The 55,024-nt window shown below is 65.9% G+C and carries 59 protein-coding genes (2 of these 59 running past the window's edge); 17 read left to right on the plus strand and 42 right to left on the minus strand.

All coding sequences use genetic code 11. The features are described 5' to 3' along the window. The 11 genes from QW861_RS05310 to QW861_RS05360 form a co-directional block, all read right to left on the minus strand. Window positions 1-634: the beginning of an ABC transporter permease gene (locus QW861_RS05310; RefSeq protein WP_316192792.1), read on the minus strand. Its footprint begins 1,733 nt before the window's first position; only the first 634 of its 2,367 coding nucleotides appear in the window; the start codon lies at window positions 632-634; the stop codon falls past the left edge of the window. Further along, window positions 628-1,389, minus strand: a complete 762-nt coding sequence (locus QW861_RS05315) for an ABC transporter ATP-binding protein (RefSeq protein ID WP_316170311.1) — start codon at window positions 1,387-1,389, stop codon at window positions 628-630. The genes QW861_RS05310 and QW861_RS05315 overlap by 7 nt, the downstream gene beginning before the upstream one ends. A 166-nt stretch (window positions 1,390-1,555) precedes the next feature. Next, window positions 1,556-1,828: a hypothetical protein gene (locus tag QW861_RS05320; protein ID WP_315714813.1), complete on the minus strand. Its 273-nt coding sequence runs from the start codon at window positions 1,826-1,828 to the stop codon at window positions 1,556-1,558. A 192-nt stretch (window positions 1,829-2,020) separates the two neighbouring features. Further along, the gene (locus tag QW861_RS05325; RefSeq protein WP_316192766.1) at window positions 2,021-3,256 is read right to left on the minus strand and encodes a PHB depolymerase family esterase; all 1,236 of its coding nucleotides are present in this window, start codon (window positions 3,254-3,256) and stop codon (window positions 2,021-2,023) included. Between the two features lie 4 nt (window positions 3,257-3,260). Further along, window positions 3,261-3,692, minus strand: coding sequence for a CopG family transcriptional regulator (locus QW861_RS05330; protein ID WP_316225225.1), 432 nt, complete (start codon window positions 3,690-3,692; stop codon window positions 3,261-3,263). Between the two features lie 455 nt (window positions 3,693-4,147). Beyond that, entirely contained in the window at window positions 4,148-4,561 is a 414-nt protein-coding gene (locus QW861_RS05335) for a GFA family protein (protein WP_316192767.1), read from the minus strand. A 14-nt stretch (window positions 4,562-4,575) separates the two neighbouring features. Then, entirely contained in the window at window positions 4,576-5,055 is a 480-nt protein-coding gene (locus QW861_RS05340) for an SRPBCC domain-containing protein (RefSeq protein ID WP_315714816.1), read from the minus strand. After that, a complete protein-coding gene (locus tag QW861_RS05345) occupies window positions 5,052-5,381 on the minus strand; it encodes a metalloregulator ArsR/SmtB family transcription factor (protein WP_315714817.1) in 330 nt (109 codons plus the stop codon). Before QW861_RS05345 ends, QW861_RS05340 begins: the two co-directional genes overlap by 4 nt. A 455-nt stretch (window positions 5,382-5,836) precedes the next feature. Then, window positions 5,837-6,514, minus strand: coding sequence for a transposase (locus QW861_RS05350; RefSeq protein WP_316192768.1), 678 nt, complete (start codon window positions 6,512-6,514; stop codon window positions 5,837-5,839). A gap of 83 nt (window positions 6,515-6,597) precedes the next feature. Beyond that, entirely contained in the window at window positions 6,598-7,875 is a 1,278-nt protein-coding gene (locus QW861_RS05355) for a hypothetical protein (RefSeq protein ID WP_316192769.1), read from the minus strand. Window positions 7,876-7,967: 92 nt separating this feature from the next. Further along, window positions 7,968-8,708 (minus strand): HlyD family efflux transporter periplasmic adaptor subunit, encoded by a 741-nt coding sequence (locus QW861_RS05360; protein ID WP_316192770.1) that lies wholly within the window; start codon window positions 8,706-8,708, stop codon window positions 7,968-7,970. Window positions 8,709-9,715: 1,007 nt separating this feature from the next. Between QW861_RS05360 and murI the strand changes: the two genes are divergently transcribed. From murI to QW861_RS05390, 6 genes are all read left to right on the plus strand, one after another. Continuing rightward, the gene (gene murI, locus QW861_RS05365; RefSeq protein WP_315714825.1) at window positions 9,716-10,513 is read left to right on the plus strand and encodes a glutamate racemase; all 798 of its coding nucleotides are present in this window, start codon (window positions 9,716-9,718) and stop codon (window positions 10,511-10,513) included. A 12-nt stretch (window positions 10,514-10,525) separates the two neighbouring features. Next, entirely contained in the window at window positions 10,526-11,299 is a 774-nt protein-coding gene (locus tag QW861_RS05370; protein WP_315826300.1) for an HpcH/HpaI aldolase family protein, read from the plus strand. A gap of 241 nt (window positions 11,300-11,540) precedes the next feature. Further along, entirely contained in the window at window positions 11,541-12,365 is an 825-nt protein-coding gene (locus QW861_RS05375; protein WP_316192771.1) for an acyltransferase, read from the plus strand. A gap of 212 nt (window positions 12,366-12,577) precedes the next feature. Continuing rightward, entirely contained in the window at window positions 12,578-13,195 is a 618-nt protein-coding gene (gene rpsD / locus QW861_RS05380) for a 30S ribosomal protein S4 (RefSeq protein WP_011925811.1), read from the plus strand. Between the two features lie 204 nt (window positions 13,196-13,399). Next, a complete protein-coding gene (locus tag QW861_RS05385; protein ID WP_315714828.1) occupies window positions 13,400-13,954 on the plus strand; it encodes a hypothetical protein in 555 nt (184 codons plus the stop codon). 74 nt (window positions 13,955-14,028) lie between these two features. Further along, window positions 14,029-15,096, plus strand: coding sequence for a threonine aldolase family protein (locus QW861_RS05390; protein WP_316164431.1), 1,068 nt, complete (start codon window positions 14,029-14,031; stop codon window positions 15,094-15,096). Between the two features lie 53 nt (window positions 15,097-15,149). Here the strand turns inward: QW861_RS05390 and QW861_RS05395 are convergent, their stop codons facing one another. Both QW861_RS05395 and grxD read right to left on the minus strand, forming a co-directional pair. After that, a complete protein-coding gene (locus QW861_RS05395) occupies window positions 15,150-15,719 on the minus strand; it encodes an O-acetyl-ADP-ribose deacetylase (RefSeq protein ID WP_316192794.1) in 570 nt (189 codons plus the stop codon). A 9-nt stretch (window positions 15,720-15,728) separates the two neighbouring features. After that, complete coding sequence (gene grxD, locus QW861_RS05400; protein WP_315714830.1) at window positions 15,729-16,067, minus strand: Grx4 family monothiol glutaredoxin; 339 nt, start codon at window positions 16,065-16,067, stop codon at window positions 15,729-15,731. 303 nt (window positions 16,068-16,370) lie between these two features. On the opposite strand from grxD, the gene egtB reads away from it, so the two are divergent. Both egtB and egtD read left to right on the plus strand, forming a co-directional pair. After that, on the plus strand, window positions 16,371-17,621 hold the full coding sequence (egtB, locus tag QW861_RS05405) for an ergothioneine biosynthesis protein EgtB (RefSeq protein WP_315749308.1): 1,251 nt from the start codon (window positions 16,371-16,373) through the stop codon (window positions 17,619-17,621). A 56-nt stretch (window positions 17,622-17,677) separates the two neighbouring features. Beyond that, entirely contained in the window at window positions 17,678-18,649 is a 972-nt protein-coding gene (egtD, locus tag QW861_RS05410; RefSeq protein WP_315749306.1) for an L-histidine N(alpha)-methyltransferase, read from the plus strand. Here egtD and QW861_RS05415 read toward each other — a convergent pair. Both QW861_RS05415 and QW861_RS05420 read right to left on the minus strand, forming a co-directional pair. After that, complete coding sequence (locus QW861_RS05415; protein WP_315749305.1) at window positions 18,625-19,827, minus strand: low temperature requirement protein A; 1,203 nt, start codon at window positions 19,825-19,827, stop codon at window positions 18,625-18,627. The two genes, egtD and QW861_RS05415, sit on opposite strands and share 25 nt — an antisense overlap. A gap of 32 nt (window positions 19,828-19,859) precedes the next feature. Continuing rightward, window positions 19,860-20,099, minus strand: coding sequence for a BolA family transcriptional regulator (locus QW861_RS05420; protein ID WP_315714834.1), 240 nt, complete (start codon window positions 20,097-20,099; stop codon window positions 19,860-19,862). 250 nt (window positions 20,100-20,349) lie between these two features. Between QW861_RS05420 and QW861_RS05425 the strand changes: the two genes are divergently transcribed. Then, window positions 20,350-20,715, plus strand: coding sequence for a DUF427 domain-containing protein (locus QW861_RS05425; RefSeq protein WP_315749303.1), 366 nt, complete (start codon window positions 20,350-20,352; stop codon window positions 20,713-20,715). An 82-nt stretch (window positions 20,716-20,797) separates the two neighbouring features. On the opposite strand, the gene QW861_RS05430 is transcribed toward QW861_RS05425, so the two are convergent. Then, complete coding sequence (locus QW861_RS05430; RefSeq protein ID WP_012045337.1) at window positions 20,798-20,971, minus strand: DUF1328 domain-containing protein; 174 nt, start codon at window positions 20,969-20,971, stop codon at window positions 20,798-20,800. A 435-nt stretch (window positions 20,972-21,406) separates the two neighbouring features. Between QW861_RS05430 and QW861_RS05435 the strand changes: the two genes are divergently transcribed. Further along, window positions 21,407-22,603 (plus strand): acyltransferase, encoded by a 1,197-nt coding sequence (locus QW861_RS05435; RefSeq protein ID WP_315714836.1) that lies wholly within the window; start codon window positions 21,407-21,409, stop codon window positions 22,601-22,603. A 190-nt stretch (window positions 22,604-22,793) separates the two neighbouring features. On the opposite strand, the gene purL is transcribed toward QW861_RS05435, so the two are convergent. After that, the gene (gene purL / locus QW861_RS05440) at window positions 22,794-25,004 is read right to left on the minus strand and encodes a phosphoribosylformylglycinamidine synthase subunit PurL (RefSeq protein ID WP_316192772.1); all 2,211 of its coding nucleotides are present in this window, start codon (window positions 25,002-25,004) and stop codon (window positions 22,794-22,796) included. Between the two features lie 196 nt (window positions 25,005-25,200). Here purL and QW861_RS05445 point away from each other — a divergent pair, with 196 nt between their 5' ends. Beyond that, window positions 25,201-25,683, plus strand: coding sequence for a PaaI family thioesterase (locus QW861_RS05445; RefSeq protein ID WP_315714838.1), 483 nt, complete (start codon window positions 25,201-25,203; stop codon window positions 25,681-25,683). A 244-nt stretch (window positions 25,684-25,927) separates the two neighbouring features. Here the strand turns inward: QW861_RS05445 and QW861_RS05450 are convergent, their stop codons facing one another. The 5 genes from QW861_RS05450 to QW861_RS05470 all read right to left on the minus strand — a co-directional run bounded on the left by QW861_RS05450 (window position 25,928) and on the right by QW861_RS05470 (window position 29,899). Then, the gene (locus tag QW861_RS05450) at window positions 25,928-26,665 is read right to left on the minus strand and encodes a tetratricopeptide repeat protein (RefSeq protein WP_315714839.1); all 738 of its coding nucleotides are present in this window, start codon (window positions 26,663-26,665) and stop codon (window positions 25,928-25,930) included. Window positions 26,666-26,841: 176 nt separating this feature from the next. Further along, the gene (locus QW861_RS05455; protein WP_315749300.1) at window positions 26,842-27,702 is read right to left on the minus strand and encodes an amidohydrolase family protein; all 861 of its coding nucleotides are present in this window, start codon (window positions 27,700-27,702) and stop codon (window positions 26,842-26,844) included. Between the two features lie 16 nt (window positions 27,703-27,718). After that, complete coding sequence (locus QW861_RS05460) at window positions 27,719-28,519, minus strand: SDR family NAD(P)-dependent oxidoreductase (protein ID WP_315750012.1); 801 nt, start codon at window positions 28,517-28,519, stop codon at window positions 27,719-27,721. A 2-nt stretch (window positions 28,520-28,521) separates the two neighbouring features. Then, entirely contained in the window at window positions 28,522-29,070 is a 549-nt protein-coding gene (locus QW861_RS05465) for a carboxymuconolactone decarboxylase family protein (RefSeq protein WP_315749298.1), read from the minus strand. Window positions 29,071-29,083: 13 nt separating this feature from the next. Then, on the minus strand, window positions 29,084-29,899 hold the full coding sequence (locus QW861_RS05470) for an alpha/beta fold hydrolase (protein ID WP_316192773.1): 816 nt from the start codon (window positions 29,897-29,899) through the stop codon (window positions 29,084-29,086). A 104-nt stretch (window positions 29,900-30,003) separates the two neighbouring features. Between QW861_RS05470 and QW861_RS05475 the strand changes: the two genes are divergently transcribed. Beyond that, window positions 30,004-30,942, plus strand: a complete 939-nt coding sequence (locus QW861_RS05475; protein ID WP_316172784.1) for a LysR family transcriptional regulator — start codon at window positions 30,004-30,006, stop codon at window positions 30,940-30,942. 2 nt (window positions 30,943-30,944) lie between these two features. On the opposite strand, the gene QW861_RS05480 is transcribed toward QW861_RS05475, so the two are convergent. From QW861_RS05480 to purC, 7 genes are all read right to left on the minus strand, one after another. Continuing rightward, the gene (locus QW861_RS05480) at window positions 30,945-32,255 is read right to left on the minus strand and encodes a cation:dicarboxylate symporter family transporter (RefSeq protein WP_315749294.1); all 1,311 of its coding nucleotides are present in this window, start codon (window positions 32,253-32,255) and stop codon (window positions 30,945-30,947) included. Between the two features lie 165 nt (window positions 32,256-32,420). After that, a complete protein-coding gene (locus tag QW861_RS05485) occupies window positions 32,421-33,683 on the minus strand; it encodes a DUF1236 domain-containing protein (protein WP_315750009.1) in 1,263 nt (420 codons plus the stop codon). Window positions 33,684-33,894: 211 nt separating this feature from the next. After that, window positions 33,895-34,470, minus strand: a complete 576-nt coding sequence (locus tag QW861_RS05490; RefSeq protein ID WP_315750008.1) for a hypothetical protein — start codon at window positions 34,468-34,470, stop codon at window positions 33,895-33,897. A gap of 157 nt (window positions 34,471-34,627) precedes the next feature. Beyond that, a complete protein-coding gene (gene purQ / locus QW861_RS05495; RefSeq protein ID WP_315714844.1) occupies window positions 34,628-35,329 on the minus strand; it encodes a phosphoribosylformylglycinamidine synthase subunit PurQ in 702 nt (233 codons plus the stop codon). 4 nt (window positions 35,330-35,333) lie between these two features. Continuing rightward, window positions 35,334-35,513 carry a hypothetical protein gene (locus QW861_RS05500; protein WP_315749293.1) on the minus strand — a complete coding sequence of 60 codons (180 nt, stop codon included), beginning with the start codon at window positions 35,511-35,513 and terminating at the stop codon, window positions 35,334-35,336. Between the two features lie 3 nt (window positions 35,514-35,516). Beyond that, window positions 35,517-35,759: a phosphoribosylformylglycinamidine synthase subunit PurS gene (gene purS, locus QW861_RS05505; protein WP_315706343.1), complete on the minus strand. Its 243-nt coding sequence runs from the start codon at window positions 35,757-35,759 to the stop codon at window positions 35,517-35,519. A gap of 13 nt (window positions 35,760-35,772) precedes the next feature. After that, window positions 35,773-36,540: a phosphoribosylaminoimidazolesuccinocarboxamide synthase gene (gene purC / locus QW861_RS05510; RefSeq protein ID WP_016843454.1), complete on the minus strand. Its 768-nt coding sequence runs from the start codon at window positions 36,538-36,540 to the stop codon at window positions 35,773-35,775. Window positions 36,541-36,850: 310 nt separating this feature from the next. On the opposite strand from purC, the gene QW861_RS05515 reads away from it, so the two are divergent. Further along, window positions 36,851-37,174, plus strand: a complete 324-nt coding sequence (locus tag QW861_RS05515; protein WP_315714845.1) for a DUF1476 domain-containing protein — start codon at window positions 36,851-36,853, stop codon at window positions 37,172-37,174. Between the two features lie 74 nt (window positions 37,175-37,248). Here the strand turns inward: QW861_RS05515 and cynS are convergent, their stop codons facing one another. The 7 genes from cynS to QW861_RS05550 form a co-directional block, all read right to left on the minus strand. Next, window positions 37,249-37,737 (minus strand): cyanase, encoded by a 489-nt coding sequence (gene cynS, locus QW861_RS05520; protein ID WP_315749292.1) that lies wholly within the window; start codon window positions 37,735-37,737, stop codon window positions 37,249-37,251. 50 nt (window positions 37,738-37,787) lie between these two features. Then, window positions 37,788-38,690, minus strand: coding sequence for an ABC transporter ATP-binding protein (locus QW861_RS05525; RefSeq protein WP_316192774.1), 903 nt, complete (start codon window positions 38,688-38,690; stop codon window positions 37,788-37,790). A gap of 158 nt (window positions 38,691-38,848) precedes the next feature. Continuing rightward, complete coding sequence (gene ntrB / locus QW861_RS05530; RefSeq protein WP_315826315.1) at window positions 38,849-39,688, minus strand: nitrate ABC transporter permease; 840 nt, start codon at window positions 39,686-39,688, stop codon at window positions 38,849-38,851. A gap of 214 nt (window positions 39,689-39,902) precedes the next feature. Beyond that, window positions 39,903-41,288: a CmpA/NrtA family ABC transporter substrate-binding protein gene (locus QW861_RS05535; RefSeq protein ID WP_316192775.1), complete on the minus strand. Its 1,386-nt coding sequence runs from the start codon at window positions 41,286-41,288 to the stop codon at window positions 39,903-39,905. Window positions 41,289-41,384: 96 nt separating this feature from the next. Then, window positions 41,385-42,260: a sulfurtransferase gene (locus QW861_RS05540; RefSeq protein ID WP_315749287.1), complete on the minus strand. Its 876-nt coding sequence runs from the start codon at window positions 42,258-42,260 to the stop codon at window positions 41,385-41,387. Window positions 42,261-42,309: 49 nt separating this feature from the next. Next, a complete protein-coding gene (locus tag QW861_RS05545; protein WP_410052323.1) occupies window positions 42,310-43,446 on the minus strand; it encodes an acyl-CoA dehydrogenase family protein in 1,137 nt (378 codons plus the stop codon). Between the two features lie 34 nt (window positions 43,447-43,480). After that, the gene (locus QW861_RS05550; protein ID WP_172113730.1) at window positions 43,481-44,023 is read right to left on the minus strand and encodes an OsmC family protein; all 543 of its coding nucleotides are present in this window, start codon (window positions 44,021-44,023) and stop codon (window positions 43,481-43,483) included. A 257-nt stretch (window positions 44,024-44,280) separates the two neighbouring features. On the opposite strand from QW861_RS05550, the gene QW861_RS05555 reads away from it, so the two are divergent. Next, a complete protein-coding gene (locus QW861_RS05555) occupies window positions 44,281-44,964 on the plus strand; it encodes a TetR/AcrR family transcriptional regulator (RefSeq protein ID WP_315714852.1) in 684 nt (227 codons plus the stop codon). Window positions 44,965-44,995: 31 nt separating this feature from the next. Here QW861_RS05555 and QW861_RS05560 read toward each other — a convergent pair whose 3' ends face one another. From QW861_RS05560 to QW861_RS05575, 4 genes are all read right to left on the minus strand, one after another. After that, window positions 44,996-45,211, minus strand: a complete 216-nt coding sequence (locus QW861_RS05560; protein ID WP_315714853.1) for a hypothetical protein — start codon at window positions 45,209-45,211, stop codon at window positions 44,996-44,998. 39 nt (window positions 45,212-45,250) lie between these two features. Continuing rightward, the gene (locus tag QW861_RS05565) at window positions 45,251-46,369 is read right to left on the minus strand and encodes a DUF2336 domain-containing protein (protein ID WP_315714854.1); all 1,119 of its coding nucleotides are present in this window, start codon (window positions 46,367-46,369) and stop codon (window positions 45,251-45,253) included. A 187-nt stretch (window positions 46,370-46,556) separates the two neighbouring features. Continuing rightward, window positions 46,557-47,402, minus strand: coding sequence for a hypothetical protein (locus tag QW861_RS05570; protein ID WP_315749286.1), 846 nt, complete (start codon window positions 47,400-47,402; stop codon window positions 46,557-46,559). Between the two features lie 255 nt (window positions 47,403-47,657). Beyond that, the gene (locus QW861_RS05575; protein ID WP_315749285.1) at window positions 47,658-48,857 is read right to left on the minus strand and encodes a TrmJ/YjtD family RNA methyltransferase; all 1,200 of its coding nucleotides are present in this window, start codon (window positions 48,855-48,857) and stop codon (window positions 47,658-47,660) included. Between the two features lie 298 nt (window positions 48,858-49,155). On the opposite strand from QW861_RS05575, the gene QW861_RS05580 reads away from it, so the two are divergent. Together QW861_RS05580 and QW861_RS05585 are read left to right on the plus strand one after the other, a co-directional pair. After that, window positions 49,156-50,370: an NADP-dependent isocitrate dehydrogenase gene (locus QW861_RS05580; protein ID WP_315714857.1), complete on the plus strand. Its 1,215-nt coding sequence runs from the start codon at window positions 49,156-49,158 to the stop codon at window positions 50,368-50,370. Window positions 50,371-50,469: 99 nt separating this feature from the next. Next, window positions 50,470-50,976, plus strand: a complete 507-nt coding sequence (locus QW861_RS05585; protein WP_315714858.1) for a DUF3455 domain-containing protein — start codon at window positions 50,470-50,472, stop codon at window positions 50,974-50,976. Between the two features lie 6 nt (window positions 50,977-50,982). On the opposite strand, the gene QW861_RS05590 is transcribed toward QW861_RS05585, so the two are convergent. Beyond that, on the minus strand, window positions 50,983-52,641 hold the full coding sequence (locus QW861_RS05590) for a copper resistance D family protein (RefSeq protein ID WP_316192776.1): 1,659 nt from the start codon (window positions 52,639-52,641) through the stop codon (window positions 50,983-50,985). A 2-nt stretch (window positions 52,642-52,643) separates the two neighbouring features. Further along, entirely contained in the window at window positions 52,644-53,009 is a 366-nt protein-coding gene (locus QW861_RS05595) for a copper resistance protein CopC (RefSeq protein WP_315749281.1), read from the minus strand. A gap of 319 nt (window positions 53,010-53,328) precedes the next feature. On the opposite strand from QW861_RS05595, the gene ilvD reads away from it, so the two are divergent. Beyond that, window positions 53,329-55,024: the 5' portion of a dihydroxy-acid dehydratase gene (gene ilvD / locus QW861_RS05600; RefSeq protein ID WP_315749280.1), read on the plus strand. Its footprint extends 146 nt past the window's final position; only the first 1,696 of its 1,842 coding nucleotides appear in the window; its start codon is at window positions 53,329-53,331; its stop codon lies beyond the right edge, outside the window.

A 55,024-nucleotide genomic window follows, 5' to 3' on the forward strand; every position in this document is an offset into this window, starting at 1 on the left:
CCCCTTTCATGTCGAAGGCGGCCTCGGCCGCGCTCCGGTCGACCCACAGGATGGCGTAGAGGCGATCGTCGGGGATCGGCAATCCCGGCTTCACCGCGTAGACATATTCCGGCGACAACGCGATGCCGGAAACCCGGAAGCCCTGCACGCGGCCATTGAGCAGCACGCGGATGTCGTCACCCGGACTGACGCCATTGGCCTCGGCAAACGCCTCGTTGACCGCGGCGCTGCGGGCGGCACCCGGCTCGGGCGCGGCGCCGCGGCGCAGATGCAACCGCGCCAGGGGCTCATCGCCGGCGTGGGTCAGCGACACCAGGCGGGCCGAGACCGGTTGCGAGACGGCCGGCCAATCGACGATGACCTCGCGCACGATGCGCGGCTCGACCGCGACCACGCCAGGAATGGAACTGAGCCGCGGCACCAGCGCCAGCGGCGCCCGCTTCAGCGTGACGAAGATCTGCGGAAACCGGCCGTCGGCATAGAACTGCTCGCAGCCGCCGCGCAGGGACAAATAGGTCGAGACCGAGCCGACGAACACGGCGACACCGGCCGCCACCAGCAGCGCGATCGTGACCACCTGTCCGCGCATCGCGCCGACGTCGCGCCACAGCTTGCGGTCCAGCAGGCTCACCAGCGCACCTCATCGGCCGAGAGGCGCCGCGCATTGCGCGTCTCGCCGACGATGCGTCCGCCGCCGAGCCGCAGCACGCGATCGGCCATGCCGGCGATCGCCGCATTGTGCGTGATGATGATGGTGGTCGTCCCGAGCTGCGCGTTGGCGCGCGCGATCGCGGCGAGCACGACCTTCCCCGTCTCATAGTCCAGCGCACCGGTCGGCTCGTCGCACAACAGCACGTCGGGCGCCTTGACCATGGCGCGGGCCACCGCGACGCGCTGCTGCTCGCCGCCGGACAGCTGCGAGGGAAAGTGGTCGATCCGCCGCTCGAGGCCGACGAGCTTGAGCACCTCGAGCGGATCGAGCGGCTTGTCGGCGATCTCGGTGACCAGCGCGACGTTCTCGAGGACCGTCAGACTCGGGATCAGGTTGTAGAACTGAAACACGAAGCCGACATGCTCGCGCCGGTAGCGCGTCAGCTCGGCATCGCCGGCGCCGACCAGTTGATGATCGCGCCATTGCGCTTCGCCCGACGTCGGGCTGTCCAGTCCGCCGAGGATGTTGAGCAGGGTCGACTTGCCCGATCCCGACGGCCCGAGCAGCACCACGAGCTCCCCCTCGTAGATGTCGAGGTCGACATCGCGCAGCGCATGCACCTCGACCTCGCCCATCCGATAGGTCTTCGAGAGCTTGCGCGCGCGGAACACCGGTGCGGCGCCGGGCCGATCAGAAGGCGCGGCAAGGCCCCCGTCGTTGGTGACGGCCGAACTCATCGGGCTGCGGTTCCTGCACCAAAGGCCCGCATCGAACGTGCGAGACGTCTCACGCCTGAATCCTCGACATCGGATGACATCCCCGACCATCGGTCGGCAGCCATCGCCATCCGTTGATGCATGTCAAGCTGGCCACATCATCCCGTGGCCAACGCGCTGATGCCCATCAGACCGCGGTCGCGATCACATACACCAGCACGGCTGCGCCGAGGCAGCGGCGCCAGGGGTTGACGCCGCGCAGGAGTTCGTCGAACGCCCAGACGAAGAGACTGGCTTTGACCAGACAATCCAGATTGGCGCCTGTCTGACCCGGCGGATGCCAGACCCAGCCGACGAGGCTGCCCGCCAGCACGATCCAAAGAGCGGGGTTCGGCATCTGGGCGATCGTGATCTCGCCGGTCGCGCGATTGCGGAAGAACCAGTTCAGGAATCGCGACATCGGACCACCCGCGTTCGTCGTGACATGGTCATTCGCCCTCCCGAGGACGACACCCGCCAGGATATTCGTGCCCGCTTAACGGGGGAGATGCATCATGGTTGCTGGTAGCAGCGACGCGCAGATGTGCAGATGTCTTGACCTCGCAAGACGGAATGCAGCGCCACCGGCATTTTCACGGGCGCCGTTGTCTTGCTAGTCCGCGCATGAATGCGCGAGGAAGAACCGCAGCATCTCCCGCGTCGCATCCGGTCCTTTCGGATCGGTGTAGGATCCGGCCGGACTGCCGCCGGACCAGGCGTGAGCGGCGCCGTGGACGGTCCAGTGCTCCGACGTCACCTTCCCGCTCGGCTCCGTCAGAATCGTCCGCGTATAGGCATGGCCACCGGGCACCCGCCCGTGCACGACCGACGATGTCCCGCGCATGGCGCCGGTCGCCTGCGCAACGACCCGGTCGCCGTTGGCGGGATGCACGGTCGTGTCGCGATCGCCATGGAAGACGATCGTCGGCACAGCCGATCTCCGATCCGCCGCGTGGCCGGCGCCTTGGCGCATCGCCATCAACGCCGAGGGAAGATCGCGCGCGGCCCCGCAGGCGAGACCGGAATGGACGCCCGCCGCGGCGTAGAGATCGGGATAGGTCGCGGCCATGATGGCGGCCGTGGCGCCTCCGGCCGACAGGCCGGCGACATAGACGCGCCTGGAATCTACAGCATGGTCGCGCATCACCTGGCGGGTGATGCCCGCGATCAGCGACGGCTCGCCGCCCTCGCGCTGCTGGTCGCCGGTGCGAAACCAGTTCCAGCATTTCGACTGATTGGCACCGCTCGGCTGCTCCGGATAGACGACGAGGCAGCTCTGCTCCTCGCCCAGGAAGTTCATCCGTGTGCCGGCCGCGAAATCGTCCGCCGACTGTGTGCAGCCATGCAGCATGACGACGAGCGGAAGCTGACGGCCCTCGGCCCTGCTGGGGATCAACAGCTTGTAGCTCCGGCGTCCCGCCGCATTGCCGAAGCTGGCCTGGACGAATCTTGCACCTTCGGGGGTGGTGTCGCGCGCCGAAGGCGCGCGCAGATGCGGACCTCGCAGGCCGAAGCCCGGCAGCTCGCCGAGATCTTCGCGCCGGACGGGTCGCTGGCGCGCCTGAGCGGGCTTGGCTTGCCATGGCTTGGCTTGCGATGGCTTGGCCTGCGTGGCGCGCGCTTGCGCCGGGGCAACCTTCGCGGACGGCCGGTCGCGCTCACTGACGCGCGTCGCCTGTCCCTCGATGGTCGGAGGCGCGAGCCGCGCCGGCACTGATCGCACTGGACTGGCCGCTGCCGCCGACGAGCCATCGCCGCGCAGCATACGTTGCAGCAACGCCGTGGCCTCGCCCAACTGGCCGGCCCGCGTCAGGCGCGTCGCTTCGCGCATGATCTCTTGGTTCAGCATCGCGCTACCTCATTCTGTCGGCGAGAGCGGCCTTGACCGCGGGGGTGGCATGGAGTGCGCCCAGCACGGAGACCGAGGCGACGGTGGCGCGGGCCAGCTCGGGCGTCACATCGGCGGCGATGGTGGCAAGCCCAAGCACGTTGATTTGCAGCATCTGCCCGGCCCGCTGCGCCGCTTCGAGATCGGCGCGGCTGTAATGCCGCAAGCCGAGGTCCAGGCTGTTGCGCACCGTCGACTGCCTGACCACGTCGGCGTGTCGGTCGAGCTGATTGCGGATCGCGGTGCGGATGAAATCGGTGCGGTTGGAATAGAACCCTTCCCGCACCATCAGATCGACCTGACCGAGATCGACGTAGCCGAGATTGACGGTGATCTTCTCGGTGTCCGGAACTTTCCCGCGGAGTGGGTGGACGTTGTCGGGCACAGCGGCATCCATTTCTACCATCCACCGGGATGGTGCATGGATGGCATATGGATGCCCACCGTTGACGTTCAAGGCGCAAGCGTAATGTTCCGCGAGGGAACCGGTGATGCCGCGAGCTTCCTGTCGATCCTATCGCCTGCCAGCGCGGCCCGGCTCGATGCAGCAACCGAGGAAAGGGCCGGTCCAACATCGGAGGGGCAAGATAGAGCGTGCAGTCGCCACCGCCCCACCGCCGCGCAGGCCGTCGTTAGTTTAGTGCACAGTAACCCGGGGCCGTAACCCTGGTCATCGTCGAAGGCGGACGATCCAGTACGCCGAGGTTTTTCGGTTCGGTATCTTCTGCAGCAGAATACTGGATGCTCCGCTTTTGGCGGAGCATGACGGCATTGGAGACGGCGAGAGCTCATCCCACGGCCAATTGCCGATTCTCACGAAATGCTCGTCTCGTTCGCCCCAAGCACCAAGACTCACCGCGGCGGCATCTTCTCGAATTTCGGCAGCGCCGGATCGAGGTGATCCCAGGCGTACCCGGCTGATGTCCACGACACCAGTTGCGGCTTGTAGCGGCCGGGGTCGTCGAGACTGGCCGGCGGGACGATGAACACCTCGGGCATCGCGGGAAATGTCAGGTGAATGTGCGAGCCGCAGGTCGGGCAGAAGGCGCGCCGCTTGACGGTGCCGCCGTCGCCGATGCTCTGCCAATGCGACACCTCGCCGTCGACCTTCACCTCCGCCGCGACGAAGGTCAAATGCGATTGATGCCCGGTGCCGCTGTCGCGCTGACATTGCCGGCACTGGCAGTCCAGCATCACGGCCGGCTCGCCCGTAATCTCGTAGCGGACTGCGCCGCAGGCGCAGCCGCCGGCATAGGACTTCGTCATGTCGCTCTCCTTGTTCAATGCGGCCGCTGCGATGACGCCTGTTCGGCGGCGATCTGATCGAGCTTCTTGACGACCGTCTTCCAGCCCTCGCCCATCTTGCGATAGGCGGTGTCATTGGTCGGCAGCACGAAGCCGGAATGCACCAGGCGAAGGCGCGTGCCCGTGTCCGCCTTGGAAAGACTGAAGGTGACCACCGTCTCCAGCTTCGCGCCGTAGCCGACATTGCTGTCGTGGCCGCCCTTCCACGCGTAGGACAGCCGCTCGTTCGGCACGACCTCCAGCACCTCGCAGTGAATGGTGCCATCCCATTCGCCGGCCGGCGTCGTTTGAAAGGTGAACCGATTGCCGATGATCGGCTCAAAGCCCTTGGGCGCCATCAGCCAGCGGCCGATCAGCTCGCCGTTGGTCAAGGCTTTCCAGATGATCTCCGGCGCATGCGGAAAGATGTCCTCGACGACAATGGCCCGCGTATCCGCGTTCACGGCTTGGTTCATGGATCGATGTCCTTCAGCAGGTTTCTCAGATTGGCAAAGCGGTCGCGCCAGAACGCGCCGTAATGGCTCATCCAGTCGGCCAGCGGCTCGAGGCCGCGTGGCTCGGCGCGGTAATAGACCTTGCGGCCCTCGGGGCGCTCGCAGACCAAGCCGGCCTGTTTCAAGGATTTCAGATGCTGGGAGATCGCGCCCTGCGTGACGGTGCTGCCGCGGGTGAGTTCGACGACAGTGATCTCGTCGGCCTCGACGATGCGCTCGAACACCGCGCGCCGGGTTGGGTCGGCCAGCGCGCGCATGACGGCAGTGATGGGTTCAGGCTGGATCATGAAAAAACAATAGCAATCGCTAATCAATTAGTCAACACTAATATTATTGGAAAGACCGCCTGGCGTTTCGCCATGGCAAGGGGAGCCAACCTCCACGGCTAAATCGCCCACTCGAAAATCCGAATTTTTATTCTTCCGTTTTTCAGAATTTGATGCTATGGTGTCGCGTCCCGTCTCACTTGAGGGGCGTTTCGCGATCGTCACGAGCGTTGGGTGCGGGATGCGGTGGGCGTGTCGGGTTGCAGCGTGAGCGATCATGCCGACGAACGATCCGATGCGCACGGCGAAATCGTGTGGTCCTGGCATCCCGGTGCTGATGCCAAGCCGGCGCTGCAAGTACGACGAGCGCGCGGGCATTTCGGTGACAGTGCACTTAACTTCTTAGGCGTTTTGATTGCGCGTTTGACGACAAGGCACTCAGGCTCGCAGCCGCGCCGGCGCCTTGGCCGCGACGCTCACCCGTCCTCCGCCTCGGCCGGCTTCGGCCCGCGTTTGGCGGGCTTGAGCACGCGCCCGGTCAATTTCTCGATGCGGGCGAGGAAGCGGTCGCTGCCGATCGGCCGGCCGATGCTCTCGGCGGCGCGCAGACGCGCGAACAGCGCATCCTCGTCGTCTGGCGCGCGGCTCAGGAGTCCGGCGATGTCCGGGAACATCGTCTTCACCGGCTCACGTGCGGTCAGACCGTCGTCGCGCCCGCGCAGATGCGCGCGCGTGCTCGACCAGGCCCAGTCCTGGGCGCGAGCCACCAGCCGCGCCCGCACCGGATTGAGACTGACGTAGCGCAGCGCCGCCGCCAGATGCGCCTCGTCCATCGCCACCGCGCCGAACCGCCCCTGCCAGAAATGCCCACTGCGCTTGCGGCGCGCCTGGATGACGCCGGCATAGATGCGATGCACCCGCGACAGCGCCCGGCGCAGACCGTCGGCATCCGACGGCACCAGGATCAGATGCACGTGGTTCGGCATCAGGCACCACGCCCACACCGCGACGTCAGCCGCCCGGCAATGGGTCGCGAGCAAATCGCGGTACAGCGCGTAGTCGTCGTCGCCGAAGAATGTTCGCGCACGACCATTGCCGCGCTGGGTGACGTGGTGCGGCAGACCAGGGACGACGACACGGGCAAGGCGAGCCATGCGCCACCTTGCGCGCTCGGACGGCGCATGTCAATTTAAGTGCACTGTCACCGTAAATCCGTAAATCAATTCATTTAATGACATCAAACATCCCCCCCGGTCGACGACAACCCAATTAAGAATTGTCGGAAAATGAAATCGTCACGCTCGACGATGGCTGCAGGCATCGAATTTCTCTCACCAGACACAACAACTCCATCAACGTAGTTCGTAGCCGGAGAGTTGAGATATCGAACACTTGGTGCCTGGGCTGGGTCCGGATATTCCACCCCCGTCGGAAATGTCTCCGGCATAGGGCGACAGTATGCAAACCCGCGAGTTGCCCCACCTCGAAAGTCTATGATGGCGCCGACATGTGGACCATTCGACAACAGCTCAAGCGCTCTTGCTTCAGGATCGCTCGGCCACGGCAAGGCTTGCCACCCGCCAATATCTGGATAGTAGGACGGTGCAACGGGGCGTTGATGTCCGGACCATTCGACAGGATTTCTCCTCGGCATTCCGAAGTCTGCAATCCCATACTCGGTCTGTGAAAGCAGGTTGTACGATGCAGTCGGCTTGTCGTACTGCCGATCCGTCATCATCAATTCGCCAAATGTCGGCGAGAACGCGTCTCTCCCGCCCGGGTGCGAAGGCAGCCAATACCGCGGGCGATTGTTCGGCCATAGCTCGGCCGCACGTTGGCGCTCAGCATCCGTCAATCGAAATCGAGCGTAGCCAAAACATCCAATACCCATCGGGATCCTTGCCGCGGTCGTGCCAAACCTCTTCACAGCAACGGGGCCACTCGCTGTATGATAAGACGACCGGCTCACGAGGTTCGGCTGTTCGCTTCTGAACCTATCGAACGCGGCTTTGTCCGCCGACTCGACCGACGCACCGTCGAACTTTAATGAGGATAGCGGGCTATCGAAGGCATCATCCGTCAGATATGCCGTTCCGAAAGCCAATGTCTCAGCATCATCAAAGACGACAATGAGCGGCAACAGGTCGACAGGCACACCACCGTTTTCGGTCGTTTCACCACGACAAGCACGAGGGGGACGGACGACGATCGCCTTTCCATCAGCCATCCTTCGGCCAAAGACGGTCGGCGTCAAACCAACTTCCAGCGTTCTTGCTCCGTCCATATAGTTCACTTGCCGCACGTCACATGCAACTACGATATCGAAACTTTGCAAATCCCCATTGTAGACCAACCTGACTTTTAGTCGGTAATAGCTCCCCCGTTCGTTATCGACTGATTTGACGAAATCCCAATTTCCTAGCAAAGCCTTTACGAACGGAGTGTTCTTGACCACGAAAAACACCACGACCGTCGCCAGCAGCAAGGATATAACAAGTGCATTTCTTAGTTTCATGGTGAAGCCTGGACCGAACTAGAACAGCCGAGATTTAGCGAACAGAGCATTCGTTTTGCCGTATACTTGCTGACTTGCCTATTCTCTTGACTCTATCTCTCCCTCAAGCTCTCCTGTCTGTATTGCAGCAGCGGCGACATTGCGTATTCGATGATGCGCCGCGTCCCCGTCTTGATCTCCACCGTCACCGCCATATCTGGCGCCAGCGCCACCATCTTATCCTCGACCTGCATCTGCTTCTCGTCCAGCGACACCCGCGCCGAATAGATGAACTCCTGCTCCGCCGGCTCGCTGGTCTCCGCCAGCGCGCCGGCGGCCTTGCCGCCGTTCTGCTTGTCGGTCGGCTTTTCGCGCACGATCGAATCCTGCGAGACGCTCAGCACCTTGCCGCGGACGAGGCCGTAGCGGGTGAAGTTGAAGGTGTCGATCTTGATCTCGGCTGGCTGGCCGACATTGACGAAGCCGATGTCGCGGTTGGAGATCATGGCTTCGGCCTCGAGCTGGCTGTCGGCGGGGACAATGAGCATCAGTTGTTGCGCCGGGGTGACGACGCTGCCGACGGTGTGCAGCGCGAGCTGCTGCAGATTGGAGGCGAGCTTCGACTGCTGCTCGGCGGCCTGGGCCTGCAGCGCGGCGCGAGCGCGCGCGACGTCGGTGGGCGCGGCGCCTTGCGGCACCACCAGCGGCCGCAGCTCGGCCAGATCAGCGAAGCTGTCGCGCAGCACGCCGAGCCGGGCGACGTCGAGCCGCGCCTGCATCAGGCCCTGCGCGACGCGGCGGCGCTCGGCCTCGGTCACGGTGCGGTCGAGTTCGACCAGCGCTTGCCCCAGCATCGCAGGCTCCTCCCAGCCTGGGAGGAAACATCCTCCGCCCATCCGAGCAAGGCGAGATTGCCGGCAGCAAAAATCAGGTTTGCCAAATCGTTACAAGGGGATCACGGTTTCGGCCGGCGGCCTCGAAGATTCTTCTTCTGTTTTTCGGAATTGCATGCTATGATCCGCGCCGTCCCGCCTCACTTGAGGGGCGTTTCGCGATCGTCACGAGCGTTGGGTGCGGGATGCGGTGGGCGTGTCGGGTTGCAGCGTGAGCGATCATGCCGACGAACGATCCGATGCGTACGGCGAAGTCGTGTGGTCCTGGCATCCCGGTGCTGATGCCAAGCTGGCGCTGCAAGTTCGACGAGCGCGCTGGCGACGGGGGCAAGAAAGCCGATCCCCGGGGAGATCACGTATAAGCCGTTCAAACCATTGCGCGGGGAAGGCCGGGATGATCCGGCCCGTACCTGTGGTTCCTGCCGCCTGCATTTTTTTTCGCAGGCGGGCCATGGGTGCGACCGGCACCCGGCCTTTCCCGCGCCCTCATTCTGAAGAGGGCGGTCAGACGAGCAAAACTCGGACGCGAAAGCGGGCGCGAGGATGAGAGCCCATGTTTCGCCGTCATTCATGTTTCAGCGTCATTGCGAGGAGCGCAGCGACGAAGCAATCCAGAGTCGTCGCGAGACTCTGGATTGCTTCGCTCGGCATGACGCCTCCATCTCCACTGTCGTCCCGGGCAAGCTGCGGCAACGCGTCAGCGTTGGCGCGGCGCCGCCCCCGGGGCCATACTCCGCAGCGGTCGTGTGACGCACGCTGGAGCGTCCAGCTCGCACGCCCAACCCCGCCGGTGGTTATGGATCCCGGCGTTCGCCGGATGACACTGAGATTTTGACAGCCACCGTGGCCCCAATGCGCAGCTTTGAACCTTCGCCCCCGCTGCCCGAACACACCCAAGCGCCTCATTCCCGCCAAATCCCGCAGAAAAACCGACTGAATCCGCCTCCCCGATCCGGTAGACTCGCCGCGTGACCCATCGCCCTACGATTCTCGTCTTCGACTCAGGCCTCGGCGGCCTGTCCGTGCTGCGCGAGGTGGTGCGGGCGCGGCCCGATGCCCACTACGTCTATGTCGCCGACGACGCGTTCTTTCCGTACGGCCATCACAGCGAGGCGGCGCTGATCGCCCGCGTGGTGCCGCTGATGGGCGAGTTGATCGCCGCGCACGAGCCGGACCTCGTCGTGATCGCCTGCAACACCGCCTCGGTGCAGACGCTGGCGCCGCTGCGCGCGGCCTACGCGACGCCGTTCGTCGGCACCGTGCCGGCGATCAAGCCGGCCTGCGCGCAATCCCTGACGAAGCGCGTCTCCGTGCTCGGCACCAAGGCGACGGTGCAGCGCGAATACACCCACGCCCTCATCCGCGACTTCGCGCGGGGCTGCGCCGTCACGCTGGTCGGCTCGCCGGAACTCGCGTCACTGGCGGAGGCCGCGCTCAGCGGAACCCAGGTCAGCGATGCGGCCATTGCCGCCGAGATCGCGCCTTGCTTCGTGGGCGACGCCGCCGATCCCGCGGGCCGGACCGACACCGTCGTGCTCGCCTGCACGCATTATCCGCTGCTGCTCGACCGGCTCGAACGCCTGGCGCCCTGGCCGGTGACCTGGATAGATCCCGCGCCCGCCATCGCGCGCCGTGTCGTCGACCTGCTGGGCCCCCCGGCTGGCGGCCCCGACGATGGCGGCGCCACCATGATCTTCACCTCGAACAAGCCACATCAGCTCGGCCGCGCGCTCACGCCCTATTTCGGCGGCCGCGTCCCGGCCTGACGGAGACCGCCGATGGCCGCAGCGCCCAAACCGCTCAACCGCCTCAAGCAGGCTTGGCGCGACAAGCGGCCGACCTTCGGCGCCATCGCCACCATCCCGAGCATCCAGACCGTGCGTATCATGGCGCAGTCGCTCGACTGGATCATCGTCGACCTCGAGCACGGGCCGATCGATCTCTCCACCGCGCATGCGATGATCACGGCCACCGCAGGCACGCCCTGCGTGCCGCTGGTGCGCATCGCCGCCAACGAGCCGCATCTCGCCAAGGCGCCGATGGACCTCGGCGCCCTCGGCATCAACTTCCCGATGATTTCCAGCCGCACTGATGCCGAGAAGGCGGTCCGCAGCGTGCGCTACCCGCCCCAGGGCGACCGCCTGTGGGGTCCGTTCCACGCCCCCTTCCGCTGGAACGTGTCGATGGCCGACTACATGGCGACCGCCGACGACGACATGATCTGCATGGTGACGATCGAGCATGTCGAGGCGGTCGAGCGGATCGACGAGATCATGGCCACGCCCGGCATCGACATCGCGGTGATCGGCCCGGGCGATCTCGCCACCTCGATCAACAAGCGCGGCCAGCTCGATGATCCCGAAGTGAAATCCCTGATCGCCCGCGCCGAGGCCGGCATCCTCAGATCAGGCGTGCCGATCGGCGGCGCCGCGCGCTCGGCCGATCAGGCCAATGCGATGATCGCGCGCGGTTACGTGGCGCTGGCGCTCGGCTTCGACTGGTCCTTGTTCCAGCGCGGCATCGCCGCGAGCTTCGAGGGGATCAAGCGCTGATTCGCGCCGTTTCGAGCCGCGCTTCATGTTTCAAACGAAAAACAACTTTGCGGAAGAAGACCATGAGGAAGAAGATGATTTTCGGTCTGTCGCCGGCCGTCCTCGGGGTCTAAGGCCAAGCCGCTCGCCTCGCCGGCGCCCTCGAACGGCGCTTCCGTATCCCGGCCTGCGGTGTTAACAGCAGCCGCCGCCGGGGAGCCGGACCAGGCCAAGCAGAACGAACGGGAGCGACAGGTTCAGGATGCGCGGAACCACCAGGCCGATTTCGCTGCACCGCCGTCTGATCATCGATCTGATGCTCGCCTCCCGTGGTGTGCCGTTCGTCTCGCTGGCCCGGACGATCCAGATCGGGCCGCTGCTGGAGGCCCGCGCCGCGGCCGTCCGCCCGCCCGGTTTCGCCGCGCTCTTCGTCAAGGCGTTCGCCCTGGTCGCCCGCGACGAGCCGGTGCTGCGCACGCTCTACACCGGGTGGCCGCGGCGCTGCCTCTACGAGCTGCCGCGCAGCGTCGCCACCGTCACCATTGCCCGGGTCGAGAATGGCGAGGATTGCGTGCTGCCGCAGCGCGTCTCCGGGCCGGAGGCCATGTCGCTGGCCGAGATCGACGCTGTCATCCGGCAGGGCAAGGAGGCGCCGGTCGGGGACGTCGCCATGTTCCGCAAGATCATGCGGGCGACCCGGCTGCCGTTCCCATTACGCCGGTTCGCCTGGTGGGTCGGGCTGAATTTCGGCCGCCAGCGCGCCAACTGGTTCGGCAATTTCTCCGTCACCAGCGTCGCCGCCTGTGGTGGCGGCGAGCTTCTCGCCCTGAGCCCGGGACCGTTCATCATCAATTACGACGTCGTCCGGCCGGACCAGACGATTCCCATCCTGATCCGTTGGGATCACCGGGTTACCGACGGCGCCATGATCGCCCGGACGGCGATCCGGCTCGAGCAGGTGCTGAATGGCGAGATCGCGGCCGAGCTGCGGGGCCGCCCGGTTCCCGGGCGCGGGCCGGCGGAGGCTGACCTGGGATGCGAGGCGGCGCGGCAGAAAATGACCATCCTGAGGGGGCCGAAAGGGTGATTTGTCGGCAAAAGCGGCGGTTGCGGTTTGACAAACCGGCGCTTTCTCGCCTAAGACCCCCCTGCTCGCGGGCCGCTTTCGGCCCGCGTTGCGTTTCGCGACCCGTGGCCTTCTCCCTTCATGCTTTGGGGATGGGCCTGTCGGTGGGCCGGATCTCCGGACACACAGGAGGGCGCGTTTCCTCAAACCCTAACTTGATCGAAGAGGACGCGATGACTAAGCGCAGTGAGGCGAAGTACAAGATCGATCGCCGCATGGGCCAGAACATCTGGGGCCGCCCGAAGAGCCCCGTCAACCGCCGCGAATACGGCCCCGGCCAGCACGGCCAGCGCCGCAAGGGCAAGCTCTCGGACTTCGGCGTGCAGCTGCGCGCCAAGCAGAAGCTGAAGGGCTACTACGCCAACATCTCCGAGCGCCAGTTCCACGGCATCTATGTCGAGGCCGGCCGTCTCAAGGGCGACACCGGCGAGAACCTGATCGGCATTCTCGAGCGCCGTCTCGACACCGTCGTGTTCCGCGCCAAGTTCGTCTCGACCATGTTCGCGGCGCGCCAGTTCATCAACCACGGCCACATCAAGGTGAACGGCCGCAAGGTCAACATCGCGAGCTACCAAGTCAAGCCGGGCGACGTGATCGAGGTCAAGGAAGCCTCCAAGCAGCTCGCCGTGGTGCTGGAAGCGACCCAGCTCGCCGAGCGTGACGTGCCCGACTACATCGAGGCCGATCACTCCAAGATGACCGCGAAGTTCATCCGCATCCCCGCGCTGTCGGACGTGCCGTTCGCGGTGCAGATGGAGCCGCATCTGATCGTCGAGTTCTACTCGCGCTGAGCTTGACCGGACCGCGGTCCGGCCCCATCTGATAATCCGAAGGCCCTGGCATGCGCCGGGGCCTTTTCTTTTTGAGCTTGTTTTCGGATGGGGCGAACCGATTCCCGAATGCCACACCTGCCACGAATTCGCCCCAACCTGGGCTGACAGCTACTCCGTCCCGTGATTCACTGTCTGCAGTTGTAAAGTAGCGGGGCGTTCGCCATGGAGTTCAACAGGCGCAATATCATCTTCGGTGCGTTGCCGACCGATGCGGTCGGTGCCCCGCCTCTGCCGCCGTTGCGGGCGCCGCCGCTCAGCGCTCCGCCGTTACGCGCACGGACCTCCGGCGTCCGCTACCGCTTCAACGACGGCCTCTATCCCTCGACGGTCTTCGACCTCCTGGAACGCTCCTGCTGGCACGTCCAGTCCGATGCGACAGCCCATGTGATCCGCCATGTCGGGACCGGGCTCACCTTCGCCGATGCGCAGCTTCGCCACGATCCCTACGCGCTCGAGCTCCTCCACTGTTTCGACGACTCGCGCGAGCTCGCCGACGAATGGCACACCATGCTGGTCGGCTGGGCCGCGGTGAACATGGGCTGGAATATCAAGCGGCAACGCCCGGGCGCCGCGCTGCTTCTTTCACCGTCGCGGCAGAGCCCGCTCGAACCCTGGGTGTTCGATTGCACCGAGGCGCCGCCGCTGGTCGCCGAGCCGATCGAGAGCAAGCCGTTGCGGCGGCCGGACATCTGGCTCAACCCGCCGCGCGCGGCGTGATCGAGGAGGCGTTTTGCGGGGGCGATGCGAGTTGGGTAAGGTCCGGGTCGTGATAAGCCGAACGAGGACTGCCGATGTATTACACCCCGCCCGCGCGTGATCCCAAGGCGCCGCCCGTGCGCGTCAATCTGTTGTCGGACACGCAGACCCGCCCGACAGCCGCGATGCGCGAGGCCATCGCGCGGGCCGAGGTCGGCGACGAGCAGATCGGCGACGATCCGACCGTGCATGAATTGTGCGGCCGCGTCGCCGCGCTGCTCGGCAAGGAGGCCGCGGTGCTGATGCCGTCGGGGACGATGTGCAATGTCGCTGCGACGTTGGTGCATTGCCGCCCAGGCGACGAGATCCTGGCACACGAGACCGCGCACATCATCTCGCGCGAGGGCGGCGCGCATGCGGCGCTCGGCGGTTTCCAGGTGACGCAGTTGAAGGGGCCCGACGGACAGTTCACACCGGAGACGTTCCGCGCCGCGCTGCATCCGCGCTCGCGCTACCAGCCGCCGCAGACCGTCGTCAGCGTCGAGCAGACCGCCAATATCGGCGGCGGCACGATCTGGAAGAAGGCCGCGCTCGACGAGATCGCCGAGATCGCCAAGGCGAACGGCATGGCGACGCATATGGACGGCGCAAGGCTGCTCAACGCGACGGTTGCCACCGGCATTCCGGCGGCCGAGATGACCGCAGGCTGGGATTCGGCCTGGATCGATTTCTCTAAGGGGCTGGGCGCGCCGATCGGCGGCGTGCTCGCCGGCAGCGCCGCCTTCATCGACGAGGTGTGGCGCTGGAAGCAGCGGCTCGGCGGCGCGATGCGCCAGGCCGGCGTGGTCGCCGCGGCCTGCATCTATGCGCTCGATCATCACGTCGACCGGCTCGCCGAGGATCACGCCAATGCGCGGGCGCTGGCACGCGGGCTGTCGCAGATCCAGGGCGTCGAGGTCCAGGAGCCCGAGACCAATCTGGTGTTCTTCAAGCCGGACGGCGCCGGCGTGTCCGGCGAGACGATGGTGAGTGAATTGCGCAAGCGCGGCGTGCTGCTGGCGATGATGGACGGCCGCATCCGCGCCTGCACCCATCTCGACGTGACAGCCGCCATGATCGAAGAGACGATCGGCCACGTCAGGGAGATCGTACGCAGGGCATGAGGATCATCGCACGCGCGCCCGGCAGACCTAATGCCGCACAGGGCACGCCGCTGTCAGCGCGGCGATCCCTTGCGAGCGCGGCTCTCGACGGCCCGGCTCAACGCCTCATCGTGCAGCTCGGCACTCGCATCGGAAAAGCAGCAGAACACGATCTGCGACAGCGACGTCTCCGCGCTGATGATCTCGATCGAAGTGGCGACCGCTATCGATGCCGCACGATCCGCAGGGAAGCGGAAGATGCCCGTCGAGATCGCGGGGAACGCGACCGAGTCCAAACGATGCTTGTGACACAGCTCGATCGAGCGCCGGTAGCACGAGGCGAGCAGCTCCGGCTCGCCGCGATCGCCTCCCTGCCAGACTGGGCCGACGGTATGGATCACATGGCGCGCCGGCAGCCGATAGCCCTTGGTGATCTTGGCCTCGCCGGTCTTGCAGCCGTGGAGCATGCGGCACTCCATGACGAGGTCCGGTCCCGCCGCACGGTGGATCGCACCGTCGACGCCTCCACCACCGAGCAGAGACGAGTTCGCGGCGTTGACGATGGCGTCAACGCCGAGCTTGGTGATGTCGGCGACGATGACCTCGAATCGGGTCGCGCCGACCTTTCGGACCGGATAGCTCAGCCGGATAGCTCAGACAGAGGCCGCCGTGCCGACCGGGATGCCCTTGTCGGTGAACAGCTGCTGCAGCTCGCCGCTCTGGAACATCTCGCGCACGATATCGCAGCCGCCGACGAACTCGCCCTTCACATAGAGCTGCGGAATCGTCGGCCAGTTCGAGAACGTCTTGATGCCGTTGCGCAGCTCGGCGGATTCGAGAACGTTGAGGCCCTTATAGCCGACGCCGACATGATCCAGGATCTGCACGACCTGGCCGGAAAATCCGCACTGCGGAAACTGCGGCGTCCCCTTCATGAACAGGACGACGTCGTTCGACTTCACTTCATTGTCAATGAATTGCTCAATGCTCATCTTCGCTTCCTCTAGGGCGCCTCAAGGAACGCCTGGGGCTCGGTGCGCGCTGATCGCCACCGGACGGATTTCGTCCGCAGCCGACCGTCACTTCTCTATATGTAGCGCAAACCGTTGTTCAACCAAAGTAAAATGCCGAGGATCGGCCGGCGACCCAGGCCCCGGCCGGACCATAGGCTGACGGCAGCAATATTATAGCCGGCACGAGGGTTTCATCCCGTAACCAAGCCCCTATTTAGGACGAACTGTCGAAAGGAACTTGTTCCGTCGAACATCGTTTTCTGCTGGCAAACGGAGACCCTCGTGACCAGTTCTGCCTCCGCTACGGCCCCGATCCCCGTTACTGATGCGCTTCAGAGCAGGTCCGGCTCCCTCGCCGGGCGCCTGACCGAGGCGTACCTCGCCGTCCGGGGCGAGACCGAGCGGCGCGCGGCGCCGCTGAGCCCGGAGGATCAGGTCATCCAGTCGATGCCGGACGCCAGTCCTGCCAAGTGGCATCGCGCCCATACGACCTGGTTTTTCGAGCAGTTCGTGCTGGGCGAGTACTGCCCGGGATATACCCCTTTTCACGCCGATTACGCGTTCCTGTTCAATTCCTATTACGTCAGTGCCGGCCCGCGCCACACGCGGGGCGAGCGCGGCCTGATCACCCGCCCGGGCGTGGCCGAGGTCACGGCATATCGGCGGCATGTCGATGCGGCGATGGTGGACTTCCTGGGCAGCGCCGATACCGCCACATTGACCGCGGTGGCGCCGCTCGTGGAGGTGGGCCTCAACCATGAGCAGCAGCATCAGGAGCTGATGCTGACCGATATCCTGCATGCGTTCGCGCAGAACCCGACGGCCCCGGCCTACGATCCTTCCTGGACCTTCCCTGCCCCCACGGAAACGGGCGAGGATTGGGTTCACCTCCCCGAGGGCATCCATACCGTTGGGCACGCCGGCGATGGTTACCATTTCGACAATGAGGAGCCGGCCCATCGCGCGCTGGTCGGGCCGGTGGGCATCGCGCGCAATCTCGTCACCAATGCCGAGTGGCTCGCCTTCATGGATGACGGCGGCTACCGGACCGCCACACTCTGGCTCATGGACGGCTTCGCCACCGCCAGCCGCGAGGGCTGGCAGGCTCCCGGGCATTGGTACAAGGTCGAGGGCGAATGGCGCATCATGACGCTGGGCGGACTGCGGCCGGTCGATCCCGCTGCTCCGGCGTGCCACGTCAGCTACTACGAAGCTGACGCCTTTGCCCGCTGGCGCGGCAAGCATCTGCCGACCGAGATGGAATGGGAGGTCGCCGCGCGCGGCAACCAGCTCAACGATGCCTTCGGCATTGTCTGGCAGTGGACCCGCAGCGCCTACAGTCCCTATCCCGGCTATCGTGCCATGGAGGGTGCGCTCGGCGAGTACAACGGCAAGTTCATGGTCAATCAACTGGTGCTGCGCGGCTCATCGCTCGCGACGCCGGTGGGCCACAGCCGTGTCACCTATCGCAACTTCTTCTATCCGCATCATCGCTGGCAATTCACCGGGCTCCGGCTCGCCGACTACACCTGAGCTATCAGCATTCGTTGCCCGACAGTCGCGCGTGTGTGCGCGTCCAGGAGAGTATCATGAACGTGCACGTCAACGCGCTGCTCGACGCCCATCTCCCCGACGACAAGACGTCGGCCTTTGCGACGGACGCCGTCGCAGGCCTCGCCCAGCAGCCCAAGCAGCTATCGCCGAAATATTTCTACGATGCCGCCGGATCCGATCTGTTCGAGCAGATCACGCGCCTGCCGGAGTACTATCCGACGCGGACCGAGCTCGGCATCTTGAGGGATCGCGGCGCCGAGATCGCGGCAGTCATTCCCGACGATGCCGCCCTGGTCGAGTTCGGCGCCGGCGCCACCACCAAGGTGCGGCTGCTGCTGGAAAGCTGCCGCTTCGCGGCCTACGTGCCGGTCGATATTTCCGGCGAGTTCCTGACCGCACAGGCCGACAGCCTGCGCCGCGACTTCCCGCAGCTCGCCGTGCACCCGGTCGTCGCCGACTTCACGACGTCGTTCAAACTACCTGACGCCATCGAAGGCAAGCCGAAGGTCGGCTTCTTTCCGGGATCGACGATCGGCAATTTCGAGCCGCATGAGGCGTGCCGCTTCCTGCGCTCGGCACGCGAGATCTTGGGGACCGGCGCACGGATGATCGTCGGCGTCGACCTGGAGAAGGACGAACGTGTGCTGCACGCCGCCTACAACGACGCGGCCGGCGTGACCGCGCGCTTCAATCTCAACCTGCTGCTGCGGATCAACCGCGAACTCGGCGGCAATTTCGACCTGTCCGCCTTCGTCCACCGCGCGATCTACAATCGCGAGCAGCACCGCATCGAGATGCATCTGGTGGCGCGGAAGCCGCAAACGGTGCGGCTACTCGGCACCACCATCTCGTTCCGGGCCGGCGAGAGCATCCACACCGAGAACAGCTACAAATACAGCATCGCGCGCTTCGGCGCGCTGGCCCGCGGATCCGGCTGGAAAGTCCAGACCGTGTGGACGGATGCCGAGAAGATGTTCTCGGTTCAGGCGCTCGTCGCCGAGGCGTGAGGCTCCGGCTTCGACCGCAACGACAGCGTCTCCCACAGCGCGACGATCGCCAGTAGCGCGCTCGTCAGCGCCGAAAGCACGAGAGGCGACAGTTCGGTCGCGAACCAGCCGAGCCCGATCAGTGCGAGCAGTCCGGCGCCGTGCGACAACTGCAGGAAGCCGCGGATGTTGAACTTGAAGAGGATGGTCCCGAGCAGAAACACGAACGGACCGCCGATCGTCGTCGCCGCCATATTCAGGTCGGTATGCCCGAGGGGGTGCTTCAGGACGATCTCGTCCGACACCGCCGACACGATGATGCCGGCGACGATCGGCATGTGCAAGTAGGTGTAGGCCGAGCGCGCCATCAGCCCGGATTGCGCCGACTGCGAAATCACTTCCGATCCCGCCTCAGCGCCGCGGTTGAAGTACACCGCCCACATCGCCACCGTGCCGATGAAGGCGCTGGCGAAGGCGGCAATGTTGGCTCCGGTCCAGTCGAGCTCGGCAAAGGTCGCGCCGGTGACGACGATGGATTCGCCGAGCGCGATGATGATGAACAGCGCACAGCGCTCCGCCATGTGGCCGCCTTCGACCATCCAGTCCTCGACGGTGGAGGCACCCAGCCCGGGGACCCAGAAGCGGACGGCCGGCGACGCATATTCCAGGGTGAGCGCCGCCCCCCACAGCCCCATCCGTGCCGGGCCCTCGGCAAGGCCGCCGAGCAGCCAGAGCACGGCGGAGGCACTGAGCCAGGAGAGAATGCGGGCGGCGTTGCGGCGGACGGCAGATCGCTGCGGCGGCGTCGCGGTCAGCCAGAACGCGGTCCGGCCGACCTGCATGGCGGCGTAGGCCATGGCGAACCACAGGCCGCGGTCCTCGAACGCCCGCGGGATCGACATCGACAGAACGAGGCCCGCCAGCATCAGCGCGAACAAGAGACCTCGGACCAGCGCCTTCTCGGGATCGAGCCAGTTGGTAACCCAGGCGGTGTAGACCCACACCCACCAGACCGCGAGAAACAGAACGGCCGTCTGGGCGGCGCCGAGCGGCGAGAAATGGCCGATCAGATAGTGCGAGATCTGCGTGACCGCGTAGACGAAGACGAGATCGAAGAACAGCTCGACGAACGTGACCCGGCTGTGCCGGTTCGGCTCGATGACGCGAAACAGCGCACCACGCGGATTGTCCACCGCCATCTCCCCCGGATGCGCGATCTCCCCCTAAGCAGTCAGCGCTGGTCCGGCACCCCGGTCTGCAGGGCCAGAGCATGCAGCACGTCACCCATCTGGCCGCGCAGCGATTGATAGACGAGCTGATGCTGCTGAACGCGGGATTTGCCGCGGAACGATTCCGAGATCACCGTCGCGGCGTAATGGTCGCCGTCGCCAGCGAGATCGCGAATCGTCACCTGTGCGTCAGGGATGGCAGACTTGATCATCTGCTCGATATCGTGGGCATCCATGGGCATCCCGGTGCATCTCCTTGTGTCGGGCAGGCGCCGCATCCCGTGGACGATGTAGCCCGCAGGGCCCGCGGCTTGGCTGCACTCCCATCAGTGGCCCGCCGAGCACGGCGAATCAAGGCGTTCTCGCGGGACCGTGATGGCGAAATCTAGCGCGAACCGCTTTCGAGGTCACGCGCGGAACCACTATATACCGGGTCAAACGAGATACGTCGGACCGGGTGACGCACCCAAAAGGCTGAATCGTGAGGGCGACATGAAGCTTCCAGGACCGGATCACCCGATCACCATCACCCCCAATCCGAAACGTGTGCGGGTGATCGCCGACGGCGTCGTGATTGCCGACACCACCCGCGCGTTGACGCTGAAGGAAGCGAGCTACCCCGCTGTTCAATACGTGCCGCGGGCCGACGCCGACATGGCGGCCCTGCAGAAGACCGATCGTGTCACCCATTGTCCGTACAAGGGGGATGCGAGCTATTTTAGCGTCGTCGCCAACGGCAAGACATTGGACAATGCGATCTGGAGCTACGAGGCGCCCTTCCCGGCGATGACCGAGATCTCGGGCCACCTGGCGTTCTATCCGGACAAGGTGCGGATCGAGGAGGTCGCAGCTGATTGAACTGCGGTGACAGCCCGCCGCGCGGCCGGCACGAGGCCCATACCGGCGCGGCGGTCGTTTCGGTCACTGACCTGATGGCGTGCTACACTCTGAAAATCGTAAGCCCGAGAATCAGCAGCACGAGGAAGATCACCAGGAAGATATAGAACAGGATCCGCGCAATGTCGGCGGAAGCTGCCGAGATGCCGGTGAAGCCGAGAATACCGGCCACCACCGAGATCACGAAGAACAGCAGCGCCCATTTGAGAATAGTCACGGTATGGTCCTCCGGTTCTGCGCCGCGCCGGCGCGGCGCCTCACTAACGATGACGCGGGGAACCGGTTCCTTCGGCCATCGGTCCCGGTGCCGAAGAAATGCGCAACCCACGACAGTCCCGGCCGTAACTTCGTAGGTCGTCGGTTCGTAAGGATATCCGGAGCGGAAATCGGCAGAGTGTGTGAGAAACCGGCTTGCGGACCGCGGCACTTGCTGATTTGCAGCACCAACGACGACATCTGGTAGTCCGGCGCCGTCATTCGCTCGCTTTTGGGCGACTCCAGCGAATGGCGGTGCCAGAGGGTCACACGAGCTCATCCACTCATTCCAGCTCGCGCAGCCTTGGACGACGTTTGCATGACGCCCCGCGGCCGAAGGGGGATGCGAACGTCACATCCGCTGCACGGGCCGGGCAGCAGCGACGCCGGGGGGCGTATGGTCATATCGGTTACACAATCGGCGGCGGCCGCAAAGGTCGAGCTTCAGGCCCGCCCGCGCGCTCGGGCACGCAACGCCGCGCTCGATCACGCCCGGACATTCCTGACGCTGGTGGTGCTGCTCCACCACGCCGTGATTCCCTATACCTATTTCGGGCACACCGATCCGACGTCCTTCCTCGGTTTCGACGCCATCGTGCTGGCCACCGACAGCTTCTTCATGGCCATGTTCTTCTTTCTGTCGGGCCTGTTCGTGTGGTCGGGCCTTGCCCACAAGTCGACGCTGCAGTTCCTGCGTGACCGGCTATTGCGCCTTGGCCTGCCCTTCGCCATCGCGGCCCTGACCGTCATTCCGCTTGCCTATTACGCGATCGAGCTGCGCGCCAATCCCGACGCCCGCTTCGCTTCCTTCTGGTGGAAGACGGTCACGGTCGGCCCATGGCCGAGCGGGCCGATCTGGTTCATCTGGGTGCTGCTGGCGTTCGACACCTCGGCAGCCCTTTTGTACCGCGTCTCGCCGCGCCTGCTGGATCCGATCAATCGGCTGTCGCAGCGCGCCTTCGAGCATCCGCGCGACTTCTTCTTCGTCTTCCTGCTGATCACGGGCGGGCTCTACATCCCGTCCCGGCTCTATTTCGGCCCGACGTTGTGGTTCGAGGCAGGGCCGCTCTCGGTGCAGGCCAGCCGCGTCTTGCTCTACGCCGCCTATTTCTACGTCGGGGCTGGCATCGGCTCGGCCAATTTCGAACGCGGCCTGCTGGCCGCAGAAGGGCAGATGTCGCAGCGCGGACTCGGGGCCTGGATCGTGGTCACGCTCGTGCCCTATGCGCTGCTCTGGGTGCTCATCACGATCAAGCGCCAAGTGCTGGGCAATCCGCCCGTGTTGCCGCAATGGTACGAGGCGGCCTATGGCTTCTTGTTCGTCATCTTCAGCGCCGCGATCCTGTTTGCGATCCTGTCCTACTTCCTGAACAACCGCCGCTCGGAATTCTCCGTGCTCGATCGCATGCAGGCCGATGCCTATGGCATGTTCCTGGTGCACTATCCGATCGTGCTGTGGATCCAGTACTGGCTGTTCGACTTCGGCCTGCCAGCCATCGCCAAGGCGACGATCGCCTTTGTCGGCAGCATGCTGCTGAGCTGGGGCGCGACCTGGGTGCTCAGGCAGATTCCGGGGGCGAAGAACGTGTTGTAGGACGGTCCTGCCTCCTCCGTCATTGCGAGGAGCGCAGCGACGACGCAATCCAGACCGCATCCGCGGATGGCGTTCCTGGATTGCTACGCTGCGCCCGCAATGACGCTGGGCGAGGCCAACGCTCTCACGACGAACTCGGTCGTCGTTTGCCAGCGTGCCTGACCGTGACCGCCGCGGCGTGCGTCCGGGGTCAGGCGGCTGACCCGCCCATGTATTTGGGCAGCCAGCTTTCGAATCCCGTCTTGAGCGCGGCGACCTCGACGGCACCATCGCCGGCGATCGCCAGCGTAGTGCCGCCTGTCGTGCCGATGCGCGTGCACGGCACGCCGGCGCCGCGCATCTTGGCCAGCACGCGGCCAGCCTCGGTCTCCGGCACCGTCACGAGATAGCGCGCCTGGTCCTCGCCGAACCAATAGGCATGCGGCACGATCGAGGCAGGCGCGGCCAGCAGCCGCGCGCCGATGCCGGAGGCCATTGCCATCTCGGCGAGCGCGACGAGCAGACCACCGTCGGCCAGATCATGCGCAGCTGTCGCCGTGCCCGCATGGATCATGCCGCGGACGACATCGCCGATGCGCTTCTCGGCGGCGAGGTCGACAGGCGGCGGAGCGCCCTCCTCCCGGCCGCAGACGTCGCGCAAGTAGACCGACTGGCCGAGCCAGCCATGGGTCTCGCCGATCAACAGGATCGCCTCGCCCTCGGCCTTGAAGGCGATGCTCGCCGACTTGGTGAAATCATCGAGCAGGCCGACGCCGCCGATCGAGGGCGTCGGCAGGATCGCGCGGCCGTTGGTCTCGTTGTAGAGCGAGACGTTCCCGGAGACGACGGGGAAGTCGAGCGCGCGGCAGGCCTCCGAAATGCCTTTCAGGCAGCCGACGAACTGGCCCATGATCTCGGGCCGCTCCGGGTTGCCGAAATTGAGATTGTCGGTGATCGCGAGCGGCCGGCCACCGACCGCGGTGATGTTGCGCCAGGCTTCGGCGACGGCCTGCTTGCCACCCTCGAACGGGTCGGCCTCGCAATAGCGGGGCGTGACGTCGACGGTGAGCGCAAGCCCCTTCGGGCCATCCTGCACGCGCACCACGGCGGCATCGCCGCCCGGGCGCTGCACGGTGTTGCCGAGGATCACATGGTCGTACTGCTCCCAGATCCAGCGCTTGGAGCACAGATCGGGCGTGGCGATCAGCTTCTCCAGGGCCGGGATGATGTCTAGGGGCGCCTTGACCTCGCGGGCGTGGATCACCGGCAGCGTCGATGAGGCCACGTGCGGCCGGTCGTACAGCGGCGCCTCGTCGCCGAGCTCCTTGATCGGCAGGTCGGCCATGACGTCGCCGCCATGCTTCACCACGAACCGCTTGCTCGGCGTGGTGTAGCCGACCACCGCGAAATCGAGCCCCCATTTGCGGAAGATCGCTTCCGCCTCCTTCTCCTTCTCCGGCTTCAGCACCATGAGCATGCGCTCCTGGCTCTCGGAGAGCATCATCTCGTAGGCGCTCATGCCGATCTCGCGGGTCGGCACGGCATCGAGATCGAGATCGACGCCGAGGTCGCCCTTGGCGCCCATCTCGACCGCCGAGCAGGTCAGGCCGGCCGCACCCATGTCCTGGATCGCGATCACGCAATCGGCGGCCATGATCTCCAGGCACGCCTCCAGCAGCAGCTTCTCGGCGAAGGGGTCGCCGACCTGCACCGTCGGGCGCTTCTCCTCCGAGGAATCGTCGAACTCGGCCGAGGCCATCGAGGCGCCGTGGATGCCGTCGCGGCCGGTCTTGGAGCCGAGATAGACGATCGGCATGTTCACGCCGGAAGCCGCCGCATAGAAGATCTTGTCGGCGTCGGCGAGGCCGACCGCCATGGCGTTGACCAGGATATTGCCGTCATAGCGGGTGTGGAAGCGGGTCTGACCGCCGACCGTCGGAACGCCAAACGAGTTGCCATAGCCGCCGATGCCGGCCACCACCCCGGACACCAGATGCCGGGTCTTGGGATGCTCCGGCGCGCCGAACGACAGCGCGTTCAGGCACGCGATCGGGCGTGCGCCCATGGTGAACACGTCGCGCAGGATGCCGCCGACGCCGGTGGTCGCACCCTGATACGGCTCGATGTAGCTCGGGTGGTTGTGGCTCTCCATCTTGAACACGACGGCCTGGCCGTCGCCGATGTCGATCACGCCGGCGTTTTCGCCGGGGCCCTGGATCACCCAGGGCGCCTTGGTCGGCAGTCCCCGCAGATGGATGCGGGACGACTTGTACGAGCAGTGCTCGTTCCACATCGCCGAGAAGATGCCGAGCTCGGTGAAGGTCGGCACCCGCCCGATCAGCTTCAGGATGCGCTCATATTCATCGGGCTTCAGCCCGTGGGCGGCGACGAGCCCGGGGGTGATCTGCGGTTCATTGCGCATGGAGAAATGCCTTTGCCCGTGGGCCGCTGGTCCCTTGAAGCCTGCTTCATAGAAAGATCGCCAGGGCGGGAAAAGGCCTTTTACGGCCCTATTCCGCCCTGTCCAGAGCTTTGGCCCGGACCGCCAGAAGGGATATTTGCAGATTGGCGACCAATCGGATTTAAGACGGTAAATCAACAGTTAAAGGCCCTGACACGTGCACGACCTGTCCCGTTCCGCCTTCGAGAACCGCCCTGGCATCCACATCGCGACCGACGGCGAGTTCGCCGGCTGGCGGACCTGGATGCGCGACAGCTACGAATCCCACACCGGGCCATTCTGGCACCGGATGGAGGACGATGGCTCGATCCGCTGTGCCTTCCGGGTCGAGAAGAAGCACCTCAACGGCGGCGGCAACGTCCATGGCGGCTGCCTGATGACATTCGCCGATTACTGCCTGTTCGCCTTCGCCGCTCCGATCATGCAGGGCCCGGGGGTCACGGTCTCGTTCTCGAGCGAATTCCTCGACGCGGCGCGCGAGGGCGAACTGATCGAGGCTACCGGCGAGGTCACCCGCGCCGGCGCCTCGCTGATCTTCCTGCGCGGCATGCTGCATTCCGGCCCAAAGCCGCTGTTCTCGTTTTCCGGCACCATCAAGCGCATCAGGCGGCGGACACCGGAGGCGGCGAACTCGCCGTAGGGACGGAGCAAGGGGGATCGCGCTCAACTCTCTCCGTCATTCCGGGGCATTCGCGCGCAAAATGGCGTAGCCATTTTGAAGCAGCGCGAATGAGCCCGGAATCCATAACCACAGCCGCAAAATAGTCGAAGAACAGCGCCACGCGCATCCCGCCTCCCAAGACATGCGTGGTTATGGATTCCGGGCTCGCGCTTCGCGCGCCCCGGAATGACGCGCGGAGAAGATGTACCCTGCCGTTGCGGAGCTACCCCGCGAGCTGCTTCTCCGCGATCGATATCCACTCGGCCTGCGCCTTGCGCACATGTCGTGGCGCGCGCTTCATCTGGATCAGCAGCTCGGTGAACACGACCTTGGCCTCATCGATCCGGCCGACCAGCTTGAGCAGCGTGCCGTAGCGGACCTTCGCCTCGCTGCCCGGCGCATAGTCCAGCAGCGCCTGGTACTCCTCGATGGCCTCATCGGTGCGGCCGGCTTCCTGCAAAGCCCGCGCATAGAGCAGATGCGCCTCGGCCGAATTGTAGTCCGGCCAGCTCTTCTGCAGCTCGTCGAGCGTCGCCAGCGCATCCCCTGGGCGGCGGCGCGCGAACTGCGCCTTGGCCTTGCCGAGCGCGAACAGCGGCTCGTGGCCCATCGGCAGGCTCAGGATGTGATCGTAATGCTGCTCGGCCTCCTCATAACGCCCGACCGCGACGCATTCCTCGGCCAGCGCCGCGCGGTTGGCGATCGTGTCCGTGATCGCGACACGATCGGACAACTCGCGGTAGTCTTTCTCGGGGTCCAGCTTGTTGGCGACGCGCTTGCGCGCCTTCTGGACGTCGTGGCTGCCCAGCCATTCCGGCACCAGCTCGACGACGATGTAGGCGAGCGCGCCGATCATCGGCACCATCAGGATGATGAAGGCCCAGGGCTGCAGACGGCCAGTCCGCGACGCATGGTAGATCAGCGAAATGTCGAGCAGCAGTACGACGAGCGCGATAGGCACGGCAGATCCCCAACTCACGGCGAGATTTTACACGCCGACGTTGATAGCGTGGCCGGCCAGCCCGGACAATCCCGCGCTCACGCAGGCCGTTGCGGACGATCCCGTTTTGACGCATCACGGCCACAGCAGGTTCAATGGGCGCACGCCTGTGGCGGCGGCCTCCGCGACGCTCGTAGCTAAGCTCCCACGGGGCCCCGGCGAGATTCATCGAAGCGAAAGAACGCCGAGGGATTGTCGACCAGAAGCCGCTGTCGCGCCGTCTCCGACGGCGCGATCTCGGCCACGAGGTCGGCCAGCACCGCATCGTCCGGCATTTGTCCCGTGATGTTGACGTGCGGCCAGTCGCTGCCCCACAGCACGCGCTCAGGGGCGTGCGCGGCAACGCTTCGGGCGAACGGCACAACGTCATGATAGGGCGCGCCCTCGCGCGAGATGCGATCGGCACCGCTGAGCTTGATCCAGACCCGCCCGCTGTCGAGCAAGCGACACAGGATCGCCTGACAGGCGCCGAGATTCCGGCCGAGGTCCGGCCGGGCCATGTGGTCGATCACCATGCGCAGCTCGATGGCCGCGATCAGCTCGGCATAGCGGATGAGATCGGCGGCCGTGACATGAATGGCGACATGCCAGTCGAACGGCCTCACCAGCGCGAGCACGGCCCGCATGCGCTCCGCCGACGGCGCGCCGCCGAGATGCGCCAGGAAGTTGAAGCGGGCACCGCAGACGCCGGCTTTATCGAGGCGCGCGACCTCCGCAGCCGTGACCTCCGCTCCGAGCACGGCGACGCCGCGGTAGCGGCCTTCTCCCACGGCCAGCGCATCGAGCAGCGGGCGATGGTCGCGGCCATGACCCTGGCTGTGGACGATGACCGCGCGATCGATGCCCAGCCGATCGTGCAAACGGCGCAGCGCCGTTTCCGGCGCCTCCGGCGGCGTGAAGCTGCGATCGTCGGGCAGCGGAAAGCGGTCGAACGGACCGAAGATGTGACAATGCGCATCGCAGGCCCCCGCCGGCCATGCGCGGGAAACGGCAGCCATGCCCGTGCTCATGGGTTCAGTCACAGCGGGCGCTCATGCCGCCATCGACAACGATCTCGGTGCCGGTAACGAAGCGCGCCTCGTCGGAGGCGAGGAACAGCGCGGCGTGGGCGGTGTCGCGGCCGTCGCCCATGAAGCCGAGCGGGATGCGAGCCTGCCGCGTCCGCAGCAGCGCCGCGACATCGCCGCCGGCGCGCTGCCCGGCGAGGCGCGCCTCGACCATCGGCGTGTGCATCTGGCCAGGCACCACCGTGTTCACGCGCACGCGCTGCGGGGCATACTGCACGGCAACGACGCGCGAGAACTGGATCACCGCGGCCTTGGCCGAGGCGTAGCCGACCTGCGCCGATCCGGTCCAGCGGATGCCCGAGGTGGAGGCCGTGTTGACGATGGCCCCGCCGCCCTGCGCCGCCATGTGCGGCAGCACCGCCTTGCAGGTGAGGAAGACGCTCTTCACGTTGAGATCGAGCTGCGCGTCCCAGCCCTGCTCGCTCAGCTCGACCGGGCCTCCCGGCGCCGAGCCACCGACATTGTTGACCAGAATATCGACGCGGCCGAACGCTGCGATACAGGCGTCGACCATCGCGGCGACATCCGCCGCATCGGTGACGTCGCAGCGGTGGGCCTGGATGACGCCGCCGTGGTCCAGGGCGCGCGCCAGCGTCTCGTCCATGCGGCTGCCATCGCGGTCGACGGCGAGGACCCTGGCGCCCTCGCGCGCGAAGATGACCGCCGCGGCGCGGCCGTTGCCCCAGCCCGGACCGACGCAGCCGGCCCCGGTGATGATCGCGACCTTGCCCTCCAGGCGCTTCGTCATGGTCATGGCTCCAGCTCCGGCGTCTCGCCATCGGGCAGGCCGATGTCGAACGCGTTGAGGGTCAGCGCCACCAGCCCGTAATAGCCGATGATGCCGACGAGATCGACGACGCCGCGCGTGCCGAGGGTTGCGGCCGCCAGCGCGTGCAGAGCGTCCGGCACGCGGCCGCTGGCGAGCAGCTGCCGGGTGTAGTCGTGAACGAGCTTCGCGGCCGGATCGGTGAACTCTGGATCACGCCGTTGCGCGATCGCGTCGATGACCGACGGGGCGATGCCCGCCTCGAGCCCATCCCGCTTGTGGGCATACCATTCGACATGCGAGGTCCAGTGCCGTGCCGTCACGAGGATCGCGAGCTCGGACAGCGCAGGCGGCAATGACGTCTCGTAGCGGGCGAACTCGCCGAGCTTCTGGGCCCGGCGTCCGAGCTCCGGACTGTGCAGCCAGGCCCGCAGCGGCGCCGGGATCCGGCCGCGCCGGCCGGCGATGGCCTCTTCGGCCACCGCGCGCTGCGTCTCGTCCATCTCGGCCAGGGCAAGGTCCTTGATGCGCATGCGATGCTCCTGGTCACGAGGCGCGAGGAATCGGCTGTGTCCCGGGCCTGGCAAGAAAAGCCGTCAGCCGCCCCGCCAGCTCGGCGGGGGCCTGCACCTGCATCAGATGACCGGCCGTGTCGACGGTCGCGAACGCCGCGCCGGGAATGAGACGGGCGAGCGCCTCGACCTGCGCCTGCGGCCGCAACAGATCATGCGCGCCGGCAAGCAGCAGGCAGCGCTGCCGAACCTCCGCGAGCCGTTCGCGCAGATCGACCTCAGCGAACGCCAGGTTGTTATGGGCATATCCGACCGGATCGTTGCCGAGGAAGCGGCCGAGATAAGCGAGGTAGGCATTGCGGTCGGTTCGCAGCACCGGCGGATAGGAACGATCGAGCGTATCAGCCGCCACGGCGCGCATGCCGGCGCGCATGCAGAGCGCGGAGCGCGCCGCCAGATACTGCACGCGACCAGCATCGACGCTGAGGGCCGGCGCGCACAGCGCCAGCGCGCTCACGCGCTGCGGATGCGCGAGCGCGAAGCTGACGGCGAGCGCCGCACCGGCGGCGACGCCGGCGATATCGACCGGTCCATCGGCGCCGAGCGCCCTCAGCAGCCGGTCGAGGTCGCCGACGTGATCGGCGAAGCCGAACGGCGCGCGCGGCTTTTCCGACAGGCCGGCGCCGCGCAGATCATAGCGCAGCACCCGCAGGTCGCCGGGCAGCTCTAGCATCAAGGCATCGAAGCTTTCGAGGCTGCCGCCGAGCTCATGCAGCAACACCAGCGTCCTCGCGCCACCGCCGCGCAGCTCATAGCGCAGCGTCAAGCCGTCGAGATGGATGAAGTTCATCGGCAAGGCGCCCGTCTCATCGTTGTCGGCGCGCGGTTTGACTCGCCCTGGGCCGCTTGCAATAAACTGCGGCGGGCAGCGGCGCGGAGGACACGGCCATCGACATCCGCGAGCTTCGTTACTTCGTGCAGGTGGCGCGCGCCGGCAGCCTGAGCCGGGCATCGGCATTGCTTAATGTCGCGCAATCCGCGCTCAGCCGGCAGCTGATGAAGCTGGAGGACGAGCTTGGCGTCGCGCTGCTGGTGCGGCACGGCCGCGGCGTCCGCCTGACCCGCGCCGGCACGACGTTCCTCGAGCACGCCCATGCCGTCCTGCTGCAGATCGACCAGATGCCCGGCGCGGTGCGCTCGCCGGATTCGAGCTTCGCCGGTCACATCGCGCTCGGGGTGCCGCCGGTCGCGGGCCTGCGCATCGCGCCGTCCGTGGTGGTCGAACTGCGCCGGCGCTGGCCGCAGGCCTCCGTGCAGGTCCGCGAGGGCATCAGCTCGTCGCTGGAGGAATGGCTGCTGGACCGCCGGCTCGACATCGCCGTGCTCTACAATCCGCCGCCGCTCGACGGCATCGCGCTGACCCCCATCCTGCACGAGCGGATGGTCGTCGCCCTGCCGCCGGCCAAGCGCGGCGACACCGTGGCCGAGACGATCCGCTGGCGCGAGCTGGCCGGGCTGTCGCTGATCCTGCCGAGTCTTCCGCACAGCAACCGGCGGCTGATCGAGCAGGCGGCGATCCAGAACGGCACGCGGCTCAACGTCGCCTTCGAGGTCGACAGCGTGAGCATGACGAAGGCCATGGTTCGGCGCGGTCTCGGCGCAACGATCCTCGCCCATGCCGCGGTCGTCGCCGAGGCGAAGCGCGGCGAGCTCACCGTGCGGTCGATCGAGCGGCCGCCGCTGATCTCGACCGTCTCGATCGGCATGCCGCGGGAACGCCAGCCGACCTGGCTTGCCGACGAGCTGCTGGCGCTGATGCGCGAGGTGATCGCGCAGAGCGTGGCGGACGGCGCCTGGCCCGGCGCCAAGATCATCGGCGACTACGTGCGCTGAGCTCATTCGCCCGCACCGGCGATTGCAGCGCGGCCCTCGTCGACCGCCGCCTCCGCGGCCGTCAACGCGGTGCCGCCCGCGAGATAGGCATCGAGCCTGGCGGCATCCAGCGCATTTTCCCAGCGCGCGATGACGAACACGGCAACGGTGTTGCCGACGACGTTGGTGAGCGCGGTGCAGGTCGCCATCAGGCGGTCGATGCCGAACAGCAGGCCGAGGCCGTTGAGCGGCAGCACGCGGACGGATTGCAGGGTCGCCGCGAGCTTGATGAAGGCGCCGCCCGCGACGGTGGTGCCGCCCTTCGAGGTCAGCAGCATGACCGCGAGCACCGCCAGCTGCTGGCCGTAGCTGAATGGCGTGTCGGTGGCCTGGGCGATGAAGCCGACGGCAATCGCCATGTAGATGCCCGTGCCGTCGAGATTGAAGCTGTAGCCGGCCGGCAGCACGAAACCGACGATGGCGCCGTCGCAGCCGGCCTGCTCGAGCTTCTGCATCAGCCGCGGCAGCGCAACCTCGCCGGACGCGGTCCCGAGCACCAGCAGCAGCTCCTCGCGGATCAGCCGCAGCAGCTTGAGCAGCGACAGCCGCATGATGGCGCACACGCCGCCGAGCACGACTGCGACGAAGACGACCGCCGTGATCCAGTACAGCAGCACGACCTTGCCGAGATAGAGCAGCGTGGCGCCGCCATGCGTGCCGATCGCCGCCGCCATGGCGCCGAACGCCCCGAGTGGCGCCAGCTTCATGATGAAACCCAGCATGCGGAACAGCACGTCCTGCCCCTCCTCGATGCCGCGCAGGATCGCCGACTCCGTCTTCAGGCCGACGCTCAGCGCCGCGCCCACCATCACCGAGATGAACAGGATCTGGAGAATCTCGCCCTTGGCGAAGGCGTCGACGATCGTGGTCGGGATGATGCTGAGGAAGAAGCCGATAGCCGTGAAATTGCTCGCGGCGTTGGAGATGCGCGTCACGCTGTCATTGAGCGCGAGGTTGCCGGCATGGAGCCCGTCGCCGGGCTGGAACACGTTGACCGCGATGAAGCCGACGACCATGCCGAGCGTGGTCAGGATCTCGAAATACAGCAGCGACTTGAACGCGAGCCGGCCGAGCTGCCTCATATCGCGGACATGCGTCAGCCCGAGCACCACCGAGCAGAAGATGATCGGCCCGAGCATCATGCGCAGAAGTGCGATGAACGCATCGCCGAGCGGCTTCATCTGAACGGCCGCCTCTGGCGCCAGCAGGCCGACGGCGATCGCGAGCAGGATCGCGATCAGGACTTGGACATACAGCTGGCGGATGATCGCCATGGCTCGTTTCGCTCCCCTTGTGGACGAGATGGAATCTCGTTCCCCGTTGTGAGCGAACTGAAGCAGAGCCGGACGTGCTATGTCCAAATCAATCTTTCGATGGCCCCCCATGCCGCAGCGGCAAGGGAGGCCATCGATGAGACAAGGCGCAGCCGCGCCTCGGCCCTACTGCTGCTGGTCGATGACCTGCACCACCTTCTGATCGCGCGGGTCGACCAGCACGACCTGCTCGCCGATCGCCAGATACTGGTAGTTGGCCAGCTCCGGATTGCTGCGCGCGAGCTCATCGGGCACGCGGCGCAGGCTCAGGCAGCTCGATCCGGACGAGGACGACGACGATGTCGTCGAGCCCACAGTGCCCGTCTCGGTGGCGGCGCGGCGCAGAATCTGGCGCTGATCGTCCGACAGCACGATCCGGGTCGAGCCGACGCCATAGCCGCCGCGATCATAGCCGCGGTCCGCGCGCATGCCGTTCTGCGGGATTACGTCGACGATCTCGCGGCTGCGCGGGTCGACGATCGCGATCTCGTCATGGATCACGGTGTACTCGTAGCCGCGATATTCCGGCACGATCGTCACGATGTCCGACGGCAGCGGACGCGGCCGCACGCGCTCCGGCAGGCGCTCGCCGACATTGATGTTGATGTTGAGATTGGTGCGCGCCTGGTCGAAGTCGTGATCGCGCTTGAGCTGATCGACCACGCGGGTCTTCTGCTGCTCGTTGACCGACACCTGCGTGCTGGAGCGGCTGCCATTGGACTGGGTCTGATTGTTGGCCTGCCCGGTCTGATCACGCTGACCGGCGCCGGTCGGCTGGTTCTGCTGCGCGGTCGTGTTCTTGCTGTCGGCCGCGTTCGGCTGGTTGGCCTGCTTGTTGCGGTCGCCGGTCTGCTTGTCCGCGGCCTCGTCGGACGTGCCGGTCTTGCGCTCGTCCTGGCTCTGCCGGGTCTTGTCCTTATCGTGATCAGCGCGATCGGCCTCACGGTCGGACTTCCGATCCGTCGCCCCCGACTTGCTCTCGGCGGCGCGATCCTCGCCCTTGCGCGGCTCGTCGGCGCGCCCCTGCTGTTGCTTCGACTCGGCCTTGCTCTTGCTGTCAGACTGCTTGTCGGCCTGCTTGCTGTCAGTCGACGACTTCGACTCGGCGCTCTCCTTGGCCTCGCGGCCACGCTCGGCGGCCGCACCGCCCTTGCTCTCGGCGCTCTGCTTGGCATCATGTGCCGACCGCTCGGAGGACCTTTCCTGAGCCTGCTCGCGTCCTGCTGCGGATGAAGGCTCGCCACGGCGCTGCTCCTGCGCGCTCTGCTTTGCCTCGGCGCCGGCACGTTCCGCCGCGGCGGCGCCGCCCTTTGCCTCTCCCTTCGCCTCGGCAGCCGGACGCGTGGCCTCGTGCGCCGTCGCAGCGGCCGGGCCTCCCTCGCGCTTCATGTCGCCTTGCGCCGATACACCTGATGCCGTGCCGATCGCCAGGATGATCGCGGCCGTTCCCAGCCAATGTTTCGTCGTCATATGAGAACCTCCTTGGATCCCTGCCCCATTCGCTGGCGGACAACGCAAACAGCCGCCCGGCGTTGCCGGACGGCGCGAGAAAAAACTCCGGAACGATTTTGATGAACGGCTTCGGCGCGCCGTCACGCGATCATTTTGACCGTGGCGCGAGCAGAAGCATGACCGGGACCGCGAATTGCTTGAAGTTGGCCGTGCTGTTCGCCTCGCCAGTCGCGGAGCTGATCAGGCTGGCACTGCCTCTCGCGCCGAACAGCATGCCGCTCACTTGATATTCCTTCTCTCCGCCTGGCGACACTTTCAGGCGCCGTGCATAGAACATGCGCGGCAGCCCGCTGCCCTTGCCGCCCTCGACGCCCAGAATCGTCGTGCTCTGACCCGGCACGCGCTGGTCGAGCAGCTTGACGGTCTGGTCCTGGGAGGCGCGGAATTGCTCGATCGTCATCGTCGTGTTGGGTCCGTAGAGCCGGTAGCTCACCTTCGAGCCAGGGCCGCATTTCGCATCGTCGCACAGGAAGAAGGTCACATCGGTGCCGTTCGGCCGCTGCGGTTTCCAGCCGCCCACGGTGAACGGCAGAGTCGGTGTGGCGACCGACGGCGTCGTCGACGGGGTCTCGGCCCGAGCGGCGCCAACGCCCGTGACGAGCGAGAGCGACACGGACAGGAGAAGCCAGCGCAGGGCGCGCTGAGTGAGAGGCAGCGTCGACATCAAGGCACCGTCGGGATCGAGGAAGTGGCAGGCAGGACGGACGTCAGGGACGATCCGGGAGATGGAGGACGTCCCGCAACCTCGATCACCAATCGGTCGTTTGTGGGTCGGGCCGGGCGAGCGGCCCGACGGAAACGTCACGGGCGCAGCCCGCCGATCAGGCCGCGCGGTCGAGATGGGCGACGAGGCCGGCGAACAGGCCACGGCCGTCGGTGCAGCCCATGATGTCCTCGACGTGATTCTCGGGATGCGGCATCATGCCGAGCACATTCCCGTTCTCGTTGACGATGCCGGCGATGGAATGCGCAGCGCCATTGATGTTGCTGAGGTCGCCGACCTCGCCATCGGCTGAGCAGTAACGATAGAGCACGCGCCCATCGCCATTGAGCCGCTTCAAGGTCTCCTCGTCGGCCGCATAATTGCCCTCGCCGTGAGCGACCGGCACGCGGATGACCTGACCCGCATTGTAGCCGCGGGTGAACGGCGAATCGGAGCGCTCGACCCGCAGATGCACGTCCTTGCAGATGAACTTCAGCTTATCGTTGCGCATCAGCACGCCCGGCAGCAGGCCGGACTCGCACAGGATCTGGAAGCCGTTGCAGACGCCGAGCACCAAGCCGCCCTTGGCGGCGAAATCGCGTACTGCGTCCATCACCGGGGCCCGTGCCGCGATCGCGCCACAGCGCAGATAGTCGCCATAGGAGAAGCCGCCGGGCACCACGACGAGGTCGGTGCCCTTCGGCAGCGACGTCTCGGCGTGCCAGACCATCGCAGGCTCATGGCCGGAGATCATGCGCAGCGCGCGGGCCATGTCGCGTTCGCGGTTGATGCCGGGGAAGACGAGGACGGCGGATTTCATGATGCTACGTGTTTGCTCGATAATGATCCCCTCGCAGCGTCGCGAGAGTGTGTGAGTCCGACGAGAGCTCTCTGTTCAACGCTCGCGCACCAGCAAGCAGCTCATCGACAGAATGTTCGACACGGACCTGATCACGCGGGATTTCCAGCAGAAGCTCGTAGATCTCGCGGTCGATCACGGCCATTGCCTACCCCAGCAACTCCACCCGGTAATTCTCGATCACCGTATTCGCCAGCAGCTTGTCGGCGGCCGCCTTCAGGGCGGCCTCCGCCTTGGCCTTGTCGGCACCGGCGAGCTCGATGTCGAACACCTTGCCCTGCCGCACGCTGGCGACGCCGTCGACGCCGAGCGATTTCAGGGCGCCCTCGATCGCCTTGCCCTGCGGATCGAGGATGCCGGATTTCAGCGTCACCGTGACACGCGCTTTCACGTCTTGTTCCCTTTTAGCTCTTGACCAGGACCGGGCCGGAGCCCGCCGGGCGCTCGTTCTCGATGAGGATGCCGAGCCGCTTGGCGACCTCGGTATAGGCCTCCAGAAGGCCGCCAAGATCACGACGGAAGCGGTCCTTGTCGAGCTTCTCGTTCGACTTGATGTCCCACAGCCGGCAGGAATCGGGGGAAATCTCGTCGGCGACGATGATGCGCATCATCTCGTTCTCGAACAGCCGGCCGCATTCCATCTTGAAGTCGACCAGGCGGATGCCGATGCCGAGGAAAAGCCCGGTCAGGAAGTCGTTGACGCGAATGGCAAGCGCCATGATGTCGTCGATTTCCTGGGGCGTCGCCCAGCCGAACGCGGTGATGTGCTCCTCCGACACCATGGGGTCGTTGAGCTGGTCGTTCTTGTAATAGAATTCGATGATCGAACGCGGCAGCTGGGTGCCTTCCTCGATGCCGAGGCGCTGCGACAGCGAGCCCGCCGCCACATTGCGGACGACGACCTCGAGCGGCACGATCTCGACCTCGCGAATCAACTGCTCGCGCATGTTGAGCCGGCGGATGAAGTGAGTCGGAACCCCGATGTCGTTGAGGTGCTGAAACAGGTACTCCGAGATCCGGTTGTTGAGGACGCCCTTGCCTTCAATCACCTGGTGCTTCTTGGCATTGAAGGCGGTGGCGTCGTCCTTGAAGTGCTGGATCAGGGTGCCCGGCTCGGGGCCTTCATACAGGACCTTGGCCTTGCCTTCATAAATGCGACGCCGACGGCTCATTGGGATGTACCGTGTTTTGTTGAAATCCATGAAATGGTGGGCTCCGGATGACTTTGGACAGGACCACGACGGAGCTGCCGCGAGGGCCCGGACGGACGGAAACAGAACAAGAACCGGGCCTGTGGGAAACCTATCTCATTGGTGTCCCGAGCACAATCGATCCGGGCCTCGGGAGCGGAGTTTTACCGCCCTTCCCTGCGGCCTCGTACCCGTTGTATTGGCAAGATGTTCCAATTATTTAGGCGTGCGGCCACCGCCCCGCAACCGCCTGCGCGGTTAACCCTCTTCGGCAACACTGGAAGTTCCGACCATGACCACGTTCGACAAGCGCGAGGACGCCTTCGAGAAGCAATTCGCCCATGACGAGGAATTGAAGTTCAAGGCAGAAGCCCGCCGCAACAAGCTGCTCGGCCTGTGGGCAGCCGAAAAGCTCGGCAAGTCCGGCGCTGACGCCGACGCCTACGCCAAGGAGGTCGTCGCGGCCGATTTCGAGGAAGCGGGCGATGCCGACGTGCTGCGCAAGGTGCTGGGAGACCTCACCGCCAAGGGCGCGGCCGTCACCGAGGCGGACGTGCGCGCGAAGATGAGCGAGCTGCTGGTGACCGCCGTGGCGCAGGTCAAGGCGGGACAGTGAGAGGCGAATAGCGAATAGGGAGTAGCGAATAGGGATCTCCTGCCCCTATTCGCTACCCGCAATTCGCTACTCGCTTACTCTTCCTTGAAGCCGTATTCCGGCACGTTGCCGCTGGCGCCGTAATATTTGTAAGGCAGGAACTTGCCCGACATCGTGATCTTGACGCGGTCTCCCTTGGCATTGGGCAGGCGCTCCATCACCATGTCGAAGTCGATCGCCGACATGATGCCGTCGCCGAATTCCTCCTGGATCAGCTCCTTCCACGCCGGGCCGTTGATCATCACGAGCTCGTAGAAGCGGTAGATCAAGGGATCGGTCGGCGGCATCTGCACGCCCTCGCCGCGCATCGGCGTCTCGTTCAGCATCGCGATCTCGGATTTGGACAGGCCGAACAGCTCGCCGGCGTTCGCCGCCTGCGGCTTGGTCAGCTTCATCTGGCCGAGAACGGCGCCGACAATCAGCACCTCGGAATAGCCGCCGATCTGCTCGCAGATGTATTTCCAGCTCCAGCCCTTCTCGCGCTTGATGTCGAGCAGCTTCTCGGTGAGGTCGGATCGCTTCATGCTTGGTCTCCCTTGAAAGTCTTCGTTGATGGGTTTCTTCCGGCTGGGCGTCAGCGGGCGATCGCCTGCGGCGCGTCGTTCTCGACCGGGTTGGACGCGACGATCGTCGGCTCGCTGCGCCCGATCTTCACCACCGGCACCTTACGCGGATCGTGATCCGGCGTCTCGGCAGTGAAGGTCCTGCTGCGGCTGACCAGGAAATCGATGATATGGTTGCGCAGCGCGTAGTACAGCGGATGGCGATGCAGGTCGCCGCGCAGCCGGTCCTTCGGCAGCGGGTTCTCGACGATCTCCGCGAGCACCGCGCCGGGTCCGTTGGTCATCAGCACGATCTTGTCGGCGAGATAGATCGCTTCGTCCACGTCGTGGGTGATCATGAACACGGTCTGCCCGGTCTCGACGCAGATGCGGCGGACCTCGTCCTGCAGGGTGCCGCGCGTCAGCGCATCGAGCGCGGAGAACGGCTCGTCCATCAGCATGATCTTCGGCGTGATCGAGAGCGCGCGGGCAATCCCGACGCGCTGCTTCATGCCGCCGGACAGCTCCGACGGCCGCTTGTGCTCGGAGCCGGACAGGCCGACGAGCTCGATGTATTTCAGCGCATGCGCCTTGACCTTGGCGCGATCCCATTTGCGCCATTTCGACGAGACGGCATAGGCGACGTTGCCGAGCACCGTTCGCCACGGCAGCAGCGCATGGCTCTGGAAGATGACCGCTCGGTCGAGACTCGGACCTTCGATGGCCTGGCCGTCGACGATGACGGCGCCTTCGCTCGGCACGTCGAGGCCGGCAAGAACATTCAGCACCGTAGTCTTGCCGCAGCCGGAATGCCCGATCACGCAGACGAACTCGCCGCGCGCCATCGCGAGCCAGAGATTCTCGAAGATCGTCGTGCTGCGCGCCCCATCATAGCGCTTGGCGATCCCTTCGATGGAGATGAACTTGTCGGTCATAGGAAGGTCTTTCCGTTCCCTCCCCCCTTGTGGGGGAGGGTCAGGGAGGGGGGTCCCCCACGAAGACTCGCGCCTGGGGCACCCCCACCCCTGACCCCTCCCCGCAAGGGGGAGGGGAACGGAGTTGCGCACCTTGCAGCAGTTCGCCTGATCATGCCCTACTCCGGAAACGTCACGAGCCGCGACACGCGGGCCAGGATCTGATCCAGCACCATGCCGACCAGGCCGATCAACAGGATCGCGATGATCACGTTGGTGATCGAGAGGTTGTTCCACTCGTTCCAGACGAAGTAGCCGATGCCGGTGCCCCCGACGAGCATCTCGGCGGCGACGATGACGAGCCAGGCGATGCCGATCGAGATCCGCATGCCGGTGAGGATCGTCGGCGCCGCAGCCGGCAGGATGACCGTGAAGGCCCGGCGGAAATTCCCGACCTCGAGCGTGCGGGCGACGTTGATCCATTCCTTGCGCACGCCGGCGACGCCGAAGGCGGTGTTGATGAGCATCGGCCACACCGAGCAGATGAAGATCACGAAGATCGCCGACAGGCTGGAATCCTTGATGGTGTAGAGCGCGAGCGGCATCCAGGCGAGCGGCGAGATGGGCTTGAGAATCTGGATGAACGGATCGAGCGCCTTGCTCATCAAGGGCGACATGCCGATCAGGAAGCCGAGCGGGATCGCGACCGCGACTGCGATCAAATAGCCGAGCATGACCCGCCCGAGCGAGAAGGCGAGCTGGATGCCGAGCCCCTTGTCGTTCGGACCATTGTCGTAGAACGGCCGCCGCAGATGCTCCCACAGCTTGGCACCGACATCGAGCGGCCCGGGCATCGCCGACTTGCCCTGCGTGGCCGTCATGCCCATCAGCTTGGCGTATTCCGGGCTCATGTTGGCCGCGGCGCCCGTGCTGCGCGTCGCGATATGCCAGGCGCCGAGGAACACGGCCAGCAGCACGATGGAAACCACGGCGGCGCGGAGGCGAAGAGAGGCGGTCATGCCGGCGCTCCACTCACGGTGTCGTCCCTGCGAACGCAGGGACCCATAACCACCGTCCAGACTTGGTAAAAAAGATCGTCGTCGCCATTCCTGCCACAAGCGGGTTCACGGCGTATGGGTCCCCGCGTTCGCGGGGACGACACCGATGATTTGATCGGCAGCGTCGTGTCCATCGCGATTGTCGCGGCCAGCAGCGTCGCGCCCATCCCCCCCATCACGACGCCTTCTTGATCTTGAAGCTGGCGACGTAGTCGTCCGGCTTGGTCGGATCGAACGGCTTGCCCATCACCGAGAACGATTTGTAGGAGTCCGTCGGCGGCGTCAGGCCCATCTCGGTCATGACCTTGCGGGTGTCGGTGGCGAGATAGATCTGCTCCGCGACCGCCTTGTAGTCGACGTCGCCCTTGATCTGGCCCCAGCGCTTCATCTGCGTCAGCATCCACACCGCGAAGGACTGCCACGGGAACGGATCGAAATCGACGCGCTTCGGATCGGTCTTCACGCCGCCGAGGCCATCGGCGTAGGTGCCGGTCAAGACCTGCTCCATGACGGTCACCGGCGCATTGATGTAATTCGCCGGAGCGATCGCCTCCGCGATCTGCTTGCGGTTCTCAGCCTTCGACGCGTACGCGGTGGCATCGACGATGGCGCGGGTGAGAGCGGCAAAGCTGTTCGGCGCCGTCGTGATGAACTCGCGGCTCGCCGCGAAGCTGCAGCAGGGGTGACCGTCCCAGATCTCCTTCGACAGGATGTGCAGGAAGCCGACGCCGTCAAAGATCGCGCGCTGGCAGATGTTGTCGGGCGCGAGGAAGCCGTCGATGTTGTCGGCGCGCAGGTTCGCGACCATCTCCGGCGGCGGAACCGAGCGCAGTTGCACGTCGGTGTCGGGATCGATGCCGTGCTCGGCGAGATAATAGCGCAGGAGATAGTTGTGCATCGAATAGTCGAACGGAATGGCGAGCTTCATGCCCTTCCAGTCCTTCGGATTGCGCTTGTCCTTGTGCTTCATCGCAAGCGTAATGCCCTGCCCGTTGATGTTCTCGATCGCGGGCACGGTGAACGGGATCGGCTGTGCACCGAGGCCGAGCGAGATCGCGATCGGCATCGGCGCCAGCATGTGCGAGGCGTCGTATTCCTTGTTGATGGTCTTGTCGCGGATGACGGCCCAGCCGGCGGTCTTGACGACCTCGACGTTCAGCCCGGCCTTGGCATAGAAGCCGAGCGGCGCCGCCATGATGATCGGGGTCGCGCAGGTGATCGGGATGAAGCCGACCTTGAGATCCTTCTTCTCGGGCGCGCCCGCTTCGGCGAACGCCTCGGTCGCGGTCTTCAGCGGGAAGAACTGGGACACTGCGGCGAGCGCGGTGGCGGCGCCGACCGACTTCAGAAACGCGCGGCGGGTGGCAGCTTGCGGAAACACCGCGCGCAGCACGGCTGACGCGACCACGTTCTCGTAGCGCTTCTCGGTGGAGTCCGCCACGGGCTCGCAGCGCAGCGCCAGCGCGGCGTGCTCATGTTCGGCCGGGCTGCGATGCTGGCCGCAGATACAACCGGCATTCACGCGTGAATCGGCATCGAACGGATCATCGAAAATCGACATGTGCTGCGCCCCTTTGTCACACCTGCGCTGTCAGCGCCTTCGAACTGCTCATCCGGCCGCATTTTTCAGCGGCCGGACGTGCTTAACATGCAGCTTCTATGCCGCCTTGCTGGTCATCGCCGGCATCGGAAGTCCTTCCTCGATCGGCAGCGACGGGTCGCGCGACCACTCGTTCCACGAGCCGAAGTACATCCGTACATCCTTCACGCCGGCGTTCTTCAGCGCCAGGAAGGTGTTCGAGGCCCGCGCGCCCTTGAAGCAGTAGAGATAAACCGGCGTGTCGACCGTGATGCCGACGGTGGCGCATTCGGCGAGGATCTCGTCCTTCGACTTGAAGCGCGGGCCTTCGGCGGTCGGCTTCATCATGCGGTACCATTCGAGCCAGACGGCGCCGGGGATGCGGCCTTTGCGCGGACAGAAATCCTTGCCGTAGGGCGAGGAGGAATCGCCGATCCACTCATCGACATCGCGGACGTCGAGGATCGCGATAGCGGGATTGCCAACCGCCGCCAGCATCGCCTTGGCGTCGATCAGGATGCTGCCCGCCTCCGGCACGATGGCGAACGAGGCCTTGGCCGGCGACGGCACGTCGGTCGTCACCGGCATGCCGGCGGCCACCCAGGCATCGTAGCCGCCATGCAGCACCTTGACCTTGGGATAGCCGAGCATCGTGAGCAGGAAATAGCCGCGGCACGACTGGCCGAAGCCGGAGTTCATCGACTGTTCGTAGACGACGGCGGTCTCGGCGCCCGAAAGGCCGGCGGCGCCGAACGCGTCCGCAAACTTCGTCTTCAATTCCTCCATGCCTTCCGGTGTGGACGTCGCGAGATAGGTGAATATCTCGTGGACGTTGACGGCGCCGGGAAGATGTCCCGCGGCGTAGGCATCGGGATTGCGGGTGTCGATCACGACACACGGCTCGGTCTTGATGAACTCAGCGAGTTCGCCGGCTGTAATCAGAACGTCCGTCATGGCAGGCCTCTCCTGGTTGGGATTTGTTGGTTTGCCGTTCTCGCCGGCGTCAGCCGTCGGCGAGCATCTTGCGGAGCTGCTTGGTCGCGGGAGTCACGATTGCGACGAAATAGGCCTCGCGCAGGCGACGTTCGGCGCGATTGCCCTTGAGGTAGCCGCGGGCTCCGCAATGGAGCATCGCGGCATGAGCCGCAGCGACGCTGGCCTCGCCGGCACGCAGGCGCAGCGCCACGACCTTGCGCCAATAGCTCTCGTCGGGGTTGAACGGATCGCTGGCGAGTTCAGCCGTCTCCTTCGCGAGTTCATCGGCGAGCGCGCTGAAATCGACCGGCTGCTGCGGCAGATAGCGGTTGACGTGGCCGAGCGGCGCCTCGACCTCCTGCATGATCTTGATGCAGTCCTTGATCAGGCCGAGCGCCATGCCGGCCTGCAACATGATGAATCCGGCACGGATCTTCTTGACGAAGGGACCGGCGGGATCGGCCAGGATCAGTTCGTCCGGCACGAACAGGTCGCGAAACTGGATGCCGTAGGTGCCGGTGCCGTCCATCGCCAGGAACGGCTGGCATGGCTGCAGGGTCACCGCCGGATCGGCACAGTCGGCGATGAACATCACGATCTCGCCGGGCGCGTCCTCACGCTCGAAGATCGTGCCGAACATGTGGTCCGGCCCGAGGTTCGAGACCCAGGGCAGCACGCCGCGCACGACGTAGCCGCCCTCGACCTTGCGACCCCTGAGCTTGAGCTTCTCGATGCCGAAGAAGCTCTTCATCGGATTGGACAAGCCGGTGCCACCGAGCAACCGGCCGCTGGCGGCGTCGTCGAGAAGACGGCCGACAAGCACCTTGTTGGGCGAGTTGGCGATGTACCAGACCAGCGTGTTCTGGCACCACGCCATGAAGGCAGAGGCGCCGCAGACCTCACCGATCGCGCCGATGGTGTCGATCGCGCAGTTGAGATCCGCCGCGCCATTTTCCGGCACGTGGCTGCTCCACGCGCCGACCTCGCCGAAGCGGCGGAGCACGTCGGCCGGGTACACCGTCCCGGCGTCGATGCCAGCGGCCAGCGGCGCGAGCTCCTTGCGCGCGATCGCCGTGACCTGCTCCACGGTCGACGGTATGGGCATGACGCCCGCGCCATCGACCGCCAGATGCTGCCCGAGTGAACCCGAGACTACTGAGTTCATGACGTCCTCCGCTACGCTGACCTCCAGGGCCGCCTCAGATCCCGACCTCGAGATTGACCGGACGCGTGAAGGTGTTGGCGACCGGCGACCACTTCTTGACGTGGTCGATCAGCGCCTTGACCTCCTCCTGCGGAATGCCCTCGCACTCCATGTCGACCTTGACGCGGACGTCGGTGAAGCCGACCGGCTTCTCGCTGACGTCGCCGGTGCCCCAGACTGCCGTGATGTTGAGATCGCCCTCGAGCTCCAGCTCGAGCTTGTTGACGATCCAGCCGCGATGCACCGCATTGGCATGCAGGCCGACGGCCAGGCAGGAGCCGAGCGCGGCGAGCGAGGCTTCCGACGGATTCGGCGCGGTGTCGTCACCGAGCAGCCCCGGCGGCTCGTCGACGATGTAGGGCGCGAGGTTGCGGATGTAGTTGGCGTGGCGGAACTTGCCCTCGGCGACGGTCTTGCACTTCAGGGTCTTGATGACCTTGGGGTTGGCCTTGCCGTTGACGATGAGCTGTTCAAGCCCGTTCTTGTCGATGGGTGCAAGGCAGCCCGTCAGCGCCGTCTTCTGAACCACAGCGGTCATCTCATTTCTCTCCCTGGGATGAGGATACCGAACGGTCTGTATCCTGCACGAAGCGTGCCAGAGAGGCCGAAAATCAAAAGCCGGAGTGATCCTCGCGGCTTACGCGATCATCGCGGCAAGTGGCGAGCCGTTGCGTCACCTCCGCTGCCCAAGCGCAGTGCAGAATGCCGCCTTCGGAGATCAAATTGAGCGCAATGCTGCCTCGAGCACATCAGCAGTCTTGCTGAGTCACGCGCACAGCGATTAAGCTTGCGCGCATGGCAAAGTCAGTTGCGGGCAAACAAACCGGCAAGAAGCAGGCGATCGCGAGGACGATCTCGGCCGGCGATGACGAATCCGCGCGCGGCCGCCTGCTCGGCGCCGCCACGCGGCTGTTCTGCAAGAACGGCATCAATGCCACCGGGATCGATGCGATCATCAGCGAGGCCGGCACCGCGAAGACCACACTCTACAAGCTGTTCGGATCGAAGACCGCGCTGGTCACCGCCGTGCTGGAAAGCGAAGGCAAGCAGTGGCGCGAATGGTTCATCGCGGAAATGGAGAGCGGCGGCGGTGACGCCGAGACCAAGCTGGCACGCATCTTTCCGGCGCTGAAGAGCTGGTTCGGCGAGGAGCGCTTCTACGGCTGCCCCTTCATCAATGCGGTCGGCGAGCACGACAAGGACCAGAAGCAGTTTCGCACCATCGCAATGCGCCACAAGAAAGTGGTGCTGGCGCATATCGAGAAGCTCGCCCGTGAGATGGGCGCTGCCGAGCCGGAGAGCTTCTCGCATCAGCTTGCACTGCTGATCGACGGCGCGATCGTGGCGGCGATGGTGTCGCGCAATCCCGAGGTCGCGGACACCGCCGGGCTGGCGGCGAAGGCGCTGATCGAGCCGGCGAAGCTGAAGGCGGGCCAGCGCAACAGCAAGGCGGCGGGCCCGCAGCTCGCTGCGGTCTGAGCCGCCCTGCCCCGCGAACCGAGCGACAGAACTAGCGGAAATACTCCGTCACCAGCTTCAGGTCCGCCTGGTCTGCGCCCGCGCCGTTGAGGCTCGCATCGATGACGCGGCGGCAGGCGGCCACTGCAGCCTCATCGCCGAGCTCGTTGGCCGCTTCGAGCACGTGCCAAGCCGCATCGACCGCCGCGCGGTCCGCAGGCGCCTCGCGATGGCCGAGCCGTTGCTCTCTGCGAAGAGGAAGTCCCATACCCTTCATCCGCGATCACCTCCATCCGTCGCTGCAGGTTCAATAGGCTACGGCGCGCGGCGCGGATGCTTTGCCGCCTTTGCCTGGATTCTTGCGGGACTGATAGAATTCGAGCACGCTGCGCGATGTCAGCGACTGGAGCTTGGCATAGTCACGCTCCAGCTCCTGCAACTCGCCGGCCGTGATGCGGTGGTCGCGGGCGCCGAGGAACGCGAGCGCCATCATCGTATCCCAGGTAAAGCCAAGCGCCTTGGCGAGCATCAGCAGCATCTCGCGGTTGCGGTCGAACAAGGCGCGCTCGACGACGTCGACCGGCAATCCCGACAGCAGCGCGAGGCCGATCGTCACCTCCTCGACCTTGTGCGCGGTCGCATAGCCGGCGATGGTGCTCTCGTGCAGATTGCCGAGGCGGTGCTGGATCGTCACGGTCCGCTTGGCGACGAAGTAGTTGCGCGAGCCGGGTCCGAACTTCGACTGCAGGTCGCCGGCGATGTTGGCGACCGAGCTGTTGATCTCGCCAAGCAGCTCCGGCCGCTCCCCTGCCAGCCGCTTGCCGACATCGTCCGAGGCCTTGGCGATGAGTTGCTGGAACAGATGGCGGGGGATGTCGAGCCGGCGGCCGAGATGCTCGGCGAGAATCGAGTCGTTCTCGGCCCGCTTGACCATGTGCAGGAATCCGGCGCCGGAGAACTGGGCGCCCTGATTGCGCGCCACCGCCGTGGCGACGGCACGGTCGCCGCGCGTCGCCAGCACGTCGGTCACGGCCGGGCTCAACGTCTTTCGTTCGGCGATCGCGAGCAGATGGTCCTGGCTCTTGGTGCTGGCGTTCTCGACCAGCGTGGCGTCATCGAGCCGCTCGGATTCGCGCAACACCGGGCCGGCGACCCAGATCTCGTCGTCGAAGGCGAGCTTGCGGATGACGCTGGCCGGCGAATATTCGATCCTGGCGAGGCGATCCGCGAGCTTGGCGCGCGCTTCGATCTCGATCTCGTCGGCGAGCCGGCCGATCACCTCGCCGAAGGTGGCGATCTCCTCCTCGCAGTAGCGCCCCGCGATCAGCAGGTCGGTCGCATGCCACAGCGCGCGCTCGCGGCTGTCCGCGGTCCCCCGCGCAATCGCATCCTCGAGGTCCCGCAACACGGATCTGGTTTCGTTCATGATGAAAGGCCGCACAGTTGCAACGATGAAAGGGCAATGCGCAGACCATACCGTTCGAACCCGAGCGTTCCGTAACCCGCCGCGTGCGGATTTGACCGGGCATTTTCACTCAAATGCGCACGCGCGCGTTAAGCATGCGGCCGGAGAACAGCTCGCTGCGGGATTGCCGTGCCTCTCCGCATGACTTTTACGGCATGATGCGGAGCGCGCGCGCCTCCGCCTCGGCGACCGAGCGTTCGCGCGATGTCAACGGACACTCGGCGAGAGCCCGGTCGATCAGTTGCATGGCGTCGCGCTCACGACTCTGGTCGAGCATCAGCTCGGCGGCGAAGAAGCTCGCCTCGCAACGCCGTGCCCGGCGCGTGACGGGAGCACCGCGGTCGGCCGCCGCAAGCACAGCCTCTGGCGTTTCCTGCCCGAGGAAGAGACGGACGATCGGGGCCGGCCATTTACCCATGTCGAGCCGCTTCGCGTGGTCGGCGAGCTCGCTCCCCAGCCCGGCACGGCGGCGCGCCAGATCCAGCCACAAGGCCGCCTCGGCATTGTGGGGATCGATCTCGCTGAGCCATCTGAAATCGTCCTGCGCCTCCTCCAGGAGACCGGCCTGGAAGCTTGCGATCCCCAGCGCGCGATAGGCCTGCGCGCGGTAGCCGTTGCGACCGAACGCCCGCCCGAAACCCGACCCCGGCTGCGGCTCGCTCTCGCGCAGATCAGGAGCGGCGCGATCGAATGCGGCAAGAAGACCAGCCGAGGACTGCTCGATGACGATCTTGTAGTCGTCGATCGCATGCTCGACGTCTCCCTTGTGGAAGTAGGCGCCGGCGCGTGCGAAACGGGCTTCGATCACCTGCGGCGTCGCCGGCTTGCCGCGCTCGATCACGACAGTGCAGCCGGCGATGCGCTCGTCGGCACCGAGATCGGCCGCCGTCGTGCACCGCTTCGGTGCCGCCGGTTCGGCGCTTGCCGACAAGCCGAAGATCGAGCCGATGATCAACGCACAACACAGAATCGAGCGCCATCGTCGCGTAGCCATGAATGCCCCCTTAGGTCTTGCTCTTGGTGCTGCGATCTAACCAGAACCGATTGGGAGAACCACAATCTGGAATTGCGTTCACAAATCATCGTTCAGCCGGTGTAAACGAGATCGCAGACTCGGGGCCTGCCGGGCGCGGATGAGTTGCGAGGGCCGCGCATGCCACGCGGCAACTCAATCGACGCTTGCGCGTGATGAACGGACGCGCGAAGCCATTGATAGCCGCCACGCGGCTCGCGATGCGACCGTCGGCGACTACTTGGCTGCGGCGATCACCGCCTGCAGCCGCACCAGCTCGGCCTCCAGATTCGCCTCGACATCCGCCGCCTTCACCTCGGTGACGCGATAGTCGCGGCTTTCCAGCCACGCCCGCCTTGCGCTGCGATCAGCGACGACGCCTTCGCTCTCGTCGGGGCCGACCAGCTCGATCGCGAGGCGGTGGATGAAGGAGACGAAGTCGGGGATGTGGCGGCCGACCGGGGTCTGGCGCTTGAACTGGCCGGCGAAGCGGCGGTCGCGCGACAGCGCGTGCCACAGCGCGCGCTCGGCGTCGGTCGGGTTGCGGCGGAGCAGCCGCGCCAGCCCGCGCAGCGAGCCGCGCGAATCCGGCAGGTTGGCGACCGTGCCCTGCTCGGCGATCAGCGCCCGCAGCCGCGTCGCCTGCTCGCTGTCGAGCACGCCGCCCTTGGCCGGCCCCTTGCGCCCCTCGGCGATCGCCATGACCACGCCGTGCAGGGTGTGGATGTCCTGCCGCGACGGCTCCATGCGGAAGAAGATGTTGCGCAGGTTGACCAGCATGGTCTCGCGCTTCTCGGCGGGCCGCAGGAATTCGACCCGGTCGAGCTCGCGCACCAGGTTCTCGAAGAACGCCTCCATCTGTCCCTGGCTGGCGCGCTCCGAGCGTTCGGGCATGGCGAAGGGCAGCGCGCCCGATGTCACCAGCTTGAACCATTCATAGCCCATCAGCAGCACCGCCTGGGCGAGGTTCAGCGAGGCAAAGCCGGGGTTGACCGGGTAGGTGATGATGCGGTTGGCGCGGGCGACCTCCTCGTTGGTGAGCCCCGCCCGCTCGCGGCCGAACAGGATGCCGGCCCGGCCGCCGCCGGCGATCTGGCCCTGCATCTCGCGGGCGGCCGCCTCTGGTCCCATCACCGGCTTGGCCTGGTCGTGGGCGCGGGCGGTGGTCGCGAACACCAGGTCGAGGTCGGCGATCGCCTCCGGCAGGGTGTCGAACAGCCGGACATGATCGATGATGTGGTCGGCCCCGGCGGCCGCCCGTTGGGCGGCGATGTTCGGCCAGCCGTCGCGCGGGTTGACCAGTCGCAGCTCCGACAACGCAAAATTGCCCATGGCGCGCGCGGCCATGCCGATGTTCTCGCCGAGCTGCGGCTCGACCAGGATCACCACTGGCCCTGCGATCTCTACGCCCGCCTTCGTCTTGTCGGTGCCCGACACGCTCAATCCTCGACTTGCAGATCCGGTTGAAGCGCCGATCGCGCCCTGCCCGCTCGTTGGCCCGGCTGATGAGAATTCTCAAGCAAAATAATCGGCTTACACTTGAATTTTGCAGTTTCCGCGAAACGGCAGGCCGGCCCGCGGCCGCCGTTGCCCACCGCATGAGCGGGCTGCGAAAATCAGCACCGGACGCATACCGGGTGCGCTTCCGCCCGCGGTGCAGCAGTGCTATGACGCGCTTGATTTCACAAGCGCTTTCCATTCCTGGCGCGCTGTTCCCAAGAAGGCCCCATCGATCATGGCAAAAATCAAGGTGACCAACCCGGTCGTCGAGCTCGACGGCGACGAGATGACCCGGATCATCTGGCAGTACATCAAGGACAAGCTGATCAACCCCTTCCTTGATATCGACCTGATGTATTTCGACCTGGGGATGGAGAGCCGCGACAAGACCAACGACCAGATCACGATCGATGCCGCCAACGCCATCAAGAAGGTCGGCGTCGGCGTCAAGTGCGCCACCATCACCCCCGACGAGGCCCGGGTGAAGGAGTTCGGTCTCAAGGAGATGTGGAAGTCGCCGAACGGCACCATCCGCAACATCCTCGGCGGCGTCGTGTTCCGCGAGCCGATCATCTGCAAGAACGTGCCGCGCCTCGTTCCCGGCTGGACCAAGCCGATCATCATCGGCCGCCACGCCTATGGCGACCAGTACCGCGCCACCGACTTCAAGTTCCCCGGCAAGGGCGTGCTGACGATGAAGTTCGTCGGCGACGACGGCACCGTGATCGAGAAGGAGGTCTTCAAGGCGCCCGGCGCCGGCGTCGCGATGGAGATGTACAACCTCGACGAGTCGATCTACGACTTCGCCCGCGCCTCGCTCAACATGGGCCTCGCCAAGAACTACTCGGTCTACCTGTCGACCAAGAACACCATCCTGAAGGTCTATGACGGCCGCTTCAAGGACATCTTCCAGGAGGTGTACGAGAAGGAGTTCAAGGACAAGTTCGAGGCCAAGAAGATCACCTATGAGCACCGCCTGATCGACGACATGGTCGCCGCGGCGCTGAAGTGGTCGGGCGGCTATGTCTGGGCCTGCAAGAACTATGACGGCGACGTGCAGTCCGACACCGTGGCGCAGGGCTACGGCTCGCTCGGCCTGATGACCTCGGTGCTGATGACCCCGGACGGCCAGACCGTCGAGGCCGAGGCGGCCCACGGCACGGTGACCCGCCACTTCCGCGAGCACCAGAAGGGCAAGGAGACCTCGACCAACTCGATCGCCTCGATCTTCGCCTGGACCCGCGGCCTGTCGCACCGCGCCAAGCTCGACAACAACGCCGAACTGGCGAAGTTCGCCGCCACCCTGGAGAAGGTCTGCGTCGACACCGTCGAGTCCGGCTACATGACCAAAGACCTCGCGCTCCTGGTCGGCGCCGATCAGCGCTGGCTCTCGACCACCGGCTTCCTCGACAAGATCGCCGAGAACCTGACCAAGGCGATGGCGGCGTAAGTTTCCCCACTTTCGCCTTCTGGTTTCGTCACCTATCAACGGGCCGCGCCACAAGCGTGGCCCGTTTCTGTTTCACTCCTGCTGTCGAGGAACCTGATCATGCGCTTGACCTCATCGCTCGCCCTGCTGTTGCTCGGGGCCCAGATCGGCTCCTCCCACGCTGCAGAGACCACGATTCCCGACGCGCTGATCGCCGCCGGCGAAAAGGCCGTGCTGACGCTGCATGCCGAAGGCGCGCAGGTCTACGACTGCAAGACCGACAAGGACGGCAAGCTCGCCTGGACCTTTCGCGAACCGATCGCCAGTCTGTTCGAGGACGGCAAGACCGTCGGTCGGCACTACGCCGGCCCGAGCTGGGAGCACCAGGACGGCTCGATCGTCGGCGGCCGCGTCCAGGGCACCGCCATCGGCGCCACCGACAACGACATCCCCTGGCTGAAGCTCGCCGTCGTCTCCCACCGCGGCAGCAAGGGCGTGCTGTCGGACGTCACCACCGTGCAGCGGATCAACACGTCGGGCGGCAAGCTGGAGGGCGCCTGCGAGACCGCCGGGCAACTCCGCAGCGTGGCCTATTCCGCGGACTACGTGTTCCTGCAGAAGCAGTAAGGCTGCTCACGCCTCGCGATAATCCAGCAGGATCAGCCCGACCAGCACGAAGGCCACCGGCCAGACCCAGGCGGCGGCGCGGCTGATGCGGCCGTCCAGGCGCAGCTCGAGCCAGCGCGCCCAGCCGGCGATGATGCCGCACAGCGCCAGCGGCGTGTGGCTCATCTCGATCAGGAGCTGATCCTTGATGTTGGCGATGGCGTGCGAATGGGTCAGCAGCAGCGCGCCGCCGGCGGCGACCGTCAGCGGAAACACCAGCGCCGCCCGCCCCGCCTGTTGCCCGCGCAGCCGCACCCGCCATTCGAACAGGCCGAACAGGACGATCAGCACCACGAACAGCCGGTGCTGCGCCACTTCGGGATCGCGCAGCGACGCGAAGAAGCCGATCGGGCCGAGCGGCCAGGCCATCTCGTCGGCGCGGAGAAACAGGAACGCCGCCATCACCAGGAACAGCAACGGCCAGTGCCGCGCCCAGCGTCCCCAGGCGAAGCGTTCGATCAGCGCGAGCAGCCCGATCAGCACGACGAAGATGCCGGCCCAATGGTGGTTGTATTCCGACCAGGCGATGTCGGCGGCGCTGCGCGGCAGGATCACGCCCTCGCCCGGCACGTAGGCTTGCGGCGCCGTCACGCGCTGCGCGTCGGCGGCGTCGATCCTCGCCTGCAACTGCGAGATCGTGAGCTGGTCGACCGAGGGGCTGGTCAGCCGCGGCCGTTGCGGCGCGGCGCGCTCGACGATCTCGGCCCAGTTCAGGCGGTTCTGGCTGAGGTCGATGCCCGGCGGCAGCGACGTCAGCGAGCCCGCCGTCAGGAGCACCGTCAACCCGATGCCGAACTCGACCTCGACGAAGCGCTTCATCCGCAGCAGCGGCGCTGCGGGATCACGGCGGCGCAGGCGCTCCACAGCCAGGAAATTGCCCGCCCCGAGCGCGAGCAGCATCAGCAGCATCGCGACCTTGGCCGAGGTCATCACACCATAGGCCGTACCGTAGATCGCCGCGAACGAGCCGAGATAGGCGATCGCCATCACGATGCCGCCGAGCACGATCGCCGCCACCGAGACCATCGACATCAACGAGTAGCGCCGTCCGATTCTGCGCTGATCGTCATCCGCCTTGCAGCCGTTCAGCGCCATCATGAAATACGGCAGGCCGCCGATCCAGACGCCGGCGCCGAGCATGTGAAGGAAGTCGGCGGCGAGCAGCGGCCAGCGCACCTCGAGCCGGCTCGCCGCGTGCGTCAGGTTGAGCTGCAGCAGCAGCGCTGAGACGGCCAGCACGGTCAGCGTCAGGACGCGCCAGGCGGCCCAGCTGCCGGTCCGGGCGAGCACGGCGATGCCGAGCGCGCACGCGGCAACAGCCAGGCCGGAGCGTGCGAAATCCGCGCTCGCCGCCGCGCCGAGCGACAGATCGAGCGTCCCGATCAGCGCGCCCATGTTGACTGCGAGCGAAGCCAGCACGACCGCGAACCAGCCGAATGCGCTTCGGCGCAGGAAGCGCTGGCCGCGCTTCCCGACCACGATCGCGTCAGCGGACAGCCTTTGCCGTAGCGGGCGCAGCAGCAACAGCAGAAATGCCAAGCCGCCGATGGTGAAGGACTGTGCCAGCAGGGTCAGGCCGCGCAGCACCACCGAGAGATAGCCGAAGATGTCGAGCAACAGCGACACGGCTAGCGCACGTTGAAAGGAATGTCGCCGCGGGTGATGTGGCCATCGACGCTGAGCACCTGCCATTGCAGGTGCCAGGCGCCGGGGCTGAGCGCCTTGGCCTCGGCGTCGATCTCGTCGGCCGGCGCATCGACTGCCGGAGAAAGCGCCTGCTCGGCACCGTCGGGCGCGCGCAGCTTCAGCCGCGAGCGGGCGTGATCGATGCGGCTGTTGAAGCGCAGCCGGATCATTGTCGCCTGCGTCTCGATGGTGCCACCCGCCGCGGGCTGCGACGAGACGATGATGGCGTGGGCCGAGGCGGCGCCGGGAACGCCCAGAAGCAGCGCGGCAAGGGTCGGCAGGTGGCGGAAGCGGATGACGGACGGCATGGGACGCGCGGGCGGCGGAGGCTGCGGCAGGAACGTTCGGGCTGGATCGGGGCGAACAAAACTCGACCGTTCTAATCTAAGCGACCTTCCTGTTCCCCACGTAGCCACAAACGCGTGACCGGGGCCGGCCGGCCCCTCCGGCAGCGGCACGTGGCCCCGGCCCTGCCCGCAGGGCATCCCGGAACAGCGAAATTTAGGGTCGAATCATCAAGCACTTCGCTGTATGCCTCGCCGCATCATTGCCGTCCGTCGGTTGTCGGGACCCTTCCGCCCGCGGACCAACATTGCCTGATCCCGAGGAACGCCTAAGGAAACCGTCATGCCCGCCTATCGCTCCCGCACCTCCACCCATGGCCGCAACATGGCCGGCGCCCGCGGCCTGTGGCGCGCCACCGGCATGACCAACGAGGATTTCGGCAAGCCGATCATTGCCGTCGTCAACTCCTTCACCCAGTTCGTGCCCGGCCATGTTCACCTCAAGGACCTCGGCCAGCTGGTCGCCCGCGAGATCGAGAAGGCCGGCGGCGTCGCCAAGGAGTTCAACACGATCGCCGTCGACGACGGCATCGCGATGGGCCATGACGGCATGCTCTACAGCCTGCCGTCGCGCGAGCTGATCGCCGACAGCGTCGAATACATGGTCAACGCGCACTGCGCCGACGCCATGGTCTGCATCTCCAACTGCGACAAGATCACGCCCGGCATGCTGATGGCCGCGATGCGCCTCAACATCCCCGCGGTGTTCGTCTCGGGCGGCCCGATGGAGGCCGGCAAGGTCAACATCGAGGGCAAGCTGCGCAAGGTCGACCTGATCGACGCGATGATCGTGGCCGCCGACGACAAGGTGTCGGATGCCGATGTCGAGGTGATGGAGCGCTCGGCCTGCCCGACCTGCGGCTCCTGCTCGGGCATGTTCACGGCGAACTCGATGAACTGCCTGACTGAGGCGCTCGGCCTGTCGCTGCCCGGCAACGGCTCGGTGCTGGCGACCCATGCCGACCGCCGCGGCCTGTTCGTCGAGGCCGGTCATCTCGTCGTCGACCTCGCCCGCCGCTATTACGAGCAGGACGATGCGTCCGTGCTCCCCCGCAACATCGCCAACTTCAAGGCGTTCGAGAACGCGATGAGCATGGACATCGCGATGGGCGGCTCGACCAACACCGTGCTGCATCTGCTCGCCGCCGCGCATGAGGGCGAGATCCCGTTCACGATGACCGACATCGATCGCCTCTCGCGCAAGGTCCCCTGCCTGTGCAAGGTCGCGCCGGCCGTGGCCGACGTGCACATGGAGGACGTGCATCGCGCCGGCGGCGTGATGGGCATCCTCGGCGAGCTCGCCCGCGCCGGCCTGCTGCACACCGAATTGCCGAGCGTGCATTCGGCCTCGCTGGCATCAGCGCTGGAGCGCTGGGACATCCGCCAAACGTCGAGCGAGAGCGTGAAGAACTTCTACATGGCCGCCCCCGGCGGCGTGCCGACGCAGGTGGCGTTCAGCCAGGACCGCCGCTATCAGGAGCTCGATCTCGATCGCGAGAAGGGCTGCATCCGCGACCTCGCGCATGCCTATTCCAAGGATGGCGGCCTCGCGGTGCTGACCGGCAACATCGCGCGCGACGGCTGCATCGTGAAGACCGCGGGCGTCGATGCCTCGATCCTGAAGTTCTCGGGTCCTGCGCGCGTGATGGAGAGCCAGGACGCCGCGGTCGAAGCGATCCTGACCAACAAGATCAAGGCCGGCGACGTCGTCGTCATCATCTATGAGGGCCCGCGCGGCGGCCCGGGCATGCAGGAGATGCTGTATCCGACCAGCTATCTGAAGTCGAAGGGCCTCGGCAAGGCCTGTGCCCTGATCACCGACGGCCGCTTCTCCGGCGGCACCTCGGGGCTGTCGATCGGCCACGTCTCGCCGGAAGCCGCCGAGGGCGGCCTGATCGGCCTGGTGCAGGACGGCGACCGCATCGAGATCGACATTCCCAGCCGCACCATTCATCTCGCAGTGTCCGACGAGGAGCTCG

This window comes from Bradyrhizobium sp. SZCCHNRI1029 (genome assembly GCF_032487555.1).
Taxonomy (GTDB): domain Bacteria; phylum Pseudomonadota; class Alphaproteobacteria; order Rhizobiales; family Xanthobacteraceae; genus Bradyrhizobium.

What these genes read in the sequence shown, in the direction of transcription:
- rpsD (WP_011925811.1), top strand. Translation starts at nt 12,578, where the DNA reads ATGACTAAGCGCAGTGAGGCGAAGTACAAGATCGATCGCCGCATGGGC.
- grxD (WP_315714830.1), bottom strand. Translation starts at nt 16,067, where the DNA reads ATGAGCATTGAGCAATTCATTGACAATGAAGTGAAGTCGAACGACGTC.
- QW861_RS05550 (WP_172113730.1), bottom strand. Translation starts at nt 44,023, where the DNA reads ATGACCGCTGTGGTTCAGAAGACGGCGCTGACGGGCTGCCTTGCACCC.
- QW861_RS05535 (WP_316192775.1), bottom strand. Translation starts at nt 41,288, where the DNA reads ATGTCGATTTTCGATGATCCGTTCGATGCCGATTCACGCGTGAATGCC.
- QW861_RS05525 (WP_316192774.1), bottom strand. Translation starts at nt 38,690, where the DNA reads ATGACCGACAAGTTCATCTCCATCGAAGGGATCGCCAAGCGCTATGAT.
- QW861_RS05325 (WP_316192766.1), bottom strand. Translation starts at nt 3,256, where the DNA reads ATGCTGAACCAAGAGATCATGCGCGAAGCGACGCGCCTGACGCGGGCC.
- QW861_RS05335 (WP_316192767.1), bottom strand. Translation starts at nt 4,561, where the DNA reads ATGACGAAGTCCTATGCCGGCGGCTGCGCCTGCGGCGCAGTCCGCTAC.
- QW861_RS05500 (WP_315749293.1), bottom strand. Translation starts at nt 35,513, where the DNA reads ATGGCCGTGATCGACCGCGAGATCTACGAGCTTCTGCTGGAAATCCCG.
- QW861_RS05355 (WP_316192769.1), bottom strand. Translation starts at nt 7,875, where the DNA reads ATGAAACTAAGAAATGCACTTGTTATATCCTTGCTGCTGGCGACGGTC.
- QW861_RS05425 (WP_315749303.1), top strand. Translation starts at nt 20,350, where the DNA reads ATGAAGCTTCCAGGACCGGATCACCCGATCACCATCACCCCCAATCCG.
- QW861_RS05370 (WP_315826300.1), top strand. Translation starts at nt 10,526, where the DNA reads ATGGCCGCAGCGCCCAAACCGCTCAACCGCCTCAAGCAGGCTTGGCGC.
- QW861_RS05350 (WP_316192768.1), bottom strand. Translation starts at nt 6,514, where the DNA reads ATGGCTCGCCTTGCCCGTGTCGTCGTCCCTGGTCTGCCGCACCACGTC.
- QW861_RS05420 (WP_315714834.1), bottom strand. Translation starts at nt 20,099, where the DNA reads ATGCCCATGGATGCCCACGATATCGAGCAGATGATCAAGTCTGCCATC.
- QW861_RS05320 (WP_315714813.1), bottom strand. Translation starts at nt 1,828, where the DNA reads ATGTCGCGATTCCTGAACTGGTTCTTCCGCAATCGCGCGACCGGCGAG.
- QW861_RS05470 (WP_316192773.1), bottom strand. Translation starts at nt 29,899, where the DNA reads ATGAACTTCATCCATCTCGACGGCTTGACGCTGCGCTATGAGCTGCGC.
- QW861_RS05315 (WP_316170311.1), bottom strand. Translation starts at nt 1,389, where the DNA reads ATGAGTTCGGCCGTCACCAACGACGGGGGCCTTGCCGCGCCTTCTGAT.
- QW861_RS05360 (WP_316192770.1), bottom strand. Translation starts at nt 8,708, where the DNA reads ATGCTGGGGCAAGCGCTGGTCGAACTCGACCGCACCGTGACCGAGGCC.
- QW861_RS05545 (WP_410052323.1), bottom strand. Translation starts at nt 43,446, where the DNA reads ATGAACTCAGTAGTCTCGGGTTCACTCGGGCAGCATCTGGCGGTCGAT.
- purL (WP_316192772.1), bottom strand. Translation starts at nt 25,004, where the DNA reads ATGCGCAATGAACCGCAGATCACCCCCGGGCTCGTCGCCGCCCACGGG.
- purC (WP_016843454.1), bottom strand. Translation starts at nt 36,540, where the DNA reads ATGAGCCGTCGGCGTCGCATTTATGAAGGCAAGGCCAAGGTCCTGTAT.
- QW861_RS05330 (WP_316225225.1), bottom strand. Translation starts at nt 3,692, where the DNA reads ATGGATGCCGCTGTGCCCGACAACGTCCACCCACTCCGCGGGAAAGTT.
- QW861_RS05585 (WP_315714858.1), top strand. Translation starts at nt 50,470, where the DNA reads ATGCGCTTGACCTCATCGCTCGCCCTGCTGTTGCTCGGGGCCCAGATC.
- purQ (WP_315714844.1), bottom strand. Translation starts at nt 35,329, where the DNA reads ATGAAATCCGCCGTCCTCGTCTTCCCCGGCATCAACCGCGAACGCGAC.
- QW861_RS05540 (WP_315749287.1), bottom strand. Translation starts at nt 42,260, where the DNA reads ATGACGGACGTTCTGATTACAGCCGGCGAACTCGCTGAGTTCATCAAG.
- QW861_RS05385 (WP_315714828.1), top strand. Translation starts at nt 13,400, where the DNA reads ATGGAGTTCAACAGGCGCAATATCATCTTCGGTGCGTTGCCGACCGAT.
- QW861_RS05555 (WP_315714852.1), top strand. Translation starts at nt 44,281, where the DNA reads ATGGCAAAGTCAGTTGCGGGCAAACAAACCGGCAAGAAGCAGGCGATC.
- QW861_RS05435 (WP_315714836.1), top strand. Translation starts at nt 21,407, where the DNA reads ATGGTCATATCGGTTACACAATCGGCGGCGGCCGCAAAGGTCGAGCTT.
- QW861_RS05515 (WP_315714845.1), top strand. Translation starts at nt 36,851, where the DNA reads ATGACCACGTTCGACAAGCGCGAGGACGCCTTCGAGAAGCAATTCGCC.
- QW861_RS05455 (WP_315749300.1), bottom strand. Translation starts at nt 27,702, where the DNA reads ATGGCTGCCGTTTCCCGCGCATGGCCGGCGGGGGCCTGCGATGCGCAT.
- QW861_RS05565 (WP_315714854.1), bottom strand. Translation starts at nt 46,369, where the DNA reads ATGAACGAAACCAGATCCGTGTTGCGGGACCTCGAGGATGCGATTGCG.
- QW861_RS05560 (WP_315714853.1), bottom strand. Translation starts at nt 45,211, where the DNA reads ATGGGACTTCCTCTTCGCAGAGAGCAACGGCTCGGCCATCGCGAGGCG.
- egtD (WP_315749306.1), top strand. Translation starts at nt 17,678, where the DNA reads ATGAACGTGCACGTCAACGCGCTGCTCGACGCCCATCTCCCCGACGAC.
- QW861_RS05340 (WP_315714816.1), bottom strand. Translation starts at nt 5,055, where the DNA reads ATGAACCAAGCCGTGAACGCGGATACGCGGGCCATTGTCGTCGAGGAC.
- QW861_RS05390 (WP_316164431.1), top strand. Translation starts at nt 14,029, where the DNA reads ATGTATTACACCCCGCCCGCGCGTGATCCCAAGGCGCCGCCCGTGCGC.
- QW861_RS05345 (WP_315714817.1), bottom strand. Translation starts at nt 5,381, where the DNA reads ATGATCCAGCCTGAACCCATCACTGCCGTCATGCGCGCGCTGGCCGAC.
- QW861_RS05460 (WP_315750012.1), bottom strand. Translation starts at nt 28,519, where the DNA reads ATGACGAAGCGCCTGGAGGGCAAGGTCGCGATCATCACCGGGGCCGGC.
- QW861_RS05375 (WP_316192771.1), top strand. Translation starts at nt 11,541, where the DNA reads ATGCGCGGAACCACCAGGCCGATTTCGCTGCACCGCCGTCTGATCATC.
- cynS (WP_315749292.1), bottom strand. Translation starts at nt 37,737, where the DNA reads ATGAAGCGATCCGACCTCACCGAGAAGCTGCTCGACATCAAGCGCGAG.
- QW861_RS05415 (WP_315749305.1), bottom strand. Translation starts at nt 19,827, where the DNA reads ATGGCGGTGGACAATCCGCGTGGTGCGCTGTTTCGCGTCATCGAGCCG.
- QW861_RS05490 (WP_315750008.1), bottom strand. Translation starts at nt 34,470, where the DNA reads ATGTCGACGCTGCCTCTCACTCAGCGCGCCCTGCGCTGGCTTCTCCTG.
- QW861_RS05580 (WP_315714857.1), top strand. Translation starts at nt 49,156, where the DNA reads ATGGCAAAAATCAAGGTGACCAACCCGGTCGTCGAGCTCGACGGCGAC.
- QW861_RS05485 (WP_315750009.1), bottom strand. Translation starts at nt 33,683, where the DNA reads ATGAAGCGCGAGGGAGGCCCGGCCGCTGCGACGGCGCACGAGGCCACG.
- QW861_RS05595 (WP_315749281.1), bottom strand. Translation starts at nt 53,009, where the DNA reads ATGCCGTCCGTCATCCGCTTCCGCCACCTGCCGACCCTTGCCGCGCTG.
- QW861_RS05570 (WP_315749286.1), bottom strand. Translation starts at nt 47,402, where the DNA reads ATGGCTACGCGACGATGGCGCTCGATTCTGTGTTGTGCGTTGATCATC.
- QW861_RS05480 (WP_315749294.1), bottom strand. Translation starts at nt 32,255, where the DNA reads ATGGCGATCATCCGCCAGCTGTATGTCCAAGTCCTGATCGCGATCCTG.
- QW861_RS05465 (WP_315749298.1), bottom strand. Translation starts at nt 29,070, where the DNA reads ATGCGCATCAAGGACCTTGCCCTGGCCGAGATGGACGAGACGCAGCGC.
- ntrB (WP_315826315.1), bottom strand. Translation starts at nt 39,688, where the DNA reads ATGACCGCCTCTCTTCGCCTCCGCGCCGCCGTGGTTTCCATCGTGCTG.